The sequence below is a fragment of the Psychrobacter sp. 78a-MNA-CIBAN-0178 genome (genome assembly GCF_040309625.1).
GTDB lineage: Bacteria > Pseudomonadota > Gammaproteobacteria > Pseudomonadales > Moraxellaceae > Psychrobacter > Psychrobacter okhotskensis.
In genome coordinates this window covers 346,029-403,699 of record NZ_JBEOOZ010000001.1, presented here as the reverse complement: position 1 = coordinate 403,699, position 57,671 = coordinate 346,029, and the positions used below count along the sequence as shown (strand labels likewise).

The 57,671-nt window shown below is 43.7% G+C and carries 42 protein-coding genes and 3 tRNA genes; 29 read left to right on the top strand and 16 right to left on the bottom strand.

Annotated features, from left to right (window positions below; genetic code table 11):
• Window positions 1-107 precede the first annotated feature (107 nt).
• Genes potC through potA form a run of 3 tightly spaced genes read right to left on the bottom strand, consistent with a single transcriptional unit; the run spans window position 108 to window position 3,090 of the window.
• Window positions 108-935, bottom strand: coding sequence for a spermidine/putrescine ABC transporter permease PotC (potC, locus tag AAEY80_RS01700; protein WP_201566098.1), 828 nt, complete (start codon window positions 933-935; stop codon window positions 108-110).
• Window positions 935-1,822: a spermidine/putrescine ABC transporter permease PotB gene (gene potB, locus AAEY80_RS01695; RefSeq protein ID WP_101210744.1), complete on the bottom strand. Its 888-nt coding sequence runs from the start codon at window positions 1,820-1,822 to the stop codon at window positions 935-937. The genes potC and potB overlap by 1 nt, the downstream gene beginning before the upstream one ends.
• Window positions 1,822-3,090, bottom strand: a complete 1,269-nt coding sequence (gene potA / locus AAEY80_RS01690; protein WP_201606513.1) for a spermidine/putrescine ABC transporter ATP-binding protein PotA — start codon at window positions 3,088-3,090, stop codon at window positions 1,822-1,824. The genes potB and potA overlap by 1 nt, the downstream gene beginning before the upstream one ends.
• 736 nt (window positions 3,091-3,826) lie before the next feature.
• On the opposite strand from potA, the gene AAEY80_RS01685 reads away from it, so the two are divergent.
• The 3 genes from AAEY80_RS01685 (at window position 3,827) to AAEY80_RS01675 (ending at window position 6,341) form a co-directional block, all read left to right on the top strand.
• Window positions 3,827-4,465, top strand: a complete 639-nt coding sequence (locus tag AAEY80_RS01685; protein ID WP_025651940.1) for a carbonic anhydrase — start codon at window positions 3,827-3,829, stop codon at window positions 4,463-4,465.
• A gap of 395 nt (window positions 4,466-4,860) precedes the next feature.
• Window positions 4,861-5,307 (top strand): lactoylglutathione lyase, encoded by a 447-nt coding sequence (gene gloA, locus AAEY80_RS01680; protein ID WP_413771500.1) that lies wholly within the window; start codon window positions 4,861-4,863, stop codon window positions 5,305-5,307.
• Between the two features lie 77 nt (window positions 5,308-5,384).
• Window positions 5,385-6,341 (top strand): mechanosensitive ion channel family protein, encoded by a 957-nt coding sequence (locus AAEY80_RS01675; protein ID WP_350587801.1) that lies wholly within the window; start codon window positions 5,385-5,387, stop codon window positions 6,339-6,341.
• Window positions 6,342-6,437: 96 nt separating this feature from the next.
• Here the strand turns inward: AAEY80_RS01675 and AAEY80_RS01670 are convergent, their stop codons facing one another.
• The 3 genes from AAEY80_RS01670 to ribA all read right to left on the bottom strand — a co-directional run bounded on the left by AAEY80_RS01670 (window position 6,438) and on the right by ribA (window position 9,147).
• On the bottom strand, window positions 6,438-6,908 hold the full coding sequence (locus AAEY80_RS01670; RefSeq protein WP_350587800.1) for a c-type cytochrome: 471 nt from the start codon (window positions 6,906-6,908) through the stop codon (window positions 6,438-6,440).
• 563 nt (window positions 6,909-7,471) lie between these two features.
• On the bottom strand, window positions 7,472-8,467 hold the full coding sequence (gene hemF / locus AAEY80_RS01665; RefSeq protein ID WP_350587799.1) for an oxygen-dependent coproporphyrinogen oxidase: 996 nt from the start codon (window positions 8,465-8,467) through the stop codon (window positions 7,472-7,474).
• Between the two features lie 8 nt (window positions 8,468-8,475).
• On the bottom strand, window positions 8,476-9,147 hold the full coding sequence (gene ribA, locus AAEY80_RS01660) for a GTP cyclohydrolase II (RefSeq protein WP_025651754.1): 672 nt from the start codon (window positions 9,145-9,147) through the stop codon (window positions 8,476-8,478).
• A gap of 524 nt (window positions 9,148-9,671) precedes the next feature.
• Between ribA and AAEY80_RS01655 the strand changes: the two genes are divergently transcribed.
• Together AAEY80_RS01655 and AAEY80_RS01650 are read left to right on the top strand one after the other, a co-directional pair.
• Window positions 9,672-11,771: a 1-deoxy-D-xylulose-5-phosphate synthase gene (locus AAEY80_RS01655; RefSeq protein WP_350587798.1), complete on the top strand. Its 2,100-nt coding sequence runs from the start codon at window positions 9,672-9,674 to the stop codon at window positions 11,769-11,771.
• 391 nt (window positions 11,772-12,162) lie between these two features.
• Window positions 12,163-12,990 carry an inositol monophosphatase family protein gene (locus AAEY80_RS01650; protein WP_025651750.1) on the top strand — a complete coding sequence of 276 codons (828 nt, stop codon included), beginning with the start codon at window positions 12,163-12,165 and terminating at the stop codon, window positions 12,988-12,990.
• Window positions 12,991-13,179: 189 nt separating this feature from the next.
• Here the strand turns inward: AAEY80_RS01650 and AAEY80_RS01645 are convergent, their stop codons facing one another.
• Together AAEY80_RS01645 and AAEY80_RS01640 are read right to left on the bottom strand one after the other, a co-directional pair.
• Entirely contained in the window at window positions 13,180-14,571 is a 1,392-nt protein-coding gene (locus tag AAEY80_RS01645) for a WS/DGAT/MGAT family O-acyltransferase (RefSeq protein ID WP_350587797.1), read from the bottom strand.
• A 318-nt stretch (window positions 14,572-14,889) separates the two neighbouring features.
• On the bottom strand, window positions 14,890-15,711 hold the full coding sequence (locus tag AAEY80_RS01640) for a thiazole synthase (RefSeq protein ID WP_350587796.1): 822 nt from the start codon (window positions 15,709-15,711) through the stop codon (window positions 14,890-14,892).
• Between the two features lie 397 nt (window positions 15,712-16,108).
• Between AAEY80_RS01640 and gspE the strand changes: the two genes are divergently transcribed.
• Complete coding sequence (gene gspE, locus AAEY80_RS01635) at window positions 16,109-17,647, top strand: type II secretion system ATPase GspE (protein ID WP_201577292.1); 1,539 nt, start codon at window positions 16,109-16,111, stop codon at window positions 17,645-17,647.
• 105 nt (window positions 17,648-17,752) lie between these two features.
• Here the strand turns inward: gspE and AAEY80_RS01630 are convergent, their stop codons facing one another.
• Both AAEY80_RS01630 and AAEY80_RS01625 read right to left on the bottom strand, forming a co-directional pair.
• On the bottom strand, window positions 17,753-18,241 hold the full coding sequence (locus tag AAEY80_RS01630; protein WP_101210752.1) for a RidA family protein: 489 nt from the start codon (window positions 18,239-18,241) through the stop codon (window positions 17,753-17,755).
• A gap of 197 nt (window positions 18,242-18,438) precedes the next feature.
• Window positions 18,439-19,215 (bottom strand): DUF4442 domain-containing protein, encoded by a 777-nt coding sequence (locus AAEY80_RS01625; RefSeq protein ID WP_201566105.1) that lies wholly within the window; start codon window positions 19,213-19,215, stop codon window positions 18,439-18,441.
• 353 nt (window positions 19,216-19,568) lie between these two features.
• On the opposite strand from AAEY80_RS01625, the gene AAEY80_RS01620 reads away from it, so the two are divergent.
• The 21 genes from AAEY80_RS01620 to AAEY80_RS01520 all read left to right on the top strand — a co-directional run bounded on the left by AAEY80_RS01620 (window position 19,569) and on the right by AAEY80_RS01520 (window position 44,174).
• Complete coding sequence (locus AAEY80_RS01620) at window positions 19,569-21,053, top strand: McrB family protein (RefSeq protein WP_350587795.1); 1,485 nt, start codon at window positions 19,569-19,571, stop codon at window positions 21,051-21,053.
• An 18-nt stretch (window positions 21,054-21,071) separates the two neighbouring features.
• A complete protein-coding gene (locus AAEY80_RS01615) occupies window positions 21,072-22,628 on the top strand; it encodes an McrC family protein (protein WP_350587794.1) in 1,557 nt (518 codons plus the stop codon).
• Window positions 22,629-22,853: 225 nt separating this feature from the next.
• Window positions 22,854-22,930, top strand: a tRNA-Pro gene (locus AAEY80_RS01610).
• A 108-nt stretch (window positions 22,931-23,038) separates the two neighbouring features.
• Window positions 23,039-23,115, top strand: a tRNA-Arg gene (locus tag AAEY80_RS01605).
• A gap of 39 nt (window positions 23,116-23,154) precedes the next feature.
• Window positions 23,155-23,230, top strand: a tRNA-His gene (locus AAEY80_RS01600).
• 820 nt (window positions 23,231-24,050) lie between these two features.
• The gene (locus AAEY80_RS01595; RefSeq protein WP_101210755.1) at window positions 24,051-24,986 is read left to right on the top strand and encodes a helix-turn-helix domain-containing protein; all 936 of its coding nucleotides are present in this window, start codon (window positions 24,051-24,053) and stop codon (window positions 24,984-24,986) included.
• A gap of 300 nt (window positions 24,987-25,286) precedes the next feature.
• Window positions 25,287-26,366 (top strand): hypothetical protein, encoded by a 1,080-nt coding sequence (locus tag AAEY80_RS01590; RefSeq protein ID WP_201617053.1) that lies wholly within the window; start codon window positions 25,287-25,289, stop codon window positions 26,364-26,366.
• A 142-nt stretch (window positions 26,367-26,508) separates the two neighbouring features.
• Window positions 26,509-27,711 (top strand): type II secretion system inner membrane protein GspF, encoded by a 1,203-nt coding sequence (gspF, locus tag AAEY80_RS01585; protein WP_101210756.1) that lies wholly within the window; start codon window positions 26,509-26,511, stop codon window positions 27,709-27,711.
• Between the two features lie 499 nt (window positions 27,712-28,210).
• Window positions 28,211-28,750, top strand: a complete 540-nt coding sequence (gene gspG / locus AAEY80_RS01580) for a type II secretion system major pseudopilin GspG (RefSeq protein ID WP_350587793.1) — start codon at window positions 28,211-28,213, stop codon at window positions 28,748-28,750.
• Window positions 28,751-29,146: 396 nt separating this feature from the next.
• On the top strand, window positions 29,147-29,716 hold the full coding sequence (locus AAEY80_RS01575; RefSeq protein ID WP_025651738.1) for a protein-disulfide reductase DsbD N-terminal domain-containing protein: 570 nt from the start codon (window positions 29,147-29,149) through the stop codon (window positions 29,714-29,716).
• 128 nt (window positions 29,717-29,844) lie between these two features.
• On the top strand, window positions 29,845-32,049 hold the full coding sequence (locus AAEY80_RS01570; protein WP_350587792.1) for a cytochrome c biogenesis protein CcdA: 2,205 nt from the start codon (window positions 29,845-29,847) through the stop codon (window positions 32,047-32,049).
• Window positions 32,050-32,714: 665 nt separating this feature from the next.
• Entirely contained in the window at window positions 32,715-34,151 is a 1,437-nt protein-coding gene (locus AAEY80_RS01565; RefSeq protein WP_350587791.1) for a phospholipase A, read from the top strand.
• Window positions 34,152-34,193: 42 nt separating this feature from the next.
• Window positions 34,194-34,997: a ComF family protein gene (locus AAEY80_RS01560; protein WP_201566109.1), complete on the top strand. Its 804-nt coding sequence runs from the start codon at window positions 34,194-34,196 to the stop codon at window positions 34,995-34,997.
• 295 nt (window positions 34,998-35,292) lie between these two features.
• The gene (locus tag AAEY80_RS01555) at window positions 35,293-35,784 is read left to right on the top strand and encodes a pilus assembly FimT family protein (RefSeq protein WP_350587790.1); all 492 of its coding nucleotides are present in this window, start codon (window positions 35,293-35,295) and stop codon (window positions 35,782-35,784) included.
• Window positions 35,781-36,350, top strand: a complete 570-nt coding sequence (locus AAEY80_RS01550) for a type IV pilus modification protein PilV (RefSeq protein ID WP_350587789.1) — start codon at window positions 35,781-35,783, stop codon at window positions 36,348-36,350. The genes AAEY80_RS01555 and AAEY80_RS01550 overlap by 4 nt, the downstream gene beginning before the upstream one ends.
• Complete coding sequence (locus tag AAEY80_RS01545) at window positions 36,350-37,450, top strand: prepilin-type N-terminal cleavage/methylation domain-containing protein (protein WP_350587788.1); 1,101 nt, start codon at window positions 36,350-36,352, stop codon at window positions 37,448-37,450. Before AAEY80_RS01550 ends, AAEY80_RS01545 begins: the two co-directional genes overlap by 1 nt.
• 49 nt (window positions 37,451-37,499) lie before the next feature.
• Complete coding sequence (locus AAEY80_RS01540) at window positions 37,500-38,360, top strand: pilus assembly PilX family protein (RefSeq protein WP_350587787.1); 861 nt, start codon at window positions 37,500-37,502, stop codon at window positions 38,358-38,360.
• A 64-nt stretch (window positions 38,361-38,424) separates the two neighbouring features.
• Window positions 38,425-42,336: a PilC/PilY family type IV pilus protein gene (locus AAEY80_RS01535; RefSeq protein ID WP_350587785.1), complete on the top strand. Its 3,912-nt coding sequence runs from the start codon at window positions 38,425-38,427 to the stop codon at window positions 42,334-42,336.
• 1 nt (window position 42,337) lies between these two features.
• On the top strand, window positions 42,338-42,910 hold the full coding sequence (locus AAEY80_RS01530; RefSeq protein ID WP_350587784.1) for a prepilin-type N-terminal cleavage/methylation domain-containing protein: 573 nt from the start codon (window positions 42,338-42,340) through the stop codon (window positions 42,908-42,910).
• The gene (locus AAEY80_RS01525) at window positions 42,910-43,350 is read left to right on the top strand and encodes a type IV pilin protein (RefSeq protein ID WP_350587783.1); all 441 of its coding nucleotides are present in this window, start codon (window positions 42,910-42,912) and stop codon (window positions 43,348-43,350) included. Before AAEY80_RS01530 ends, AAEY80_RS01525 begins: the two co-directional genes overlap by 1 nt.
• Before the next feature lie 311 nt (window positions 43,351-43,661).
• On the top strand, window positions 43,662-44,174 hold the full coding sequence (locus tag AAEY80_RS01520; RefSeq protein WP_350587782.1) for a pilin: 513 nt from the start codon (window positions 43,662-43,664) through the stop codon (window positions 44,172-44,174).
• Between the two features lie 418 nt (window positions 44,175-44,592).
• Here AAEY80_RS01520 and fdxA read toward each other — a convergent pair whose 3' ends face one another.
• Window positions 44,593-44,916 carry a ferredoxin FdxA gene (fdxA, locus tag AAEY80_RS01515; RefSeq protein WP_160021089.1) on the bottom strand — a complete coding sequence of 108 codons (324 nt, stop codon included), beginning with the start codon at window positions 44,914-44,916 and terminating at the stop codon, window positions 44,593-44,595.
• A gap of 92 nt (window positions 44,917-45,008) precedes the next feature.
• A complete protein-coding gene (mutS, locus tag AAEY80_RS01510) occupies window positions 45,009-48,098 on the bottom strand; it encodes a DNA mismatch repair protein MutS (RefSeq protein WP_350587781.1) in 3,090 nt (1,029 codons plus the stop codon).
• A 402-nt stretch (window positions 48,099-48,500) separates the two neighbouring features.
• On the opposite strand from mutS, the gene secA reads away from it, so the two are divergent.
• Both secA and AAEY80_RS01500 read left to right on the top strand, forming a co-directional pair.
• Window positions 48,501-51,317 carry a preprotein translocase subunit SecA gene (gene secA, locus AAEY80_RS01505; protein ID WP_201608170.1) on the top strand — a complete coding sequence of 939 codons (2,817 nt, stop codon included), beginning with the start codon at window positions 48,501-48,503 and terminating at the stop codon, window positions 51,315-51,317.
• A gap of 318 nt (window positions 51,318-51,635) precedes the next feature.
• On the top strand, window positions 51,636-52,169 hold the full coding sequence (locus AAEY80_RS01500; RefSeq protein ID WP_101210794.1) for a hypothetical protein: 534 nt from the start codon (window positions 51,636-51,638) through the stop codon (window positions 52,167-52,169).
• Between the two features lie 126 nt (window positions 52,170-52,295).
• Here AAEY80_RS01500 and AAEY80_RS01495 read toward each other — a convergent pair whose 3' ends face one another.
• The 4 genes from AAEY80_RS01495 to AAEY80_RS01480 all read right to left on the bottom strand — a co-directional run bounded on the left by AAEY80_RS01495 (window position 52,296) and on the right by AAEY80_RS01480 (window position 57,622).
• The gene (locus AAEY80_RS01495; RefSeq protein ID WP_101210793.1) at window positions 52,296-52,907 is read right to left on the bottom strand and encodes a YsnF/AvaK domain-containing protein; all 612 of its coding nucleotides are present in this window, start codon (window positions 52,905-52,907) and stop codon (window positions 52,296-52,298) included.
• A 499-nt stretch (window positions 52,908-53,406) separates the two neighbouring features.
• Window positions 53,407-54,255, bottom strand: a complete 849-nt coding sequence (locus AAEY80_RS01490) for a DUF2382 domain-containing protein (protein WP_201582423.1) — start codon at window positions 54,253-54,255, stop codon at window positions 53,407-53,409.
• A gap of 438 nt (window positions 54,256-54,693) precedes the next feature.
• Window positions 54,694-55,875 (bottom strand): thiolase family protein, encoded by a 1,182-nt coding sequence (locus AAEY80_RS01485; protein WP_350587780.1) that lies wholly within the window; start codon window positions 55,873-55,875, stop codon window positions 54,694-54,696.
• A 385-nt stretch (window positions 55,876-56,260) separates the two neighbouring features.
• Window positions 56,261-57,622: a homoserine dehydrogenase gene (locus AAEY80_RS01480; RefSeq protein ID WP_025651716.1), complete on the bottom strand. Its 1,362-nt coding sequence runs from the start codon at window positions 57,620-57,622 to the stop codon at window positions 56,261-56,263.
• Window positions 57,623-57,671: the final 49 nt, after the last annotated feature.

Genomic DNA, 57,671 nt, shown 5'->3' with positions numbered 1-57,671 from the left:
GAATAAAATTCATTATAACCGTTTTATAGTGATTTTTATTCAAAAATTAGTATAAATCATGCAAAGCTTAATAGCAGCCACTCTTAACATCAGTCGTTAATGACTCATTAGCGCCGACGTAGTAGCAACTGCGAAATGATGACCAATATCAAAGAGGCGGCCAGTAGTAGCGTACCAATGGCATTGACTTCTGGCTTCAATCCTACGCGTACCATTGAATAAATACGTAGCGGTAAAATCTCATAGCTTGGGCCAGTGACAAAGGTTGAGACCACCACGTCATCTAAAGATAGGGTAAATGCGAGCAACCAACCTGCCATTACCGCTGGCAGAATGACGGGAATCAGTACCGTACGCACCATCGTTGATTCGTTAGCACCCAAGTCGCGGGCGGCTTCCATCAAGCGCTCATCCAAGCTGCTTAAACGTGCAAACACAGTAATAACCACAAACGGCAGGCAAAAGGTAATATGAGCTAATAGCAGCGATACAAAGCCCAACTGTAGACCAATCAATAAAAATAATGCGAGTAATGAGATAGCCAATACAATCTCAGGCGACATCATCAGTACAAACAACAGCCCATTTAGTAAGCCTTTGCCACGAAAGTTGTAGCGATGTAAGGCAAGAGCAGTCAATGTACCGATCAAGGTTGAGACGGTGGCAGCGACCAAACCCAAAACGATAGAATGCCAAAAAGCATCGAGCATCGCTTGGTTATTAAATAGCGATTCATACCACTTTAAGCTAAACCCGCCCCAGTTATAGCCAATTTTTGACTTGTTAAATGACATCACCACTAGGACAATAATGGGCAGATATAGCAAAGCATAAATCAGTCCGAGATAGCCTTTAGCCGCTATGCTGCCGATGCTAGGTTTCTTGATGTGACGCTTGTTCTTCACGGGTGAGTTCTTTAATGAGTTATTAGACATTAAGCCACCTCATTAAAGTCGGTCTTGCCGATGCGGCGACTACTGGCACGATAAGCGAGTAATAGTACGGCCATCGCTAGGGTCAATAATACGCTGGCAGCTGCGCCAAACGGCCAATCACGCGCATCCAAAAATTGATTTTTGATAATATTACCAACCAACAAGTTACGGGAGCCGCCCAAAATATCGGCCACATAGAACATACCCATCGCGGGTAATAAGACTAAAAGCACCCCTGAGATAATCCCAGGTGTGGTCAATGGTAGTACCACATGCCAAAATGTCTGCGTTTTCGAAGCACCCAGATCCTGCGAGGCCAGTAGCATGTCATTGCGCAAATCGGTAAATACCGCATATAACGGTAATACCATAAAAGGAAATAATAAATAGGTCAGTCCTGCTATGACCGCGCCCTGCGTGTATAAAATATCGATAGGGCTATCAATCACGCCTATCGTTAGCAGCAATTTATTAATCAAGCCATTATTGGCAAACAGCAGTTTGAGGGCATAAGTACGTACTAGAGAGTTCGTCCAAAACGGCAGGATGAGCATCATCATCAATAGCGGCTGCCAACGTACATTGGCTTTAGAGACCAGCCAAGCAAAAGGATAACCGAGCAGCAAGCAGATGACCGTGGTGATACCTGCCATCCATAACGAATGGACAAATACCTCAAAATACAGCGGATCAATCATGCGTACATAGCTGTCGATACTGACAGGCAAGCTAATAAAAGCGCTGCTATCGCGAGTCAGAAAGCTGACAGCGATGACCAATATATTTGGCAATAACGCAAAAATAAGCAACCAGCCCCAGATCAGCCATAGCGTTGCGGTCCGAAAAGGACTTTTGTTGCCCAAATTGAAACGGCTATTAGCTGCCATTAGCTGACATCCTTTTGCACAGACATGCCTTGATGTTCGCTCGAATTGGCGGTTGACTGGTCGATTGAATCGTCATCTGGTAGCACCCATTCCCAGCCATCCACCCATGAGACCTTGACCGCTTCATTTAACTTGTAATCAAAACTGGGGTCATCTTCATCAAAGAATTCAGAGGCTTTAATAATATGACCGTTTGCGAGTTCAATAATCGAGTCTAAGGTGCTACCTTTATAATTACTCTCGATGACGCGGCCCAGTAATCCAGCGTGGGCGTTATCATTGGGATCATAAATCCGTAAATCTTCAGGGCGCAGCAGTAAGTTTACGATATCGCCCACTTGCACATCATTAGCAAAGTCCGGACGACGCAAATTACGTAATGTCGTCGGTCCGTCTTGCGCTTGCGATTCACATACTTCGACTTCGATACGCCCATTGCTGACTTGTCCATCACGATCTGGCTGGTCAGCGTAGACGCCTTTGACTTCTGCTCTGAATAAATTGGTCTCACCGATGAATTTGGCGGTAAATAAATTGGCGGGGGTTTCATAAATCTCGATAGGCGTGCCAATCTGCTGAAATCTGCCATCTTTCATCACCGCGATACGGTCTGACATTGACAGCGCTTCTTCTTGGTCATGAGTGACGAAGACAAAGGTGATGCCCAGTTCGCGCTGCAAGCGTTTGAGCTCAGACTGCATTTGCAAACGCAGCTTGTGGTCGAGCGCCGACAGCGGTTCATCAAGTAATAATAGTTTAGGACGATTAATCACCGCCCGTGCGATCGCCACACGCTGCTGCTGACCACCGGATAAATCTTGCGGTTTGCGATTGGCCAAATGCTCTAACTGCACCATGGCCAGCATCTCACGCACCCGCGTTTGAATCTCGTCTTTAGGAATTTTTTTAAGTTTAAGACCATAAGCAACATTTTGCGCAACGGTCATATGCGGAAATAAGGCGTACTGTTGAAACACGGTATTGACCGGACGCTTATCGGCTGACAAGCCTGCCATCTGTACACCATCTAGATAAATCGCCCCAGCGTTTGGTTGCTCAAAACCAGCAATCAAGCGCAGCAGCGTCGTTTTGCCACAGCCTGATGGCCCAAGCAGTGTCAAAAACTCACCATGCTTGATATCGAGATTGATGTCCTTTAGCACTTCGGTTTGATCGTAGGTTTTTTTTAGACCAGTCAGTTGTAGCAGCACCTTATCGGCGTTCGGCGGCATAGAAGTTCTATGTGTGTTCATAGGTGAGTCATTCATAATATAGTTTCCTAAGCGCTCGATAGACTGGGGCCGCGACCAAATAAAATCGCTGCAATTTCGATGACTGGCCTGAGCGTAAGCGTGGTCTGGTTGCTGCGTATTATAACAAACCCTTGATATAAATCAGTGCAAGTTCGTTATAAGTTCGCCATACCATTTTATTATGGGCCAAAAATTCGTTCTGATAACCTTTGCTTTCTTCTTAGCATTCTTAGGGTCTGTTGAACATTCAAATATTAGGACTGCTGATTGCTAAAATCGTCCCAAACCTTTTATCAAATCAGGCGTAAGCCGACGATAATGTCGAGACCTTAGCTAGGTTTACAACAACGTTTGGGGTGATTTTAGTATTAGCCTTTCAGGGCAGGACTATTTTTTGCCAATACATGGCGAAATTATCTAACCTAGAATGACTAGGCGTCAAAAATTTCACTGCGCATTGTCTAAAAAATAGCTACTGCCAGCTCCACATTTGAATGTTCAACAGACCCTAGTGTCACAGGCTTATTATTGGTTATTTTAATGTGACTGACTGCCGCTTTACCAGCCATGACCATCTTTAAATAACGAGATTAAAAGCAATTTTTTTATGATTTTTCTCCCTTTATTCCTATACAATAATTTTGTGGTTAAGAAATACAGGAAGCCTGATATGTCGGGCAAAACGCTTAGCCAAGCCATGGTCAAAAAAAGAGATTTATTATTCTAATCATTTTATAATCAAGGAACCCTTATGCCTACTGATATCCGCCCAAAAACAGGTCAAGAAGCGCTCGAACTGCTAAAAGAAGGCAATACGCGCTACATGGATAGCCTCACCAACACTGATCCAATGATGCAAAGACGACCAGAACTGGTGAGTAATCAAGACCCGTTAGCCATCATTTTGGGTTGCTCCGATGCCCGAGTACCGGTCGAAATTGTATTTGATCAAGGCTTGGGTGATTTGTTTGTGATTCGGGTAGCAGGTAACGTGGTTGCGCCTTCGCAAATCGGTTCAGTAGAATTTGCCGCCGAAAAGTTCGGTACAAAGTTGGTCGTGGTCTTGGGACATTCGCATTGCGGCGCCGTCACTGCTTGTGTCGATGCACTGATCAACCCTGAGCAAAATTACTCGCCCAATTTACAGTCAATCGTCGATCGTATCCGCCCAAGCGTTTATAACTTACATGAGCTTGCTACTGCCAATGGGCAAGATGTCGATGCTGATGAATTGGTCAATCGCTCAATAAGTGCCAACGTGCGCATGTCGGTCAGCCAGCTTAAGCATGGTTCGCGGGCGCTAGAAGACTTGACCAACAGTGGTCAGTTATTGGTCGTTGGCGCAGAGTATGATTTAGAAACAGGGAAGGTACGGTTTTTAGATAGTTAGTCGTTATAAAGTTAATGGCTATTCTATTGTCAATATTATCAATAAAATAGCGCTAGCCTTACCTTTATTTTGGGTGAGGCTAGCGCGCTTGTGTTTAATAATTGAATATAACTATCCATATAGATTGACTGTATAGATTATAAGTTCTTACAAAATCCTATCATTAGTCCTGCCATTTTTTATTATGATGAGAGAGTTAAGCAAATCACAAATAGCGTGATTTGCTGATTTTTAACTTCCATAACTTGTCAACTATTAGGATAACTATGTCTACGTCAGCGTCCAATTCAACCAATAATAATGAAGCAACGATAGCGCAGCCTGCAAGCAGTGTAAATACCGCTGGCATTCAGCCCATTTCTGCACAGACTTCAGGCTTTACCTTTAACCACACCATGCTACGGGTAAAAGACCCTGTTAAATCATTGGAGTTTTATACTGGCGTGCTTGGCATGACTTTGCTGGCGGTAAAAAAGTTCCCTGATATGGAATTTGATTTATATTTCTTAGCCAAACTGACCGATAGCGAGCGTGAGAATTTACCCGCTGGTGAGGATTTAGAAATCTTTGCCTTCCGTCAGCGCGGTATTTTAGAGTTGACCCATAATTATGGTACCGAGACTAAATCTGACTTTAGCTATCACGATGGTAATAGTGAGCCACAAGGTTTTGGACATATCTGCTTTAGTGTGCCGAATCTTGATGAAGCGGTGGCTTGGTTTGATAAAAATAATGTCGAATTCAAAAAACGTCCCGAAGATGGCAGTATGAAAAATATCGCTTTTATTAAAGACGTTGACGGCTATTGGATCGAGATCGTACAAGCCGATTTGATGGGCTAGTTTTTAGGACCTGACAAACAACAGCGATGGCGTATCATTGACTTAAAAAGTTCACATATCAAAGGAGTGACCCCTGAATGCCTACCTCTGAGGCAGAAACCGCGGTAAGTAGTGAGACAGTTGCTGGATCGACAACGACAGATGCGTTGACGTATCAAAGCATCATCGATTCGGCGAATGGCATCCTGATTGGCTTTGTTGAGCGTATACCGCATTTTGTGGCTTCGCTCATCGTTATCCTGATTTTTTGGTTTTTATCGATTGTCTTCAAAAAAGTCGTACATAAACTATTGGGTAGCCGCAGTCGTCATCAAAACTTAGTTAAAGTGTTTCAGCGGGTAGGCGGTGCACTGATTATTTTCATTGGTTTTATGATTGCCATGGTCATTGCCGTACCAGGATTTACACCTGCCAAGCTTATTGGTGCGCTCGGTATTGGTTCGGTCGCCATTGGTTTTGCTTTTAAGGATATTTTTCAAAACTTGCTATCTGGTATTTTACTACTTATCTCAGAGCCATTTCGTATTGGCGATCAGATTGTCTCAGGGGAGTATGAAGGGACGGTTGAAGATATCAAAATCCGTGCGACGACCATCAAGACCTATGATGGTCGACAAGTGGTCATTCCAAACTCGGATTTGTATACTTCAGCATTGACTGTTAATACCGCCTATAAGCAGCGCCGTCTACAAGTCGCCGTTGGTATTGGTTACGAAGATGATATCGAAGCAGCAAAGGCTGAAATTTTACGGGCGCTGGATAAAGTGGATAGTGTCTCTACTAAAGCCAATCCAAGCGTGATTGCGACAGGTTTTGGTGGCTCCTCAATCGATTTAATGGTGCGTTGGTTCATCGAAGATGGCACCCAAGCTAATAAAGTTGCCTCAATCCATCAAGTTATCGTAGAGATTAAGACAGCTCTTGATGCGGCAGGGGTGAATATTCCTTTCCCCATACGTACGATCGATTTGAGTGATCCTTCTGTAAAAGCGATTGTAAATAAACTCAATGAGCAGGAACGTGTCAATCAATAAGAGGTACGGTCTGTAATACTGAGCCAACTTAATAAAAAGCCGCCCTATCATAGGGCGGCTTTTTAGCAGTCTGCTTATAACGTCATAACCAGTGGTTTAGTCTTTTTTGGCTCTAAAATCAGTGTGGCATGACTTACAGCTGGCGCCAACTTCTTTAAAGGCTGGTTGTATATCTTCCACTGTCGTGGCTGTCTGCGCGACTGTATTTAGATCAGCAGTGACTTTTTGGAAGTTATCTGCTTCAGCGCGGAACTCCTCAACATTGCTCCAGACGGCGTCAGTGGCATTACCAACGGCTTCTTGGTTTTCAAAATGACTCCAAGGCTTACTCGCATCTTCTGCTAAGAAAGCAGCTTGTTCTTTGAAGACCTCAGCATCGAAAGTATCTGGGGCTTTAACCATATCACCCATGATACCTGTCGCATCGCCCCAGCTTTTCATGCTGTCTTGACGCGCTTTAACATCAGGGTCAGCTGGCGTGCTACAAGCGGTTATACCTAAAGCTGCTGCCATTAATGTGATGCCAAAAATTGATTTTAATGATTTGTTATTATGAACCTGTGCCATGAAAGTTACTCCTTTAATCTGGCTAATAGTAGGCGCGCTTGCAAATGCTAGCCCTAAATAAAAATATTATTATAAAACTGACTCTCGCCCTTTAGAAACGCAGTCGCTTCTAAAGGGTTTTTGCGAAAAATACATTCTATTGTAACGGTTATCTAAGTAATGACCGTTACAATAGTTGTTATCACATCGTAAAATTTGACTGCACAACATAGATTGTATAGTCAGCGAAAAGTAATATCGATACATCACGTGCTGATATTAATTTTTTGTAGCCTCTGTCTGCGCAGGCACAGCAAGCAAGAAAAATTGATATCAGCAATACCGTAGCGTTTTTAGAATATTTTGACTATATATTGTACAACGAGCTACCACAGTGGTTTTATAACTGAGGTTTATTATGACTGAGAGTTGTTATCATTGAGCTTCAGTGCAAACGACGCTCGTAGCACAACTATAGTCGGAGCACTTTTAAACCGCTACGGTGTTACCCGCCCTAGATGTACTTAGTGTACTATCTGCGGTCGGTCGCCTTGTAGCGATTTTAAAATTCCTTGACTATATAGTTATAGCGACAGCCAATCACGTGGCTTGAGATAAAAGTCAGTCAGCTCAAACTCAGGCGTTCCTGCGGCAGGTTCAAAGCGGTAATGCCAGCTGGCAAGCGGCGGCATACTGACTAAGATAGATTCAATGCGTCCGTTGCTTTGTAGTCCAAATAGCGTGCCTCGATCATATACAAGGTTATATTCGACATAGCGGCCACGACGATAGAGCTGGAATTCACGCTGCGCTTCGGTATAGGGCGTCTCTTTACGTGCCTCAAAAATGGGCAATATACCGTCAAGATAACCGTTACCGACCGCCTGCATGAAGTTGAAGCAGGTGTCAAAGTCCCAGCCGCGACTCTCCGTATTGACATCATCATAAAACAGCCCGCCGATACCGCGTTGCTCATCACGATGACGCAAATGAAAATACTCATCGCACCATTGCTTAAAGTCAGGATAGACAGTATCGCCAAAGGGCGCACAGAGGTCATGACAGACTTGATGCCAATGGACACAGTCCGCTAGTACTGGATAAAAAGGTGTCAAATCAAAGCCACCGCCAAACCACCAAATGGGGTCTTCGCCCTCGGCTTCGGCGACGAACAAGCGTACATTGGCGTGGCTAGTAGGGACATTGGGGTTTTTGGGATGCACTACCAGCGACACGCCCATCGCTTGTGCTTTGCGACCTGCAATATCGGGGTGACGCGCGGTGGCGGAGGCAGGCAAGTTATGGACATGAATATGGCTAAACATGACCCCTGCTTTTTCAATCACCTCGCCATCTGCCAGCACGCATGAACGTCCACCGCCGCCCTCGGGGCGCTCCCAGTTATCAGGGACAAACGTCGCATTGCCGCCGCCATCGCGCTCTTGCGCTTCTAAGGCTTGGCAAATACGCGCTTGTAAGTCGACCAAAAATTCACGCACACGCATGATGTCATTTTTGGTTGGCGTCGTTGAATCTGCTGCTGACAGATTTGGAGAATTATCACTATTTGAAGTACTCATAAAAATATCTATTTATTCAGGTGTAGGGCGGTATTGAAATCTTTGTCGAGTAGATGACCCATGCGATCACGCTTGGTAGCCAGATAGTCTGCATTCATGTCGTTGACGCCGACGACCAATGGTACGCGCTCCACGACGTTGATACCATGGCCAGTCAAGTAAGCGACCTTGTCTGGGTTGTTGGTAATGAGTCTCACCGCATCAACGCCCACATGGGCGAGCATCGGGCTGCACATATCATAAACGCGCGCGTCAGCAGGCAAGCCTAACATCAGATTGGCATCTAGGGTATCATGCCCTTGATCTTGCAGGGCATAGGCACGAATCTTGTTGGTCAGCCCAATGCCGCGACCCTCTTGGCGCAGGTATAAAATAGCGCCGCACCCAGTCTCTTGTATCGCTTGCATCGCGGTATTGAGCTGAGGGCCACAGTCGCATTTTAGTGAGCTAAAAGCATCGCCTGTCAAGCATTCAGAGTGGATGCGCACTAAGGGAATAGGTCGTTCTGCTAGCGCGTCATCCTTTTGCTGCAAGCCCGCGGCCTCTGTCTGTTGATCGACCACAGAAAGACCGACGGTCAGCATCACATGCTCTTGTCCATCATCATTTTCAAAGATATGAATATCAAACTCGCCGTGACGAGTCGGTAATGTGGCACTGGTGATAAATTGATATGACATTAATGTCCTACATGAGCCGATCATCGAGGCGGTAGCGGATTCTGACATAGCCATATTATTATGGTTAAGGTGTTATCAGTATAACCGGTTCGTGAACGTAGTGTGTTTATTGTGCTTATTATAAAAACACACAAAGTTCACAGACGACGCACGATGATTAAAGCGACAATTAAAAAAAAATGCTATTATGCCATACTATTTTAACGGATACAGTGACAAGTCTTTGCCCTTACATTACTATGTCGTCACTAACGGCTGATATTGATGCCAGGCAATAAGGCATAATAGCAACGGTTGATGTCACAGCGTTAAGACTATCGTCGTCTATTATGGCGGCGTATTTATTGCTATGCGTGATTATATAGTTGCTAGCAGTAATTTTATAGTTAACGATATCAATATAGTCAATGACATCCATAATGGTGTCGTGATTATTGCTATTATTAACGTCACTCAGTTATTTATAGTCATAGTAATATTTTAAATAGACCCTTGTCAGCAGATTGGTAGGTATCGTACGGTTTATGCAGCAGTCACCTCATTCCCCACAGTCTCAGTCAGTATCCGCGTCAGCCATTGAGTCTGCTGCTAAGCTATCCAGTCTGCAACAGACGTATGCAGTGATTCCGCGTGCGCGTCCCCAAACGCCGCTACTTGATGCGATCAATACGCCTACTGATCTAAAAGCACTCACTACCGCGCAGCTGATAACCTTGGCTGATGAACTGCGGCTTTTTTTGCTGTATTCAGCCGGTCAGAGTGGTGGACATTTTGGTGCCAATTTAGGGGTGGTTGAGCTGACGATTGCGCTGCATTACCTCTTAGATGCGCCGCAAGATCAGATCGTTTGGGATGTGGGTCATCAAGCCTATGCGCACAAAGTTCTGACAGGTCGCCGCGATAAGCTCGGAACGATTCGCTCCAAAGACGGTTTGACCGCTTTTCCTGAGCGGGCTGAGTCGACTTACGATACCTTTGGTGTTGGGCATTCATCGACCTCTATCTCAGCTGGTCTTGGCATGAGTCTAGCGCTGCGTTACCAAGGTCGCGCGCAAACCGTGGCTTGTATTATTGGTGATGGTGCTATGACCGGCGGCATGGCGTTTGAAGCCATGAATGACGCCGTACAACAAGATGCCGATCTGCTCGTTATTTTAAATGACAACGACATGTCGATATCCTGCTCTATCGGTGGCTTTTCCCGGCATTTAGCGATGCTATGGGAGTCAGGCTATCAAGTTGATATCTCTGATACTGGCGAGCCTGTGCTGTGTCACCGTCCTGATATGCAGGCCTTTGACCGCCGCAAACGCCATAAAGAGATGCGCGATGTACCGCAGTTAGAAGACAACTTATTCAAAGCGATTGGCTTTACCTATTTTGGCCCCTTTGATGGTCATAATATCCCCGAGCTGTTACGAGTATTGTCGCTTGCCAAGCAAGTAAAGGGTCCGGTCTTAGTCCATATTTATACCACTAAAGGTAAGGGCTTTGCGCCAGCAGAATTAGATCCAGTCGGCTACCATGCTATCAGTAAATTGCCTGATGAAGTGAAACCTACAGAACATAAAACTGCAGCAATCCATACTCAAAAAACTAATGTTCCAGAAGCTGATATTTCAGAAGCTGATATTCCAAAAACTAAGCCTGCCTTAAAGTACTCACAAGTATTTGGTCAGTTTCTATGTGACAAAGCAGCGGCGGACGATAAGTTACTGGCGATTACCCCAGCAATGGAAGAAGGCTCGGGGATGATCGACTTTGCTCGTCATTTCCCCGAGCGCTTTTTCGATGTCGCTATCGCTGAGCAACACGCGGTGACGCTTGCTGCTGGTATGGCGACTCAGGGCGTTAAACCTATTGTCGCGATTTATTCGACGTTCTTGCAGCGTGGTTACGATCAGCTCATTCATGATGTCGCTTTGCAAGACCTCGATGTGACGTTTGCTATCGATCGCGCTGGTCTGGTCGGTGAAGATGGGGCTACTCATGCTGGCGTGTTTGATTTTGCCTTTTTACGCTGCGTGCCCAATATGTTGATTGCGGCGCCAAAAGATGAGAATGAATGCTACCATTTGCTCAATACCTGTTATGAGTACCAAGGCTGTACAGCCGTACGCTATCCACGCGGCGTCGGTACTGGAGCTGTTATTACTCAGCCAGCGCAAACTTATAACATCGGCAAGGCAGTGGTAGAGTCAGTATTAGGTAACAACAGTGCCCCTAAAAAACTGGCGTTATTGGCATTTGGCACGATGGTTGCGACGGCTCAGCAAGTGGCAGAACGTCTGATTAATGATAATATAGAATCAGACTGTCAGATACAGCTCGTCAATATGCGCTGGGTAAAACCGTTAGATACTAAATTGCTCGAAACCTTAATTGAGCAAGGTATTACCCATATTGCCACCCTAGAAGAGCATATGATAATGGGCGGCGCGGGTAGTGCGGTCAATGAGTATTTGCTGAACGAATCTGCTGCTTTTAAAGCCAATCGTCCAGCTGTCTCTAATATTGGCATCTCTGATCGCTTTATCGCCCACGGCTCCCAAGTCGAGCAATGGGCTGACTGCGGTTTAGACGTTGGTGGTGTGGTCGGTCAACTACAAACGTTATTGTCGTAACTTTATACCGCGGAAATGCATTTATAAAAAGCTTTAATAGTTATGGTTTTAATTATAAAGATCGAAAAAAGATAATCATATAACCAACAGATATAACGCCTGCTTAGCCGTGGGTGCTGACTTTTTTACAACTTGCGCAGTTTGTGATGACCATTAAAATAATGGTTTGCTTAGTGAGCGTGAAGGTTTTTTCGTCTCTATCGAACAATTTTAGTATAATGCGGTTATTGTTTTTAAAGGCTGGATTTTTAAAAACGACGTCTTTTTGATCGCATAGCAGTCGTGTGATGCGGCGGCTGATTGGCATGTTGTGAGCACAGATTTAGTATTATTTTTGACAGTTATTCATCAAGTAAATGTTTTATTCATTCATCAAGCAAATAGGTTATTTATGGAACCCATGGTCGTCATCGCAGCGCGTACTGCTGAAAAAGTTGGTAAAGAGATTTTATATGCGCATCAAAACCGCCACAAAATTGAATTAGATATCGAGTCGAAAGGGCTTGATGGATTGGTCACGCGTATTGATCGCTTTAGCGAAGAGCTGACCATTGAAACCCTAAAAGCCAGCTATCCAAATCACTCGTACTTGGGTGAAGAGTTTGGTATGCAAGAAGGTCGCGGTGAAGATGCTGACTGGTGCTGGATTATCGATCCGCTAGATGGCACCAAAAACTTCGTTCATGGCGTGCCGCAGTTTTGTGTGTCTATCGCGGTACAGCATAAAGGCGTGACTCAACATGGCGTTGTCTATGATCCTGTCCGTGATGAGATGTTCTCTGCTAGCCGTGGTAAAGGCGCGCGCTTGAACAATCGCCGTATGCAAGTGAGCGAGCGCAAAACGATTGATGGTGGTTTATTTACTACTGGTCATCCGCTTGAGCGCAAACGCAATGGTGAAGTTGTCTCTTATGCCAAAGAGCATTTTGAAAGCCTGCTAAAAATCTCTGAGTCTGGTGGCCAGATTCGCCGTTTAGGCTCTGCTGCGCTTGATTTGTGTTATGTAGCGGCTGGTCGTTTTGATGGCTACTTTGAGATGTCTATCAAGCCTTGGGATATTGCGGCCGGTGAGCTTATCGTGACCGAAGCACGTGGTGTGGTCGTCGATCATACAGGCGCGCACAACTCAATGACCTCAGGCTCTATCTTTGCTTGTAACATCAAATTATTAAAGCCGTTGATGCAGGTGGTTGTCCCAACATGGGGCGACGCAGTCTAGTCAGTTAACGACGAGCTAGTGATGGTATGAGATTGCTCAAATGATGAGTAATTAATACTGTTTTGCTAGTGCATGTTCTAGGGCTAGTCTTCGAGTTTTTAACATAAAAAAAGCTGGCATTATAATGGTGCCAGCTTTTTTATTGCGTCATGTTTTACTGCTTAAACGTTTTACTACTTAAACGCTTTATTAACTGGCCACTACAGTCTTGGCGTCAATAATACCTTCTAATAAACTCAGCTCATCTTCGAGCAACCCTAGCATATCTTGCAGATGCGGTAGCAGTTTGCTACAAGCAGTGATACAAAATTCAATTTTATCTTGATAGCTAGAAAGCGTGATATTCAGCGCTTGACCATCGACGATGATTGAGGCTGGATATAGCGCTTTTAGCGGTGCACCATTCCAATATAGCGGCTTTTTGGAGCCCGGCACATTAGAGATAATAAGGTTAAATGCCTGCTTCCTTGGGAATAAACCTGTCAACACATTGATGCCTTCCCATGCATAAGCAATGGCGCTGTAGTTGATAACTTGCGCTTTATTCATCCGTCTAAAACGACGCTTACCACTATTCACACTCTTATAAATCAATTGTAAACGCTTGGCTGGGTCGTCTAAGTGCGTGCCCAAATTGGCCATCAAAAATGAGGTTTGATTGCCTGAGGCGCTCTCATCACAGCGTAATGACATGGGCACAAAGGCAATTAACGGCTTGGTCGGCAGGGCATTCATAGAGAGCAAGTAGCGACGTAATGCCCCCGAACAAACAGCGAGCACCACATCATTGACGTTAACCTCAAACGCATCAGCGATAGTACGAAAGCGCTGAATGTCATAAGATTGAGCGGCAATGCGCCGCGAGGCTGAGATACGCTGATTAAGAATACTCATTGGCGCATCAAAGGTGCCGACGTAATCTTCATCATCACCATGCTTAAAGTTGTCGAGCAGTTCGGTAAAGACGGGCTTGATGGTAGACAGTTGCTCTTTTAAGATACTGCGCACTGAGCGGTCAGCGGGTAATAACTTATCCACTGACTTACGATGACGCGCTATCAGCGACCATATGGGCAAACTGACAGGTTCAGTCGGCGATTGCGACAAGGACTTTTCGACCAGACGCATGGCAGCAACACCATCGACCAACGAATGATGGATTTTGAAATACAACGCAAAACGTTCAGGGCTACCCTCGGACTCAGGCAAGATACCTTCTATCACGTGACATTCCCACAATGGCATGGCGCGGTCTAGCAATCGGCTATGCTCTTTGGAGATATACATCAACAGCTCACGGACACGTCCGGGGTTGGGCAGCGCCACATGGCGAAAGTGATGTTCGACATCGAATTGATCATCTTCCTTCCAAAACAGCAGTCTTTCGAGCACTTGGTTGAAGGGAAAGCTCGGTGGTACTGTGGCATTTTGCATTTGCTGCACCAGCTTGTAGACGAAGTCACCGTTCGCATTTTGTCCATCTTGTGGTAATTCAAATAAGAACAAGCCCCCCACGTGCATGGGCTGTTTACGCGACTCAAGAAGTAAGAACAACTGGTCAACAGCGGTGAGAAGTCGCATAATAAATCCTTTTATGGCGATAAGTTATCAGTAAAAATTATAGAGTCTACCCACTATAAAGCTGCTACAGCGTTAATCAAGTGCAAACCATACGAGGGTATCGCTTGCACTTGGTTTTTTTGTATCGACCTTTACTGTGGGCTGACCGTCATTAATAAGTGGCTATTTGGCTGACGACTAAAACAATGCTTTTAAAGTATCATAGCTCCAGTGTCATCGCACCGAGTAGCATTACATTACATTGCCTCTATCTTATTATTTTATAACTGGCTTTTCATCAAAAATATATATTAAAAAGTGATGACAGCCAGTCAATAGCTACTGGAAAAAATAGCCCGTTTGCGGCGAGCTAGCAGTCGCCATCTTGCGCATCGGCATACGACCAGCTAAGAAAGCCTGACGTCCTGCCCAGACAGCATGTTTCATCGCATGAGCCATCATCACTGGATCTTTGGCATTGGCAATCGCTGAGTTCATTAGCACGCCATCACAACCAAGCTCCATGGCAATCGCGGCATCAGAAGCCGTGCCGACGCCAGCATCAACCAAAACGGGCACTTTAGCATTTTCAATCATAAGGCTAAGGGTGTGGCGATTAAGCAAACCAAGACCCGAGCCAATTAAGCTACCAAGCGGCATAATCGCCACGCAGCCCATGCTTTCAAGCTCTTGCGCGACAATAGGGTCGTCTGAGGTATACACCATGACTTCAAAACCATCATCGATTAACGCTTTGGCGGCTTTTAAGGTTTCCATCACATTTGGATAAAGGGTTTTTTCATCGCCTAACACTTCTAGCTTCACCAGATTATGCCCGCCTAATAGCTCGCGAGCAAGCTTGCAAGTCCGTACCGCAGTTTCGGCGTCAAAACAGCCGGCAGTATTGGGCAAAATAGTGTATTTATCAGGGGAGATTACATCAAGCAAATTGGGCTCATCGCTATTCTGACCGATATTGGTGCGACGAATGGCGACCGTGACAATTTCTGCTTCTGAGGCGCCAATGGCAGCCCCTGTCTCGGTCATGTCTTTATATTTGCCAGTACCGACCAACAGCCGCGACGAAAACGTACGGCTACCGACAGTGAAGGTGTCTTGGGAAAGTGGTATAGGGTTGGTAGTAGTGGGAGCCTGTGACATAACTGAAAATCCTAATAGCGAGCATGCAGGGTTGGACAGAAAAATTAACGTTAATGATATGAGCGTTAAAGAAGCGAGCGTTCATCACTAGTTATTGATTAACCGTTAACTCATTGCTGGTAATTACTGACTACTGGTAATTACTAACTAACTGACTAATAGTAACGCATTGTCAGCAAAATAAGAAATCACATGATAGTCTTATTGAGTATAAAGTGGTCAGCAAATACGCCAGCCACATAAAATGCTACTCGCCCAAAACAAAATGCTATTATAACAAACTCATGCGCGCTTACTTGCAGTCTTTTTGGGTTTAGTCAATGAAGTGCGCCATGCCTTTTTGAGGCATGAAAAGGCTTTTATTTCTGCCGTTATATCTATTTATCAGGTCGTCTATATGATGCAACTGCCGTACAGTTTTGCCAAACGCCATCAACTCTTGGCCATTCTTGCTATTGATCCTGAGCTGCCAGCGACTTTAGTGCTGACCGAAGCCACGCCGTTATCAGCGATTAATGAGGCGGTGCGTTTTTTACAGCAGCAAGGCATACGTGGTGTGCCGACTTACGAGAGCATCAGTGCCGATGACTTTGAAAGACGTATGAACGCCGCTTATGCAGGCAATACGGGCGAATCACAGCACATCGCCGCTGGGCTTGAAGATCATCCCGATCTCGATAGTTTAGCAGATAGCGTGCCTGAGACTGAAGACTTGATGGATCAGCAAGACGATGCGCCAATTATTCGACTGATTAATGCGCTGTTGTCCGAAGCGATTCGCCTTAGCGCTTCAGATATCCATATTGAAACCTTTGAAAAACGTCTGGTCGTGCGCTTTCGCGTCGATGGCGAGTTAAAAGAAATTATTACCCCAAAACGCCAGTTGGCACCATTATTGGTCTCACGTATTAAAGTCATGGCCAAGCTTGATATCGCGGAGAAGCGCGTACCGCAAGATGGGCGTATCAGCTTGCGCTTAGCAGGGCGAGAAGTAGATGTGCGGGTATCGACCTTACCATCGAGCTTTGGTGAGCGCGTGGTCATGCGTTTATTAGACAAGCAAGCGGGTCGCCTCAACATGACCTATTTGGGACTGTCTGATAACGACTACACCGAGCTAAAGCGTTTGATTCATCGTCCGCATGGCATTATTTTGGTGACAGGACCGACAGGTTCGGGTAAAACCACCACGCTATACTCAGCATTGACGGATCTCAATGACCAAACTCGTAATATCTTGACCGCCGAAGATCCGATTGAGTTTCAGCTCGATGGTATTGGGCAGACGCAAGTCAATAATAAGGTCGATATGACCTTTGCCAAGAGTTTGCGCGCGATGTTGCGTCAGGATCCAGACGTGGTGATGGTCGGTGAGATTCGCGATTTAGAGACCGCCGAGATTGCAGTACAAGCATCGTTAACAGGACATTTGGTATTATCAACCTTGCACACCAATACTGCCATCGGTGCGGTGACGCGCTTGCAAGATATGGGCGTAGAGCCATTTTTATTATCCTCATCGCTCATCGGTGTGGTCGCCCAGCGTTTGGTACGTACGCTATGCACGCATTGCCATACGTGGCAGCCTGCTGATAGCGAACAAGCCAAATTATTTACTGAAATTGGTATAGGGTTACATGCTGAAAGTTTAATAGCGCAGACGATTAACTTACCCAAACCCGTTGGCTGTGATAAATGTAATAATTCAGGCTTTAAAGGGCGTACCGCGATATATGAAGTCGTTCCCGTTGATGATACTTTGCGGCGGATGATTCATAGCAATACAGCGGAGTACGAGCTAGAAGAATATGCGCGCCAACAGACACCATCGATACGTGCTGATGGGTTGCGTAAAGTCATCGCAGGAAGGACAACATTGGAAGAAGTATTGCGAGTGACCAAAGAGAGCGCACTCACTGATGATATGATTGTATAAAGCGTGATTGTATAAAGCAGAACGGTTATTGAGTCAACGTCAGGTCAATTGACTCAATAACCGTGTAACGAAAAAAGCCAGTTTGGCTTACTTTTAATAGCGCTACTATTTTGCAGCAGTGCATTCAACTTCAACGCTAGCACCCGCCGCTAACTCTGCAACACCAAAGGCGGAGCGTACAGGGTAGGGCTTAGCCAATTCAGCTTTATAGACTTTATTAAAATCATCAAAATCGTCCATGTCGGTCAGCATCGCCATACATTTGACGATGTCTGACTTTTGATAGCCGTATTTTAACAAGGTTTCATTGATATTATCTAAGGCTTGTTTGGTTTCGGCTTTGATACCGCCTTTGACCAATTTGCCATCTTTAAAACCGATTTGCCCAGACATGTATAAAGTGTCGTCGACGCGTACCGCTTCTGAAAATGGATAGTTGCCGCCATCACCCAAAAAGACAGGGCTAGATTTAGTCATGGTTGAGTTATTGGTTGCGGGTGCTGCATTGGCGCTAACGGCAAAGCCTAACGAGCAGGCAGCCACTAAGAGCGCCTTGGATAAATTGGCAGTAAGTTTATGAGTATATGTGGACATCGCTGTCTCCTTATTATAATACCAAACCTAAAAATTATGATTAGCCTTGTCAAACGCGTTTAGTCTACGGTAAGTAGTACTTTCAGCCGTTTTATTCGCTACCTCATTTTTGTGAATGGTATAAGTTTATGGATTAAAAGTGCGCTATAAAAAGAGTCGTTAATAGCGCAGTCGTTGTTATGTCTGTTATTACGTTATCATTTGCTTTCGATTTTATCATCGCTTGCAACTTTGTCATCGCTTTCGATTTTAGCGCTGTCTATTGTAGTATTAGCAGCAGAGTCAATAGCTTGTTCAGACTCAGACTTATGATTGGGCTGATTTTCTGATGTGGACTTATTATTTTGTCCTTGACGGCGTGCTTCTAACTCTGATTTTGGCACCCAAGCCCAGAGCATTTCAACGACGATAGGGTCACGCTCACTATCAGACTCGCGGTCATGAATCACGCAAGGAATAACCATTTCACCTTTTGGCGTGTTCAAAATGTCCAAGCGTTGCTCATCAGACAAGGTCGCCACTGCAGCCACTTGACCTTTTTTGATTGGGCGATAGAAATTCACCGAATACGATTTAATCAATAATACGCGGTCAGAAGGTAGGTTTAGACCTAAAATAAAGCCAGTCGCGGTTTCAGCCAGTAGGGTAATGGCAACGGCGTGGATAGAGCCGATATGGTTTTGCACCGCTTTGCTATTATTTAAGCTGACCACGACTTGGTTGGGGTCGACCGTTTCATAATAGACGCCCGTTGTGCCGACATAAGGTACAACCTTGCCAAACGCTTTGGATAAAATAGTAGAGCGTGCACCAGCGGGTAAATATTTTGTCACTGATAAGAGTTTGGTAAATTGATTGTTCACAGGCTTTAGGGTGCTCTTGGGCTTTTCGACTGGCGATTTTGTGCTGTCAGATACGGTGGCTGGCAATTTATTGCTCAGCTTGCTAGGGAGTTTTTTTAATAATCCTGACATACAAAAATCCTTCTTTAGATGGGTTAAGTAAAATTTCTAGCATAATACATTGTTCATTATAGTGGCAAATGTAGTGCATGTTATCGTAGCCGCTATGGCGACTATGGTACCTCAACCTAGATGTGGCTACTATTATTAGCATGAACTGCTGCGCTTATTAAATGGCAGTAACGTAACCATAGCATTAGCATTGATTGGGCGTTATGAGAGATCATAAGATATTTTTAGACGAAGTTATTTGCTAGATTAAGTGGCTAGCGATGTTGAGTGCAAAATAACCATGACTTGATAGTGGTATTTTAGCACGCGTTATTTATCATTTTTTATTTCCATTGTGATTGCCGGAAGAAGTTATGCCTGAGATGTCTATTCATGAGCCAACCAATATCATTTATACCGGCGTCGCTGGTACTGGTAAAACCTACCAATTGCTCCAAATTGCTCAGCAATATACCGACTATTTACCGAGAGCGAACGATGCTGATTTGCTGGCACAGCTATTACAAACGTTAAGCTGGCGTGATGTGGTATGTTTGATATTTTTAGATTTTCACTCTGAAAAACAAGATCTTATAAAAGTACCTGAGATTGTCAATCATGAATTCTTTGTTGCCAAAGCTGCCCAAAATGCGCGTGAGAAGAACTTAAGTAATACAGCTTGGTCGGTGCTGCAAATGCACAGTCCTAGCAGCTCAAAAACCGTGACGTATAAAAACCGTGCTAGCCAAGCTTACTTTGATAAAGACCATAGCGGCGCTTGGTACTTGCTACCCGAAAGTATGGATTTATTAAGCAACTTAGCGCAGCAATTGGCAGAGTTTCAGCAAGCGCAGCGTGACAATACCGCAAGCCAATACCAAGCTTTTAGCGAGCAGCGTTTTAGTATGGTCAGTTTTCACCAAGCCTATGGTTATGAAGAGTTTGTTGAAGGTATTCGACCCGTTATGGCAGCTTCTGGTCATGTCAGTCACCGTTCTGAGACGGGTAATAGTCAAGCACAGATGAGCTATGCCATTCAAGATGGGGCGTTCCTTAAACTTTGTCAGCGTGCTGCGCGTGACCCAAAACGGCGCTATGCCATGCTGATTGATGAGATCAACCGAGCCAACGTCTCACGGGTATTTGGTGAGCTACTGAGCCTGATTGAAGCTGATAAGCGCGCTGGTATGGCAAACGCTATGAGCGTAAATTTGGCCTATTCTGGTCGTGCGTTTAGTGTGCCAGCCAATGTCGATATCTACGCCACGATGAATACACAAGACCATTCTTTAGCGCCACTAGACATGGCTTTGCGTCGGCGCTTTCGTTTCATTGATTGTCCGCCTAAGCCCGAACTGTTACCCATTATCACCGCTGTTGGCAACGCTAAGCAAAGCCTAGAAGATAGGCAAACATCAGAAACCATAGATTTGGCTAAGTTGCTAACGGGCTTAAACAAGCGCATAACCCAAGCATTGGGGGCGGAGGCGCAATTGGGTCATGCGTTTTTGTTCAACGTACAGCATTTGGCGCAGCTACAAACTGTATTGGCGGAGCAAATTATTCCGCAATTGGCACAAGCGGCTGGCGGGCAAGTGGCTATCTTGCAGTATGTGTTTAGAGATGAGCCGCAGCCGATGAAGGCGCAGTTTATTCAAGATAGCCAAGCGCAGATTAGTGATCATGTGTATGACGAGATAAATCATCAAACGAATGACATGACAACCAGTCAGCTATTTAGCGGTCATAATGCCTTTTTAGGACAATCGATTAACACTGGTAGCTATCGGATTAATGCCGATCTTATCGAAAGAACAGGCGAGTTCGCCACTCTATCCGTCTACCAGCGTTTATATTGATAAGGTTGCTAGCTAGTGATGAGTAGAGTAATACAGCCTGAGGTCAAAGCGATAAAAGCGATAGATAGCAACGCTAACAGTATCGATATTGCTAATAGCGCCAGAATAAAAGCACTCGATGCTAATATTATGACGGTATTTGAGCATCAACGCTTAATGGCGCACGATTTCTGGCAAGCGTCTGACTTTCATTGGTTGATGGCGCAAGAGTTTGCTGTATTTACTATTAAACGCAAACAGGGGCAATGGCAACTCAAGGTCGGGCATTATATCGGTATCGTATTGTTACCGAGCGGTATGACGCTTGAGATATTACCCAAATTAATTGCCTCAGCATCTACCAGTCGCCCGCAGCAGCAGTCCTTTGAGCCCCATCAAAACAGCGATAGCGATATTGGACAAATCCGTCAATGGGTACAAAACATGCTGTCTGATTTGATCAATAGCAGTAATCAACGTAACGGTAAATCAGCCAATACAAAAAGCTTGGGTCAATTTAACTCGCAGGTAACACCGCTGCCATTATCTGACTGGCTTATCGAGCAGTTTTTGAAGGGCTTGGCGCAGTATCAGCCAACCAAGCATTATCAGACACAGATTGACAATCAAGCAACGCTACAAGGTCGGCTACTTATCAAAGAGCAACTGCGCCGCAATAGTGTACAACCGCATAAGTTTGTCTGTGAGCGCAGCGTGCTCAGTCAAGACATGCTGAGCAATCGTTTGATTAAAAGCGCGCTGGTATGGCTGGCACCGCTCCTGCAAACAGCCATGCCACCCAAGTCCATACAGCTCTGGCAACAAGTGCGGGCGCTTAATTACCATGAGCGGCAGCGCCTAGAGTCGGTATATCAGCAAGCAAAGCGCCAGCTAGCACTACAACCGTTGAGTCAGCTACAAGCACAGGCCGCGCAGCAATTGTTAGAGTTGGCTTACTGGCTATTGCAGCGCTCAGATATACAAACCGGCAACGGTATCGCTGCCAGCCTATCCTCTCAACCTCTATCGCGACCACGCTTGTGTCTCTTGATTGATATGAATCAAGCTTTTGAGCAATGGGCAAGCCTACGTATCGCCTCGATGTTTGAGCAACTAAATAAAAATTATCAGGCACTGCATCAAGCACAAAGCGTGTGGCTAAATGATGCAGAAGGACAGGCGTGCCTGTCTATCCGTCCGGATTTACTTATTTATCAGACCCCAAATGATGATATTCGTGAGGAGAAAAATGCTAGAAAACATCCCTATGACGATAACCAGAGCACGGCTAGCGCAAAAGAGACACGTAACTACAGCCATGTAATCGATATAAAGTGGAAGTATCTGAGCCATTCAGGTGCGCTCAGTGCCAGTGATGCCTATCAGTTGACCAGTTATGCGCAAGCGTACCAAGCAGGGCAGGTGTGGTTGGTCTATCCTGTGCAAGGCAACGTCAGACAACCTGTCGCGCTCAGACAACAGATTCATGGAAGTGGTGACGCTAATAGCCACAACTCAAATTCTGCAAAGCTGTGGCTTATGCCTTTTGATGTGCTGAGTGGCACGCTGAATGGTGAACTACCACAAGAGTTATAGACGCTGTAATTACTTCGGTTCATAAGCAAACATTCCCACCGAAAAATGGCTCTCCAAGATAATTTTAATATAATTTGGCTAATTTATAAAATATTCGAAAATAGGTGTTGACACACTCGTCTTTTCCCCTTAATATGTGCACCTCGATAGCGAGGAACATTAAGCAGTTAGCGGCATTGCCAATAACCAATTAATCAACTTAACTATCGTGATAATAGAAAATTTCGGAGTGTGGCGCAGTTTGGTAGCGCATCTGGTTTGGGACCAGAGGGTCGTAGGTTCGAATCCTATCACTCCGACCATCTATTTTAAGAGCCTTACAGGCTTTTTTTTATGTATAATGATATTGTTTTGATGCTATAAGTTTTTGCTATTATAAACAGATCAAGATGTATAAAAGTCCTCTAAGAGCGCCTGTAGCTCAGCTGGATAGAGCATCTCCCTTCTAAGGAGGTGGCCGCAGGTTCGAATCCTGCCAGGCGCACCATTTAGCCTGCAAATCTTGCCTTCCTTGGCAATAGTTATGGCGGTTGTAGCTCAGTTGGTAGAGCCCCGGGTTGTGATCTCGGTTGTCGTGGGTTCGAGTCCCATCAGTCGCCCCATTTTATTTAGTATAATTTTCTACATAACTTTTATACCCACTAATTGCCCTCGTTGGCATTTTTTTTCGTCTGCGTTTTTTATATTTGTGCTTTTTATATCTGAACTTCCTATCTCTGTACTTTCTACCTTTGCATTTTATTCCTTCTATCTCTTCAATTTTTTCCACTGCTCTGACTGTTTTTTGCCGGTTAGACAATCTTATTTTGTTCCTTGTTTTTTACGCACGCACTGTTGGCTTCTTTAGTTGCCAACGGACTTGTTAGGCGCTAAATTTCTTACCAGTGTTTTATGAGCGCTACAGTGAGTGAAAAATAATATCAAACCATTACGCACTGCTGATATCTATTTTCCTTGCTTGCTTGCTTACTTGCTGTGCCTGCGCAGACAAAGATTACAAAAAGTTGATATCAGCAATAGCGTCGCGTTTTTAGGATATTTTATGAGTACAGTTAGTTTTGATTAGGGCTTAACTTTTATTTAGTTATAACTCCCTACTGCTTTTAGGGTAAAGTACCAATTATTAAGTAAATATAAATCGTTAATTAAGAGTTTCGCATGATAATGTGGGGGTCATTACGAGGATTTAGCTCATTTAGAGTTATTTACAGTCATTAAGCGCTGTCAATGTTGCCAATATTAGCGTTCTTTACAGAGGCTATAAAAAATCGTATTGTTAAAAATTAGCGTTCGATATGTGTTTAGCGTACGTATAACTTTAATCGCAGTCCACAATAAGTGATTTTTCTTGTGTAATATCTCTTAGGTGGTTTATTTTGCAGGGTTAGGTTCAACTGCCATAGATTATTGAGGAAGTTATTGATGGACGCACTGAGTGTATTGCTACAAAATGTGCATTTGTTTGAGACAAAATACTATCGTTTAAATGGTGCTGGTAACTGGTCGTATTCGCTTACCAGAAAAGACACTATTCTGTTTTATTTGGTGATGTCAGGCAGCTTTTGTATCGATGTGGGCAACGGCTTACGAGAGGCACATGCTGGCGACATCATCATGGTTCCCAATGCCTATCAACACGTCAGTTATGCGCTGAATCATCATGGTGATGATGCCAAGCCATTGGATGAGCTGCTCACTAACTGCAAAGATAATACGCTTGATCTCACCAGCAATGGCGATGCGAAGTCGTCTTTGATACTGATTGAGTGCAAATACGACAAAGAGATGGTTCGTCCTTTATTATCGGTATTGCCACCGATATTGCCTGAGATTAATAATGACACCGATGGGCGATTTGAGGTTATTGATGTAGAGATTAAGCTGTTAACCTTAGAGTCTAAGCATGAGCGTATGGGCAAAACGGCGGTGATCAACCATTGGGCGAGTATTATGATGATTGAGTGTTTGCGCGTTTATATCGAAAGCATCCCCGAGGTCACAGACAATTGGCTAAAGGCAATGAAAGATCCGTTTTTGACCAAAGCGCTAGCAGCGATGCACGATGAACCGAGCAAAAACTGGACGATTTTGACGCTTGCGGAAGTCGCTGGAATGTCGCGTTCCAGCTTTGCGCAGCGTTTTAAAGACACCATTGGTATGCCACCATTGACCTATCTAATCGATTATCGCTTGCGCCTAGCAGCCCGTTATTTGCGCTTGCAGCAAAACAGTATCAGCCGTATTAGTGAGCTGGTCGGTTATGCGTCGGACTCGACCTTTAGCCAAGCTTTTAAGCGCGTCTATGGGGTATCGCCAAAAGCCTATCGTCAGCAGTACCAAAGACAGCTATTGGCTTAGTATCTTGCAATGTGTTGATTGTTAAGACAAAGCGTTAAGGTTAACGATTAGACCTTAACGTTTTTTTGTCTTATGCCTACTTGGTTATTCAGTATTGTTGTTCAACAAGCAAACTTAAATGGCGTTATTTGATTGAGGCTATTTTGCTGCGGTACAGCTGACAATGTGTTTAGGTTCAGGTACTATGGAGTCATGAGTTGCCTAAGTGCGACCACTTGTTTTTAGCGCGTTATATTTTACTGTTTGGCATTGATATGTGGCGCGCCAAGCGATGTTTATTTTTGAAGCTGATGGTGTGTTATGACTGAACCGACCGCAAAACCAACGACAAAATCCAATAGCCAACAAGGCATCTCTACGTCTATCGAAAATAATAGCAGTATTAATAAAGACGATGTCGAAAACAATCAGCCTCTGTCAGAAGATAAGCCAAAAAACAGTGAAGAGACTTTGCCTGATAAAGCGGCGCTGCTCGCGTTATTTACCTTACCCGCTTCAGAAGAGGTTAGGAACGACAATGTAGCAATTGAAAATCCAGAGACTGAAAGCACAAGGACAGAAAGCGCAGAGACCGAAAAAAAGGCTGCTAGCGAAACCAATACTGCTGCGCAGCGTGTGGCACTCTATCGCGCCCAGCACGAGCGCACACGACTACTCTATATGGCTTCTACCGCCACGCGTCCCACTTATCTGGTACAAACGCTAAAAGCACAATTCGCCGAATATCAACAATATCTGCTTGCCCAGCAGCTTGATAAGCGCGGTCTAATGGATACTGATGCCATTGAGCGCCTTTGGCAGCAGCTGCATGTGGTCGACGATATTATCGCGGATATCGTGCGTCATATGCCGGCTCAGCAGCCAGCGGGTTGGCAACTGACCACTCAAGATGGTCATAATCCGCTACGTCTCGCGACGGTTGGTAAGCTTAAACATGACAAGCCTATCTTAGATCAAGCCAGTCTCAATAGTTACGTTCTTGGTCACTTTGGGGTCAGTAGTTTTACCTATGATCGCAGTTACTATATTGGCCATGTGGTCGGCTATTTATTCAGTTGTTATTTTTGCGCGCATCTGTCTATTAGCTATAGCGTGACAGCGCTCGGGCAAGAGGTCGTTGCCTATTATGATTATGCCAGTCTTGAGACCCCGCATATGGTGCGTCTGCTACAAGGCTTAGACGGTTATTGTAAAAAGCGCATTTATCAATTGGCAGTTATTTGCGCGCGGCTCAGTGTTTTTGCCAGTGACAAACGTATCGAGAGAATGTTGATCGCTGAAGTGAATGATTTTGATAAAAAATTGCAGCAACAGCATCTCGATGTTTTATTATTGCAAGGGCTAATGCCTGATAGTAATGACTCGACGCCACTCTTTTAAGTTACTTTTCATCTAAGTAGTCCGTTATCTAAGTAATCCGTTATCTAAGTAATCCGTTATCTAAGTAATCCATTATCTAAGAAATTTATTGTTTAAGCACTGATTCAACCCTTTTTTTGACTACCTTAGGATATCCGCTGCTATGCCCGCTTATCATTATAAAGCGCTCGACGACCACGGCGGTGTCCAAAAAGGCTTACTCGAAGGCGATTCTGCACGGCAAGTACGTCAGCAGCTGCGTGATAAGCAGTGGACACCCGTTGAGGTCAGTGCGGTCAATGACCGACAAAGCCAACATAAAAGCCGTTATAAAAAACCGTCGGCTTATGAGTTGGCACTGCTCACGCGTCAATTATCAGTATTACTGGCGGCTGGTATTCCTTTAGAGGAAACGCTGGCTGCCGTTGCCAAACAATCACCGAAAACCCATATTAAATCTCTCATGCTCGCCGTGCGCTCACACGTGTTAGAGGGCCTAAGCCTCGCGCGTGCCTTGCAACAAGCGGCCAGTTTTCCACCGCTATATATTGCTACCATTGCAGCGGGGGAGAAGTCAGGCCATTTGGATTTGATCCTGAATCAGTTGGCTGATTACACCGAAAACCGCTTTGCACTACAAAAGAAAATCCAAGGGGCGATGGTCTATCCGATTGTACTGATGGTCATGGCGGTCGGGGTCATCATGGGCTTGATGAGCTTCGTCGTGCCTAAAATTGTCAAAGTATTTGAGCAGTCAGAGCAGGCGCTACCGCTGATTACCCAAATTGTACTTAGCCTATCGAACCTCATTACCCAGTGGTGGTGGCTCATGCTGCTAGTATTATCAGGAACGGCTTTCTTATTTTATCGCTTTGCCCAGACGCAAGCAGGTAAGCTGACGATAGATAGTATCGTGCTAAGACTGCCGATATTGGCGCGGCTATCGAAGGGGCTTAATGCCGCGCGTTTTGCCAGTACCCTTGCGATATTGGTGCGCTCAGGCGTACCACTGATTGAGGCGCTGCATATTGGCGCAGCCGTTGCGACCAACTTACATATTCAAAAAACTATTATCACTGCTGCCGATAGGGTGACAGAAGGCTCAAGCTTATCCAGTCAATTAGAAAAATCCTCATACTTTCCGCCGATGATGGTACAGATGATCAAAAGTGGCGAGAACTCAGGCGAGCTTGAAAATATGCTCAGCCGTGCGGCCAACATGCAAGAAGCGGAAGCCACCAACTTTATCAGTACCTTGCTATCATTACTTGAGCCTTTGATGTTGGTTTTCATGGGCGTTATAGTGATGATTATTGTTATGGCAGTCATGCTACCGATTGTGAACATGAATGATTTAGCAGGTTAGCAATTATTGGCTACTTTTATAATATTTCTTTCCATCTCTTCACTTTAAGAATCTATACGCTTTCTTATTTTTATTGCTCCTTTCATTGTCTTGTTCATTGCCTTTTCTATTGTTCAAAGCCACTTGATTTTAACCATGCTTTTGCCATCGTGGCAATATTTCTATTTCACCTATCTTGCTAAACTCTGCGTTAGCTTTCTTAAGATTTACTTACTGTTGTATATTGTTGACTCGGCCTTATTTTTACTGTGGTAAAGCCAAGCAGTACGCTATAGTAAATTTTGAAAGATTATTGTATTTCTCAATCCCTCATGCCATTTAAGCTTTGCCTTCGTTTTTTACTTTAAATTAGTAGTCCCAATACCGACAATCTGATTGCAGCGCTGGATAAAAATAAAATCATAGTCTATAGTGAGAATCGTCTCAAGACTAAGCAATACGACTTGACGGCTATTTTACGGTTTATACTATCTTGATACTAAAAGCGATGATAAAAGCGATGACTATGATTGACAATATTCAAATAAAGACAATGCCACAACCTGCGAAAAGCCAAGCCAATAATTATTCAGATACAATTAATGATAAGACGCCATTGTCGGAGCAGCGCCGTCCGTCAAAGGCGTATCAGCAGTCAGGGTTCACCCTTATTGAAATCATGGTCGTCATTGTAATCTTGGCGATTTTGGCTGGTTTGGTGGTGCCAAAAGTGGTCGGGCAAAGTGATAAAGCCCGCGTTAAAACCACTGAGACCGCATTAGCGACCGTCTCAAATGCTTTGGATATGTATAAGGTGGATAACTCGCGCTATCCGACCACCGCGCAAGGTCTAGATGCTCTTACTACTCCGCCTGCCGATGCCAAAAACTATCCTGACGGTGGCTATATTAAAGGTGGCTATCCGACCGATGGTTGGGAAAACGAGATGCAATATGCCGCACCCGGTAACGAAGGTCGCCCTTATGACTTGTTTTCGTTAGGGGCAGACGGTCAGCAGGGCGGCGAAGGTCAAGATGCGGATATTTATGCCAAGCTATAGAATCATTTGACGCTATTAATGAGTGCTGCATATCAATCAATAAGGTGTTATTGGTTGATATTTTTTATTCATAGAGCAGATGCTTTGTTCTACAGTCAAAATATCCTAAAAACGCGACGGTATTGCTGATATCAATTTTTTGTAGGCTTTGTCTGCGCAGGCACAGCAAGCAATATTGATGTCAGCAGTGAGTGATGTATTGATATTACTTTTCACTCGATATAGGTGCGTCTCTACATTTAGCTTTAAGAGCATTAATCGTAGCGTTAGGTGTTTGGCATATAATGAGCACACTATTAGGGTTTGTTGAACATTCAAATGTGGCACTGGCAGTCCTAATATTTGAATGTTCAACAGACCCCAAACATCGACAGTTGTAATCAAAGGTAGCCACTCATGATCATTTTTAAGCCAGCCACTACAGTAGTAGCAAGCAAAGCCAGTGCAAAAAAGTCTTACTTATTGTCTTTTGTTTTAGCGGCTAGTACGCTATTCACGGGCCTAATGGCGACTTCAGTGACGGCGCAAGCGGCTAGTTTGAGTGATTTATTTGGCAATCAAAACAGTGCTGCGAAGTCGAAGTTTCTGCCAGTCGATCAGGCCTTTCAAGTCGTCAGTAGCGGCAAAGCAACCAGCAACGGTACGCGCCTATCGATCGCTTTTGAGATTACGCCCGGTCATTATGTCTATAAAGACAAGCTTACCTTGAATTTTCCTAAGGGCGTGAGCGCGACACCATTTACCTTTAGTCAATCGCCCGTCTCAATTGATGATCCTACTTTTGGTAAGGTACCTGTATTTACCCAAAAAAACGTAGTGGCGACTACTACGTTGACCACTAATAACGGTAAAGGTGCCAAGAATGTACCAGTGATTATTGGTTGGCAAGGCTGCGCTAAAGCTGGCTTGTGCTATCCACCAGAAAAAATTAAAACCACGGTTAATATCGCTACGCCACGTAAATAGCATTTAACGCTAGGGCGTGTCGTCAATTAGTCTATGTGTTCATTGATGATGCGCCTTAGTTGAGTAGTTAAGCCGCTTACTCAAAAAGCCAGTCTGCCCCAACATTCGCTATAAAAAGGTAGTTCTTAATGTCTAAAAAGACGTCAACAACAGAATCATCATCAACGTCTGCCGCCAAAACGTCTGCCGCCAAAAACCATCTATTGGCATTTGCTATCGCTAGTGGCTCGCTGCTTGCTGGTATGACAGCGACCTCGATGACGGTACAAGCGGCTGGGCTTAGCGACCTTTTTAGTAGCGATAAAAGTGCTGCCCAGTCGAAGTTTTTGCCGGTTGATCAAGCCTTTCAAGTCACTAGCAGCAGTAAAGGCACAACATCAGGCACGCGCTTAGCGATTAACTTTGATATTACGCCTGAGCATTATGTTTATAAAGATCAAATCAAGCTAACTTTACCGGCTGGCGTGAGTGCCGCACCATTCAAATTTAGCCAATCGCCGGTTGCAATTGACGATCCTACCTACGGCAAAGTAGCTGTCTTTGACCAAGCCAATATGGTCGCGACGACGATATTAACCAGCAGTAATGGTCAGAGTGTCAGTGACGCCGCTGTGACGATTGGCTGGCAGGGCTGTGCTAAAGCCGGTCTATGTTATCCGCCTGAAAAGATTAAAACGACCGTTAATATTGTGGCCTTACAACAGTCCGCTGCCGGTACTGCTAAGAACGCTAATAATCCAGCCAGCCAAAATAATAGCAAGGCTGCCATTGCAAGCACATTGCCCGTAACAACTCAGGCAAATAAGGCGAATGCTCTACCCTTTGAAGCCGAGCGGTCGCTGGTAGATGACGAGGTTATTGACTATGCCTTGATGGATGAAGGTGCTTTAGACAGCGAAATCACAGCTAGTAACACCCTCTCTGGCGCGGATACCAGCATCGTAGGCGGGATAGCCAGTAACAATGGAGCGCTCGATAATAACAATAACAATGTCACTAATATTGACAGCAAAAACGTGGTTGCCAATAGCTTGGAAGAAAGCGATCCCTTTGGTTTGTCGACCCATCCTTGGTTGGCATTAGGCTTGTTATTTTTAGCAGGGTTGGGCTTGGCATTGACGCCTTGCGTATTACCGATGCTGCCCATTGTTGCTAACATCGTCGCTCGTCAGAAAAACCCAACGGTCAAAAAAGGCGTAATCTTAACCACCAGTTATGCGATAGGCGTGTCTATTGCTTACGGTATTTTGGGCGCAGTGATTGCCGTCTTTGGCGAGTCACTAGGTATCATCGGCTGGCTACAAAACCCTATTATCTTAATCAGCTTCGCGATTGTATTTGTCCTGCTGGCGCTATATATGCTCGGCGTTTTTACGATTCGTTTACCGCGCACCATTACCAGTAAGATGCAAGGCTTGAGCCAAGCCGGTGATAGTAAGTTGGGCAGTACGGGCGGCAGCTTGGTGGCTGGTTTCTTATCAGCCTTGGTGGTATCGCCTTGTGTGTCTGCACCATTATTTGGGGCGTTACTAGCGGTCTCGACCATCGGTAGCCCACTGTTAGGGTTCGCTGCGTTATTTATGCTGGGCTTTGGTCTGTCGGCACCGCTTATCTTAATTGGCGCGACGCAGGGCAAAATCATGCCAAAAGCTGGTGAGTGGATGAATTGGGTTAAGCTAGGTTTTGCCTTATTATTATTCGCTGTGGCGCTATTATTGATTGAGCGCGTCTTCATCTCACCAGTGATGCTACTGGTTTGGGCGTTATGGTTTATGGTCGTGGCGACATGGGCGTGGAGCTGGATGGGTAAGGGTCTTATGCTGACCCAAGCATTGGCTTTGATTGCGGGTATTTGGGCGACGACGCTGGTTATCGGGGCAGCATTGGGAAATGATGACAGCCTACACCCTTTGGCTTCATTAAGCTCACCTATGATGGGGCAAACGACAAGTCAGACGACAGGAGTGAATAACGCCAGTCGTAATGCTAATGATGTACGCATTACTACTCTTGCAGAGCTAGATGTAATTACTGCGGCTAACCCCAAAGTCATTGTCGATGTCACCGCTGAATGGTGTATTGAGTGCCGCATTATGGATAAAAACCTATTCCACAATCGTCCTATGCAAATGCAAGATTGGCAATTGGTGCGCTTAGATATCACGGAAACTACGGATGATTCAAAAGCTATCTTGGCGCGTTATCAATTGTTTGGTCCGCCGACGCTGTTGTATTATCAAAACGGTCAATTGGTAAATAAGCAGGTCGGTGAAATCGGTCGCCAAGAGTTTGAGCAAACATTAACGGAGTTGAATAATACCAACTCACTCTAACGCCCTAGTCAAAATATCCTAAAAACGCGACGCGGCTGCTGATATCCATTTTTTGTCGCCTCTGTCTGCGCAGGCACAGCAAGCAAAAAAATGGATATCAGTTGTGCGTGATGGTTCGATATTATTTTTCACTGACTATATAACTAAAAACAAGCGAAAAGCCAGCATCTCCCTCGGCCTAACCGGTTGAGAAGGAGGCTGGCTTTTTTATCGCTTATAATCCGGTTTCTTATGACTAATAATTGGTGTTTCTCTTGAATAAATAACGGATAGCAAAGCACACTTGCACGAACAAAGAGCGCGTTGCTATATGTCTGAATCGGTAGGGGAGTGACAGACAATACGCTGAGCAATGACAGCGTGAATGATTTAGTAGCAGCAAGAATATAATTATAGCTGTTAAGGTGTTATTAATTGAGCATGGACTAGATTAAGTTCTGATAACGCTAGTATAATGATGATAATTTTATTACAATAACGCAACAATGTTGAAGTAACAACGCTATGACCAATTGCTACCAACATTTGGTTATGAGCCACACGCCCTAATAATTTTCAATCAAATGATTGATATCATTGACTACCAATTTTAGCTTACCTGTTATTGATGCCATCTGCATTAGATAATCTACCGGCATCAATGCCAATTACGACAAAGGACACTTATGTTTGCTCCTCTTACACCCCAGCATCAGACTCGACGCACCATGGCTTTAGGGTTTGGTTCAAAGACACCGCTGAGCATCGCTATGGGTATCGCTTTAAGTTGTACGGCTCTGCAAGTACAAGCGGCGAATGACGGTCAGGTTTATAATGAGATACCTGTAGCGGACGCTGCAGTTGAGTATGAAAACGACAATGCTCAGCAAGTGGTTTCTGAGCGTTTAAAAACCCCTAATAAACTGCTTGATCGCAGTAAGCTGTCGGATAAGGACTTCGTCGCCAAGCAGGCGGGATTGTTTTTTGAATGTACGCAAGTACAGACCAGTGCTGCCCGTCTTGCTTGCTTCGATAAGGTTGCTGAGCAAGGCGAAACGCCGAGCTACATAAATACCAAACAACCGCTAGATTTGGCAAAAACATTTAAAACGACTATTTCCGGTAATCCGCAAGTTGTCTTTGCTGAAGAGAATACCACCAGCATTGTACAGACCAACAAGACAGATACTGGTCTACTGACCAATCAATCCGATTCTACTGAGAGTTTAGATACGGTTGGCTTGACGCAAAGAGAAGCAAAAGTCTTAGAAAACATTGGTGTCACGCAAAGCGATATTGAAAAATATACGCCGCTAAGCTTAGCCTATGACCTTGATAAAAACAGCGAACGTGGTACTTGGACGGTCAGACCGTACCGACCAACCTACGTGTTGCCGCTATTTTATACCTTTGATCCCAACTTAAACCCAGGGACGCCGTCTCAAGAAACAGAGTCTTACTCTTCGAATGACATACGCGAGACCGAGCTGAAGTTTCAGTTGTCTTTGAAGACGAAAGTGGCTCAAGATTTATTTGATACCAGTGCAGATTTATGGTTTGGTTATACCCAAGAGTCGCACTGGCAGGTCTATAATGAGGATAACTCACGAGAATTCCGCGCCACTGATTATCAGCCTGAAATATTTTTGACCCAACCTGTGACAGCAGACTTGCCCTTTGGTGGTCGTTTACGCATGTTGGGTGTAGGCGCTATTCACCATTCTAATGGGCAAGGAGATCCGTTATCACGCTCATGGAACCGTGCTTATCTGATGGCAGGTGCAGAATGGGGCAAGCTATCCGTCATCCCGCGTTTATGGGCGCGTGTGAATAATGAAGATGACAGTAGTGAAGACAATCCAGATATCGAAGATTATATGGGCTATGGCGATGTCAAATTTTTATATGATTTGGCCAATCAGCAGAGCCTAAGCGGTACCTTACGTTATAACCCAAGCACCAATAAAGGGGCCGCACAAATCGACTATACCTATCCATTATCAGAAAACGTCAATGGCTTTGTGCAGCTATTCCAAGGTTATGGCGAGTCTATCATCGATTATAATCATGAAAATACCTCGATTGGTTTTGGTATCGTGCTTAACGATTGGAAGGGTTTTTAGTATTAATATTCATCCTAACCATAAAGCATGCAGCGCCAAAGCATGCAGCACCTAGCCCCTTATCAAACCGGACTATGGCTGGCAGAGTATCTAAGTATACGCTGCCAGTTATGCCGCGTTAATCGTAGCACCTCACAGCACTCATCAAACATACTCAATCCTGTATCTGACTCCTTACCGAACAATCCTTCGAACCTTACCAATCTGCGTCGTTTTTTTGATAAACGACTAAATCATGGTCTGCTCTGTTCGCATTGTCATCATAGTATAGGCTGGTTGCCCAAGCCCTTTCAGGTCGACATCGCGGCTGCTAGTACGCTCTCTATCCAAGCAGCGACTTATTATGATTACCCGATGCGCCAAGCGATTCGTGCGTTTAAGCATTCTGAGGACATGACCAAGCTGCCCTTATTGCTACACGCTCTGCGTCAATTGCCACGCCCGCACGGTTGTCATCATGATAACAGTGTGATTGTCGCCATGCCGACCACCGCTCAACGACTGATCAAACGTGGCTTTGATCCCGTTAGTATTTTATCAGCGCACTTATCTAAGCATTGGCAGATACCATTGTGGCATGGGGTGCAACGTATTGATAACACCATCAGTCAGCAAGGACTGAGCCGTGCTGAACGCTTGAATAATTTGGACAATGCCTTTGCCTTAATCGAAAAGCCACCGGTCAAGCGCTTAATTTTATTCGATGATGTCGCCACCACTGGTGCCAGTCTGCAAGCGTTAGGCCGTGCATTTCACGACTCAACTGCTGTTGCAGGTGTAAACCCATCACAAACGCCTAACCCTTACCAGGTTTTTGCGTATGCATTAGCGCACGGTAACCAGTGATAGATTATCACTAATCTATTGGTGTCTACTATTATGTTGCTAATGTGTTACCTTACCGCTATATTATGAATATACCTTAGCTAAATTTGTTATTTCTCTATAATTTTCGATATAACCGTTACTACAACACCATTTATCAATTTAAATGGAATAAAAATTGCAGTGCAATATTGTATAGAAGTCTTATAGATAATTAAAAAATGAGGCGAGCTATACCGGCTTCATTACTATAAAAATTAGGTATTTATTGCCTTTAAGAAATTAGAGCTGCACACAGCCATAAATAGGATTTGATGTGAACGCATCTGCGAAAAATATACCTTACCAATTGCGAATGAACAGCTCAGGATTCACCCTGATTGAGCTGATGGTAACGATTGCTGTGCTTGCCATTATTGTTAGTATCGCTGCACCTAATATTAGTACTCAGCTGGCCAACCAGCGTGTCAAATCAACTACAGCTACTCTTGCTAATGCGTTAAAAGAAGCAAAGGTTGAAAGTATACTCCGTCGTCAACCATTAACGTTGAGCTTCGATAATACTAAAAAAACTATCAAGATTGATCATATGGTTTTAGGCGTGGTAAAAACTAATATAGCAAGTTATAAATATGATGCTAAAAGCACAATTAAACCAAATGCCACTAGTACTAAGTTCAGCCCAAATAAAACTGCGAATGCTACTGTATATAGTATATGCGATAGCAATAACGCTGCTACTCCTTTAAAAGTAACGGTTAGTGCTATAGCAGCTATTAGCGTTAAGTCGGAAGGAACTTGCACATGAATATTATTAGTAAGCAAATTGGCATTGGATTGGTGGAGGTGATGGTAGCTTTACTTCTACTAGCCGTAGCAGTGTTGGGCTTCAGTGCATTGAATATGGTATCAGTGAAAGCTACAGATGATAGTGTATTAATTGCCAATGCTAATACGGTGATGCGTGGACTATCTGAAGACTTGAGACTAAATCCTAAGAATATACCAGGTTATCAGAAGGAGATACAGAGTGTTTTAGGGAATGTCTCTGACACAAAAGATTATTGTGCTGCGGTCACAGACTATAAAACTAGTAGTGTGACGAAGAACTGTGATAGCGATTCATGTACTGCAGAAGAATTAGTAAAATATAATAGTTGGAGCGCTATGCAACAAGCTTGTAATAATGGCATATTGGTTAATATGGTTACCTGTCCAGGCACTGCGGATAAACAACTACGCCAATGTATTATTGCTTCATGGAATGGCACAAAACCAATTTTTGCTGCTAATTCGCAAAGTAATAAAGCTTGTGCCGACACTTCTGGTATATACCATGCCGGTTCTGACTGTGTGATTATGGAGTCCTACTAATGCTGCTTAATCGTACTCAAAAAGGTTTTTCTTTAATTGAACTGATGATATCCCTTACATTAGGTCTTCTGATCTCGGCAGCGGTTATGCAGGTTTATCTCACAAGTATCAAAACCAGTAGCGTGCAGTCCGGTGGTACAGATATATTAGAAGCGAGTATTTTTGGTATTCAAAATATTGAGAAAAGTATCAGGCTTAGTAATTTAGGTATGGCGGATTCTAATAACCCTTTCACTCCTTTAGCTGGTGTGGTTATGACCAGTGATACCAGTCTAGTTAGTGCCTCCCAAACAGATAAATCTAAAAACAATATGAATGGCATTAAAATGGGTGGAACCGTAACAAGCGCTGGTACAGATGCCATCGATGCTAAATATCTAACAAAAAGCGGAATAGCGGCAAGTAATATTACTGGTCTGACAAGCTCACAATTGACTATTCAATATGAAGCACCGCAGGATATGTATGATTGCGAAGGTACTTTAGTTCGAGGGCCTATAGAAATAGAACGCGATGGTCGTTTAGAGCTTATACCGGGACAGGTTATCGTTCAAAGGTATTTTTTAAGAGAAGTAGCTCAGAATGACAAATCTAATTATGAATCTAATATAAAAAGCTATGAGCTACGTTGTGATGCTGGACGATATGTAAAAGAGATTTTAAATTCAGCAGAGCTTGATTTACAAAAAATTAATGATAGTACTATATTAAAAGAGAGTCGAAATATTAGAGATTTTGGTGACATAGGAGAAGTGGTTATTCCGAGAGTGGATTATTTTGGGGTGTTATTAGGGGTAGAAGTTGTAGAACCACTAACTTCTTCCGTGACTCTGAGGTATTTTACTCCTGAGCAGTACATGAGCTATTTAAAGGGTTTAGCGACTGATTCTACTATCACAACTGATATTATATCCGTAAAACTCTCTGCTCTAGTACGTGCTGACCGTCCATTAACGGGAGAGACAGGAGCGTCTAGATTTATCATATTTGGAGAGCCAAAGACTTTGTCAGCAGATACCTCTAAAGCTTTTATTCGTAGGGTATACGAGTCAAATATAATGTTAAGAAACTCAAGAGCAATCAAAGAGAGCTCTATATAAGCTATCTAATAAGTTAAGCGTATATGCTGACTGCAAGAGGATAAATGAGATGCGTAAAAAATCACAGGAAGGCGTTACTCTTATAGTCGTGCTACTTTTCTTAATGCTGATTACTTTGGTAGGTGTTATCGCAGTTAAAAGAAGTACAACGGACCTAAAAGTCGCCACTGCCGATCAAATAGATACGTTTCTATTAAACTCATCAGATAGTGGTAATAAGCGTATAGAGAAAATTTTTGATAATGACGAAGATCAAGATTATAAAGATGCGGTTATTAAAGGCAGTGGGATGTTTGGCTACTATCTTTCTGAAGCAGGGAGCGCAAATCGTAACGATCAGTATATTTTCTGCTATAACCCACGACAGGGTAGTTTTGCCAAATTAAATCAAGCCAGTATTGTAAAGCCAAATGGGAGTACGGTATTGACAACAGGCAACGGTTACTGCGACATATCTAAGGCAGATAGCTATGCTAGCGCCCGCAGTAATGTTGTTACGCAGATTAATATTACTCGTCCATCAAAAGCGGTAGTAGGACAAGGGAATTTTAAATCAGTAACACAAGGCTCGGGCATACAGGCAAATGAGCCTAGCAACGAGTCTGCTGTTTTTAATATTCATTCTACCTCGATCCTGCCCAGTCTATCGAACGCTAATAAACAAGCAATAAATGATTGTTTAAAAAAGCCTATTGCTCCTAATGATGGAACCACTAAGTCTTTGGATGAGTGCATGAAAGATGCGGGTATCCCTAGCAAGACGTTGGTACAGCAAGCCTATGTCAAAAATGTCGTTAAAAATACTGTCTGTTATGGCTTTGGTGTAGGAGACGGTAAAATAGATGAAGATTGTCAGAAACTGGTTGGCATTGATGTCAATGGTAACCGTAAGACAGCCGCTAACAATTAATTGATAGATAAACAAGGCCTCCATTAGTCCTTTTAACAGTTGTAGTTAAATAAGAGTACTCATCATGATTTTAAAAAAGCTCATACCTAATCAGTTACGATATTCTAAGCTTAGCCAGACTGTTAAGCCTTTATGCTATGCCGTTGCACTCTCTATGGTGGCTTTACCCGTTAATGCGGGTAGGAACGATCTGGGTGATTTGGAAATATATAAAGCAGCAGAATCAGGTGGTGCTGTACTAACGCTAATGCTCGATACTTCGGGATCTATGAGTACGAAAGATTTTAGGGGTGGTGATTCTCGACTGACCATATTACAAAAGGCTTTGACGGATTTATTATCAAAAAAAGATGCGTCCGGTAATTATACCTTATCAAGTAATAATATCATCGGTCTGGGTCAATACTCTGTGGACAAAGACGGTGATGGATGGGTTGATGGCAAAGCAGGTAGTATCTTAGTACCAGCACGTAAGCTTGACGAAGTACAACGTACTAAACTTATTGCTACTCTAACAGCTTTTAGCGCAAGTGGTAATACACCAGCCGCCAATGCTTATGCTGAAGCAGGTGCGTATATGATGGGTACAACAACAGTATCGGCAACGAACCAAACGGCATTTAAAGTTCTTGGAAGAATAACCAAAAATAGTAGTGGAAACTTTGTTTTAGAAAAGTGTGTCAATAATGCTGCGACTGCTAGTACTTTGACCTCTCAAAGCACCACGAAAACTATTCAAATATTAGACTGTAAACCCGGTAGGTATAATCAGCTAGCTATTGGACTAACTAATAGTCTAACTGGTAATGATGAGATAGCTAAAAACGTACTAGTAGGAGTAGATGACTTTTGGACAGAAAACTCAAACACACGTTACTATCTTAAAAAAAATCAGAAAGTGTTAAATGATACTGATCAAAGTGGTTACACGACTTCAGTTGAAGACGCTAAAGATCAGAACAATGATTACCTGACTTATAACGCACCAGTTTCTGATTCACAGTGTAGCGGCTACGGTATTTACTTTTTGACAGATGGTGTACCTAACGGATCGTCTAATTCCACTGCTTCTGGTTTGATGAACTTAAGTCTCGAAGGAAATGGAAGCGCTTTGAGTCTGGACGGTACTTGTTCTGGTGGTCTAAGCAAGATTAATAATAGCACTGGCTGGGCATGTATGGGTGAGTACTCTAAAAAACTGCGAGACGTCACCAATCCTTCCAAACGCTCAATACTAACCGCCACTGTTGGGTTTGGTAAAGAATTTGCTGGTATTAAGACTTCGGTAGATGGCGCTGGTAAGACGGTATATCATTGTGATGAGTCAGCATCATCATCATATAAACCTTCTCAAGATGCTAAAAACCTGTGTGAGTTAGGTAGTGAGGCCTATGGTGGCGGTGGTTTTTACTACACGACAGATGCAGATAGCCTTGCAGCCAGCGTGACAAGCTTCACTGCTAAACTAACTCAGGTTATTGAAACTGCCCCTTCAGGCACCATTACGATTCCCAATGATCCATTAAGTTCTACCAATTTGCAGCCATTTGCTTATTTACCTATGCTCGAGCCAAAAGTAGCTGGTTCTCAGTATGTATGGCCTGGAAATTTAAAGAAATACAATGTCTATCAAGGTACGCTATATGGTAAATCTACTTTCCCATTTAGTGAGTCTAGTAGATTATATGTAGATGATGATGGTGATGATTTTCCAGATGATTTAAGTAAGAGCACTCAAGATCTGTGGAGCACCATAGACTATAAAAATGATAAAGGTGAAAGTGCGAATAATTCGATCTATGCAGGTGGCGCTTATGCACGTTTAAAGGCGCCGACTGCCGGAGCTAATGCTAATACTACCCGTAATGTGTATGTTGAGAGTGGAACTGGTAGCAATACCAAGCTAGTAAATATTAAAGTGACAAATGGTACTGTGATTGGGTTTGATCAGTTAGATACAGATTATGGAGTAGCAGAAAAGTTGTATCTACTATCCTTTTTGGGATACAGCGTGTCCACAGATGCTGCAGCAACTATTGCTGCTTTAAATACAGCCGCCAAACAAACAACAGCATTTAATGACATAGTAAAAAATCCACCAACTCAAGAGGTGAAGGTATTAGGAGGCGTAGTACACTCTAAACCAAAGCAAGTATCCTACGGTGCAGACTTTACAACTGATGGTGAGATATCTAACGATGAAAAAGATCGTGATGACTATATTATGTTTGGCTCTATGGACGGAGCACTACATTTAGTATCATCAGAAAAAGGCGAAGAAACATTTGCCTTTATTCCTAAAACTATTATCAAACAGCAATTAAAAGCGCTAAAAGCAGACAGTGAAGGCGCTGTAGGTAGAACTGTATTCGGCGTTGACGCACCATGGACGAGTAGTTCAGTACTAGAATATGACTTTTCAGGAACGCCCAAAAAAGTAAAGGCGACGTCAGTAAAAGCATATGGTGGCCTAAGAATGGGCGGTAAAGGCGTATACGGCTTGGATCTAACTACAAAAGATAAACCAACCTTCTTATTCTCTAAAAATACGACTGATGCTGGATTTTCTCGTTTAGGACAAGTTTGGAGTGAACCTACAGTCGCAAAAATTAGAATGAAGAAAGGAACAAAATACGAGTCTAAAGATGTGATTATCGTTGCTGGTGGTTATGATACTTGCTATGAGAATCCAAGTTTCAAATTACAAACTAGTGGTGACAATACAAGTTGCGATAAAAAAACGCAGGCAGAAGGTAATGCGGTTTATATATTAGATGCTAGTGATGGTAGTATTATCTCGTCTATATCTGGTAGCGATAGTGGTACAAACCACACTAAAGTGACGAGCATGAATCATAGTGTGGTAGGTGGAATTACTGCTTTGGATCGGGATGATGATGGCAATATTGACCACCTCTATTATGCTGATTTGGGTGGTAGTGTTTATCGCGTGGATCTGAATGCAGGTGCGGCAAATGCTAATCTAGTTAAACGAGTTGTTAGAGTGCTTAAGGCCAGCTCGGATGACCAGACAGTACCGTATCGATTCTATGAAAGACCTATAGTCAGTTTCTATACTAGCCCTTACCAGGAAATATTTGCGTCGGTAACTGTTGCATCAGGAGATCGCAGTACGCCGCTTTCTATGCTGAGAGATACTGATAACCCTAACTATTTATTTAATCTTTTTGATTATGATATCGCTCAACCTAGTATTTTTAGCTATACAGCTGATAGTTTGACGACTACAGATAAAACAATTGATGATTTAGTTAACCTACCATTTAATGAAAATGATGCTTTGAAAGATATAACTAATCGTAAAACGCTGTTACAGACGATAGCGAAAGGAGCCTATGACGATGATGAGAAACGTTATATCTACGATTATGCAGGCTGGCGTTATCCACTAACCTATTTTGATGGGTATAGCGGTGTAGAGGGAGTAAAGTCTGTAGGAGAACCTTTAGCATATGGCAATAGATTATATACAACTGTCTATAGTCCAGAGATGGTTTATGATGAATCTGATAACTGTTCTGCTAGAGTAGTAGGTGGCTCAGAAAGACAAACATACTGTATGCCTTATGGAATATGTGAGGATACTGAGTCACTTGACGGAACGGCAGGGTATACTCGCGCTGGTAAAGGAATACAAGAACTGACATTAGGTGCTTATAGTAAAGACCAGCGTAATGTCAAAATGCTCATTGGCCCTCAATCATTGGCCGATCAAGTTAAAATTGCTAATCGAAATAACAATAATGTTGGTTCAGGGGGATTAAACCAAACCGATGAGGCTGGCTTGCAAGTAACGAATAATACAATAGTAAATGATGGTACAACTGGTAGTGGTGGTAAGTCTGATAGCGTAGTCGCGACCAATGGCAAAGCGACAAGTGATAGTCCTCTAGGGTATGAGAAGTACAAGTTTATACCGAAGAGATGGTATGAGATGTACGAAAAGGATAAGTAACATGAAACCTTACTCAAAAAAGACTATCACTCGATTACCATTGCGCTCAGCAGGTTTTACACTGATTGAGCTAATGGTAGTAGTGGCTATTGTAGCCATACTTGCCGCTATTGCCATTCCTAGCTATCGTCGCTATGCGGTTATCAATGCGGAGCGTGATGTACAAGCTAAAATGCTGCAGTTAGAGATACAGTTAGAGCGATGGCGAGCAACAGCGTTAACTTATAAAGGTTTTAGACCAAAAGTAGTTAGCAGTAGTAGCACAGCGACGTACGCCTATGATGCTAACAACACAACTATCTATGTCCCTCAAGGTAGTGATTCAACCAATTATCGTTATCAGATCACATTAGTGGATGGTGTCAATACTGCTAGCTCATTAGTACCAGCTACTACGACAGGTATTGACAATACAACTGGTAGAAACTGGAAGATGCTAGCTGAACCAAGAGGTTCGGGGGTTACAGAATATGCTAGCTATTTTATGCTATCTAGCACAGGTTTAAGCTGTCAAAATAAAAATAAAGTGAAAATAGGAGATAGTGATTGTGGTACGGGTCAAGGAGAGTGGTGATGTGGATTGATTCGAACACGACAGTCACCGTTTTTAAGAAGCATTCTGGTTTTACATTGATCGAACTAATGATCGTCGTCGCCATCATTGGAATTCTAGCAGCGATTGCTTATCCTAGTTATCAACAGTACGTTATCAAATCCAAACGTACCGATATGATGAGCGAAATGCAAAACATCGCGTCAGAGATTGAAAGCCGTAAATTGGTTCAGGGACGCTATAGTAATGATCTGATTACAGGTTTGGGTGGCAGTTATCCTCAAGAGGGAACCGCACTATATACCATATCATTTAGTCCAAATCCGCTAACCTCTCAATGGACAATAACGGCAAAGCCTATTAATGGAAATAGAATGAAAAGTGATGGAACGTTAACTTTGAATTATCAGGGTCTTAAATGCCGTGATAGTGCTTGTGGCACTGGCAGTGAATGGCGATAAATGTTAAACATTTATAGTAACTGACAAAAAACGTCAGCCAAAATTACTATTTGCTCTCAAAAGTATATCAGTTGACAATTTTCAGTAGGTTAGCAGTAACATTGGTAGCTCTATGTAAGGATTATAAGACAATAAATGTCTAAGTGATGCCAGAACTAGGAGTTATAGCCTTGTTTTAGCTATAAAAACAACAATAGTGATATTTTGGCACGCTACCTGCAACAGTTATAGTAAGAAAGAAATTTATCATATCTCTAAAGATAAAATGCGCTAATAGCCAGCTATCTTTATATACCCCTAAAGGAGTTCTTATGAACACTGCACAAAAAGGTTTTACCCTAATCGAACTAATGATCGTCGTTGCTATTATCGGTATCTTGGCTGCGATTGCTATTCCACAGTATCAGAACTATGTGGGTCGTGCTAATATCGCCGCGGCAGTCTCTACGATAACAGCCAACAAAACTGGTTTAGAAGAGTATGTCATGGAATATGGTGAGTTTCCAGACGGTACTACTAAACCAGTTGCAGCTAAGGCGGAGTCAGCACCTAACGCAGGAGATGCAGTAGCTGCTGTACGTGGTGAGCGAGCTGAAGACTTAGGTATCGTTAATCCATCATTTGGTACTATTAAAGTAAAAGAAGATGCAGCTATTAAGGGCGCAGGCACTATACAGCTTACATTTAATAGTGGTAATCCAGGAATCAATGGTAATCAAATACAGCTTGTCCGTGATGCTAATGGAACATGGAAATGTGTTAGTAACGTAGATAAGAAATTTGAAAACAAGTCATGTGCTATCGATAGCTTAACCAAAATTTAATAAGTAATGATTATTTTCATAAATTAATTAGAATACTGTATTTCATAAAAAAAGCCAAACTTTGTGTCTGGCTTTTTTTATATCTAAAATATATGTTGGCACAATTAGTACATTAATAGCAAGTGTAGGCTGGGCTTTTAGCCCAGCTCAAATCACGTAAGGTTGTGATGCTGGGGAAAATGCCAAGCCTACAAAGAGTCTCGTTTCATATCAAAAAGCCAAACATTACGTTTGGCTTTTTTGTATTTAAAATAAGTGAAACCCTGAATGCGTCAATTTTTGAAGATTTATAAAATGTAAAACGCTGGATTAAAGCCACAGCCTACGAGATATGCATTAACGTTAGTATTCAAACAAACAAAAAGGCTGAGCAAATGCCACAGCCTCTAAATTTTTAAGAGCAGTTTTAATTAACAACCTACTTCTCTAAATACTGAATTTTACCTTCCACACCATCCCACTTTTCAGCTTCTGGCAACTGACCTTTCATCTCAGTGATATTCGGCCATTTTTGAGCCAGATCAGCGTTCAGCTCAGTGAACATCTCTTGCCCTTTTGGCACTTCATCTTCTGAGAAGATCGCATTGGCAGGACATTCAGGCTCGCATAGCGCGCAGTCGATGCACTCATCAGGATCGATGACGAGGAAGTTTGGGCCTTCATAAAAGCAGTCCACAGGACAGACTTCCACACAGTCGGTGTATTTGCAAAGAATGCAGTTATCTGTAACGACAAAGGTCATAGTGATGTCTACCTGTTATTGGATTGAGCAAAATAGAATATTTGAAAAATAAAGCATATTTTAGCGCCTTTACCGCTATTTGACAATTCCCTTTAATGACTAATGAATTTCTTAAGATGATAGAGCAGGTCATGCGCTTGCTTGGGTGTTAGGTTGTCAGGGTTAATAGCGTTAAGCTCATCTTGCAAGCTAAATAGCTGATTTTGCTGTGGATTATTATTCGTAGTTCTAGTTTGGCTATTACTGCTGCCATTTTCTTTTTCTGCCTCGTCATTATAAGCCTGCTGGCGTTTATCCTTTACTGACTTAGCTAAGTCATTTTTGTCATCAACTTTATCTATCACAACTTTTTCGTTTTCTGTTTTTAGGGTATTTATTTTCAAGTTATCTGTTTTTAAGTTGTCTACTAGGTAGCGCTTGGCATCATTCAATACTTGAGTGGGAATCCCCGCCATTTTTGCCACATGCAGTCCAAAGCTAGAGCTGGCAGCGCCTTCACGTATTTGATGTAGTAGCAGTAGCTGTCCATCGACTTCACTGGCAGCGACATGGACGTTGCGAATATTAGCATGGCTGCTTTCAGCGTGATTTGTACTCTGCGCCAATTTTGTCAGTTCAAAATAATGGGTGGCAAATAAGGTCAGGCAGCCAATCTCTACCAGTCGATTGACACAAGCGTGGGCGATTGCCAGACCATCAGTCGTCGCCGTACCGCGTCCGACTTCATCCATAAGCACGAGCGATTTATTGGTCGCTTGATTGAGAATATTGGCGGTTTCAATCATCTCCACCATAAAGGTCGATTTCCCGCCCGCCAAATCATCAGCCGAGCCAATACGGGTAAAGATACGGTCGATATCACCGATATGCGCACTAGATGCTGGGACAAAGCTACCACAATGGGCGAGTAGGACAATCAATGCGGTTTGGCGCATATAAGTCGACTTGCCGCCCATATTAGGCCCGGTAATCATTAATAATCGTTCAGGGTGCTCGTCTTTACTGTCATGACTGCCTAAAGCGCAATCATTGGCGACAAAATGGCTCGTAGGTTGAGAATTGTTGCTTTTATTAACAGTATTTCCAGTATTGGCTGGATTTAACGCCGCTTCGACGACGACATGACGACCTGCTTTGATATCGATACTGGTTTGGCTATTATTCAAGCTATTTTCTAAGTTATTATTTTCTAAGCCGCTAGCCTCTTTTAAGTCTTTACTCATGACTGGACGCCGCCAGTTATAAGTAATCGCAAGTTGCGCCCAATTACTAAGCACATCTATTTGTGCAATAGCCGCGCTTAGCTGTTGTAGTTCCGCTAAATGGCTGCTTAACAGTGTCAACAGTTGGTGATACAGCTGTTTTTCACGAGTTAACGCTAATGTCTGTGCGCTTAGATACTCGGTCTCGACTCTCTTTAGCTCATCGGTGATAAAGCGCTCGCTGCTCTTTAGCGTTTGCCGACGGATAAAGTGCGCCGGTGCATTTTTTGCCTGCATTTTAGGCAATTCAAAATAAAAACCGCTGACTTTATTAAAGCCCACTTTTAGGCTGGGCAATTGGCTTTCTTGACGCGCTCGCTCTACCATGTCGTCCAATGTCACTTGAATATTGTCATGCAAATGGGTTAAACGATCAAACTCGTCATCATAGCCCGCTGCCAACATACCACCATCACGGATATGTGCAGGTGGTTCAATGACAATAGCACGCTCGATTAACTCAGCCACCGCTTGAACGGCTGGCAGCCTGGCAGGCAATTGCTGCATCAACATCGGCAATAGACCAGCGTCTTCATGGCTGATACCTGACGCTGTCAGTAGAGTGGTAATCTGGGCGCTGCTAGCGATACCATCGGCAAGCTTGCGTAAATCACGAGGTTTGGCACTCATCAGCCCGATGCGACTACTGATTCGCTCAATATCGCCAATGGTATTCAGTGTTTCTCGTAAACGTGTAACCAGTGAGCTATTTTCTGAATGCTGATGTGAATTACCATCCGCATTCAATAGAGACGCTATCGCATCTAGACGCATATTGATGCGTGCATGCTGACGCAGTGGACGCTTCATTTGCTGTAGCAGTAGCCGTTTGCCCATAGGCGTCTGACACTCATTAAGTACGGATATGAGTGACGTACCTTGAGGACTGACGGGCGCAAATAGCTCAAGGTTCTGTTGGCTATTGGCATCGATAATCAAATAATCATCGTCATGCTCAACGATGATCCGATTGACTTGGGGAATATGTCGCTGTTGGGTTTGTTTGGCATAATGAATAAGCGCTGCGCAACTGGACTGGCTGAGTAAGGCATCACTGATACCTAATCCATCTAGACGTTGAACGTCAAACTGTCGACAGAGTGTGGCGCTAGCATGCTCACGGTGGAAGTCGGCGGCAGCGACTTCAATAATAGGACAATCGAGGTGCGTGCGTAGCCACAGTAGCCACGTCTCATCAAGGGTCTCGCTAACGATACATTCGCTAGGTGCAAAGCGCGCCAAAACGGTGAGTATCTGCGCTTGTAAAGCTTCGATATCAGGGTTGTTTGAATTGAGCGCTTGCGTGGTCAGCGTCCCTGCCGCCAAATCAAGTTGGCTGATACCTGCTTGCAAAGGTTGGCCAGTCTTACGCGTAGAGGTCACGTTCGGCAGACAAACATCGATAGCAACGACAGTGGGGGTATGATTGGGAGCAATCAACGCATCATCAGTAATGGTTCCGGCAGTCAAGGTCTTAACCACCTCACGGCGCATGATACTATTGGCGGCTGTTTTGCTCGTATCTTTTTTCTGCTTGTCTCCTATTATAGGGACCGCCGTCGATGTCGACTCATCGATCTGCTCGCAGACAACGACAGTCTCTCCTGCCGCAATGAGCCGAGCCATATAACTGTCTGCCGCATGGAAGGGGACACCTGCCATGGCTATCGTGTTGCCTGCTTTATCCGTACCACGGCGAGTGAGCGTGATATCGAGTATCTGCGCCGCGCGCTTGGCATCATCAAAAAATAACTCATAAAAATCACCCATCCGGTACAGCAGTAGCGCTTGTGGATAGTTGGCTTTCATGGTTAGATATTGCACCATCATCGGCGTATGGTCTGCCAAGTGATAAACGGCATCGCCTATGATTAACGGTTCAGCTGAATGAGGATTTTGAGCGGATGGTTTAACGGTCATGCAGGATCTCTTATGATGCTTAAATGGGTCTACGTGGGGCGAAATGCTGGTTTTTATAAGAATAAATAACGGCTGAAGGTTAGTAAATCATTACGTTAAATGTTGCAGGGAAAAGCTTGAGATATTAAGACTATAAGCGCTATTTTAACACGTCCTACAACGTTTTTACGTCGGCAAATATCTACTCATTGCTCTTGTATCCATCGCCGTCATAACCATATATAATGACGGCACACTTAATTGGGCGATACTTCATTAGGCAAGATTTTATTATAAAGTTATTAGGCAATCGTTTATTGGACTGCCTTAAATAAAACCGTAATCAGCCAAATAATGAATAAGCAGCGAGTAAAGCGCTGTCATGCGTACTAATTATCGAATATTTCCATAGGTCAAAAAATTATGTTATCAAAGATTATAGGCAGTGTGGTTGGCACCAAAAATGACCGCGAATTAAAACGCATGCGCAAAGTGGTCAGCAAGATCAACGCACATGAGGCGACGATACAAGCCCTGTCTGATGAGCAATTACAACAAAAAACCGAAGAGTTTAAAGCAAGACACCAAAATGGTGAAAGCTTAGATGCATTATTACCAGAAGCGTTTGCGGTTTGCCGCGAGGCATCGCTACGTGTCAATGGCATGCGCCACTACGATGTGCAGCTGATCGGTGGTCTCACCTTGCACGAAGGCAAAATTGCTGAGATGAAAACCGGTGAAGGTAAAACCTTGATGGGTACCTTGGCGATGTATCTCAACGCTATTAGCGGCAAAGGCGTCCATCTGGTGACGGTCAACGATTATTTGGCCGCCCGTGATGCGGAATTAAACCGTCCGTTGTTTGGCTTTTTGGGAATGACGGTTGGGGTGATTTATTCACAACAACCACCTCAAGAAAAAATCGACGCCTATCAAGCAGATATCACCTACGGTACCAATAACGAATATGGCTTTGATTATCTACGCGATAACATGGTGTTTAGTTTAGGCGAAAAAAAGCAGCGCTCATTAAACTTTTGTATTATCGATGAAATTGACTCTATCTTAATCGATGAGGCGCGTACGCCGCTGATTATTTCGGGTCAAGCCGAAGATTCTTCACGTATGTATGCATTGATTAATACTATTATTCCGGTGCTAATTCGTTCAAAAGATGAAGAAGCCAATAAGAATAACGAAGAAGAAGATTTTTGGATTGATGAAAAGAACCGTCAGATCGAGATTAGCGAAAAGGGCTATGAAAAAATTGAGCGTTTCCTAATCGAAGTGGGCGAGCTGGGCGAAAACGAAAGTTTATATAGCCCAAGCCGTTTGCCGCTATTGGCACACGTCCAAGCCGCCATTCGTGCCCATCATGTCTTTGTCAAAAACGTCCATTATATTGTCGATGATGGCGAAGTGGTCATCGTTGATGAAAACACTGGTCGTACTATGCCAGGTCGTCGTTGGTCAGAAGGGCTGCATCAAGCGGTCGAAGCCAAAGAAAACGTCGAGATTCAAGCAGAGAACCAAACGCTGGCAACCACCACGTTCCAGAACTATTTCCGTCTCTATGACAAATTGTCTGGTATGACCGGTACGGCTGATACCGAAGCGGCAGAGTTCAAATCAACGTATGACCTAGACGTCATCGTGATTCCAACGCACGAGCCCATTGCGCGTATCGATATGGATGACCAGATTTTCTTGACCAAGTTAGGAAAATATAAAGGCATCATTCGCGAGATTAAAGAGATTCAAGCCAAAGGTGCGCCAGTATTGGTTGGTACGGCGACGATTGAAGCCAGCGAAGAATTGTCGTACTTACTGGATCAAGAAGGCGTCAAGCATAACGTGCTAAATGCCAAGCAGCATGAGCGTGAAGCCGAGATTATCGCGCAGGCTGGTAGCCCAAAATCGGTCACCATCGCCACCAACATGGCCGGTCGTGGTACTGATATTATCCTTGGTGGTAACTGGCAGTCGTTTATCGAAGACATTGATTCGGTCAGCCCAGAAGAGATGAAGCGCCTGAAGGCAGAATGGCAAGTCAAACATGACCAAGTCGTTGCGGCTGGTGGTTTGCATATCATTGGTTCTGAGCGCCATGAATCACGCCGTATTGATAACCAGCTACGTGGTCGTGCCGGTCGTCAAGGTGACCCTGGTATGTCGCGCTTCTTCTTATCGCTCGAAGATGACTTGATGCGTATCTTCGCCGGTGACCGCGTTGTCAATATGATGCGCGCCATGGGACTCAAAGAAGACGAAGCCATTGAGCACAAAATGGTCTCCAAATCGATCGAAAACGCGCAAGGTAAAGTTGAGAGCCGCGATTTTGATGCGCGTAAAAATCTCCTCAAGTATGACGATGTTGCCAATGAGCAGCGTAAAGTGATCTATGGTCAGCGCGATGATTTGCTCGCAGATATGGATCTGCTAGAGGCCATTGAAGTCATGCATCATGAAGTCTATAACGCCATGATTAGCCAATTTATCCCACCAGGTTCTATCGATGACCAATGGAATGTTGATGGATTGGAAGATGAGCTTGAGGATGAGTTTAAGATATCAATGCCGATTAATGATTGGCTAGATGAAGATCGCCGCCTAGATGAAGAAGGGCTACGCGCCAAAATCATTCAGACAGCACTGGATCATTATCATGGTCGCCGTGAGCAAATGGGTGAAAAAGATGCCGCCCAGCTTGAGCGTCATTTTATGCTGCAAAGCCTAGACAAGCACTGGAAAGAACATTTGACGCAAATGGATCAGCTGCGCAAAGGTATCCATCTGCGTGGTTATGCGCAAAAAAACCCTGAGCAAGAATATAAGCGGGAATCGTTTGAGTTGTTCCAAATGATGCTAGGGGCGATTAAGTCAGAGACGGTACAAGATTTATCACGTGTCCATATCCCGACCAAAGAAGAGCTGGCGGCATTAGAAACGCAGCAACGTGAGAATGCTGCTCATATGCGCATGCAATTCGAGCATGATGATATCGACAACTTAGATAGCAATGCGGACAATAATGCAGCAGAGCAGGGGCAACCACAAAACCGTAACCCTAATAGCGGCGCGGCAGGGATAGGCGCTGCGATTGGTGCTGGTAATAATGCGGATCGCAACTTTAGAATCGGTGATGAGCCAAATCCATACGCTGGTATGAATATCAGCCGTAACGCACCTTGCCCTTGTGGTTCGGGACTTAAATATAAGCAATGCCACGGCAAAATCTAAAGCGCTACCGTTAGGGATAAGTAAGCCGTCCTAAAAGCGTTTTCAATGGTCGTAACAAGCCCTCATCTAACATAGATGGGGGCTTTTTTTAACGCTTATGAAAAGTATAGTCACAATCTCCTAAGAACGCGACAATAGCAGCAGTGCATGATGGTTCGATATTACTTTTCATTGACTATACTTGCTAAGTGGATAAGAATATTCAGTTAATTATTCAAACAATAAGCAATGGCTTTGTAGCGATTGTTTACAAATTCAGCATAGGCGTGAATTTATGGACACGCTATAGTGTTTAACATATTTATTTGGGAGCGTATTATGAATGTAGAATTATTAAAACAGTTGCGTACCTCTGTTGTGATGACAGGTTTATTGGCCGGTGCTCTAACGGTTGGAGCCTGTCAACAAAAGCAAGAGCCTGAGCAGAGCCTAGAAGACAACATAAGCGAAGAGCAATCTGTTCCTATGTCTGCCGAACCTGCCGAGCCCAATAATGTGATAGTCGCTCCACAAGATGCGTCAGCCAGTGAGGTAGAGGATGATACTGTTGCTTCGGTGAACGGTGGTGTGACGCAGATAAACTATCTGTGTGCTCCTGAGTTGCAAGTTGCAGCAACTTATAAAGATACCGATAACCAAGTGGTCATTGCTACTGCTCAAGGAACAACAACCTTGATGAAAACCAATGACGCTAGCAATCCTGAAGTTTTTGAAGCAAAGACTGCTATGGACGGTGGAGAAGGTTTTGTGCAGTGGCGTGTGGCACACGAAGCGCGTGAAACGGGCGTGATGCGCACAGCAGGTGCAGATGCCGCTAATGTGAACACTTATGAATGTAAGAAAACATCATAATCAATAAGCAAGCAATCAAGAAAAAAGCAACGTTGTCGTTGCTTTTTTTATATCTGATTTTTGAGTTATAGTCAAAATATCCTAAAAACGCGACGGTATTGCTGATATCAATTTTTTATTAACGGTCTATTTCTTTTGAATAGGGCTGCGCTCATGTTCCAAAAACCCTTCCTCTGTCACGTCTAGCTCTTCATGCTTAAGCGTGACTTCGATATTGTCAGTATGGGTGTGGGTACTCTTGTTGACATCGACTTCTTGAATGACATAGGTGTCTTTAGTGATGGTCGCTACTTGACGCGATAAGATAATCTCAATGGGCGCATCACCGATTTCAACTTGCTTGCCATTGATAGTCACGACCGCCTTGCTGTCGAGCGATGGTTCAACATGGCGCAGTATGTCCTTATCATCGTAATTGCCTGACAGTAAATCCTGACTTTCGGCATCATTATATTCGGTGCGGACGGTAATATATTCTTCTACCAACTCAATTGGCACTTGTATCGTCTTGGTTCGAGAGTGCTTAGTGACCGTGACCTTACCCACATCCAAGCGTTCTTTGTTAACGACAGGACGTTCTTCCAGTAACTCTAAACGCCCGCCATTGGCTTTTTGATTCAAGGTAGCCAATGGCTCTCTATCATGTTCAGGAGCAGGAAGTTTGTTTTCAGCACTATGATCAGCAATAGGCGGATTGGTATCGGTTGTTAGGGTTTCGTTATTATTATTGGCTGTCATCTTAATCTTCCTTATTATTAAATAGATTTCAAAAATATTTTATTAAAGATTTCTTTTTCATTAAAGGTTTCTTAATGATTATAAAACATCAGGGTTATCAATTACTGTTAACTTGATTATACAACTTGTCATCATTATAAAACTCGCCACAAAGTACGCTGAATTATAAAAATATGAGTTAGGATGTGTCATCAATTAGCACATTGATACATTTAATGGTCTTAAAATGGCTAAATTTAGCCAAACATCGTCAGAAATCTTGTCGATATGTTCATATTTACGGCAACTCATTCCTTGTTTGGCTGCAATTTTCCTCATTTTAAGCCTCACGATCTAAATGATGACACGCATTGACATAAAAAAAGACCAGAGAAAGACTCTGATCTTTATGAACTGAATGACATATTTAGCTGCTATTAGCAGCCATTTAATGCTTATCTACTTAATGAATCTAGTTTTCAGCATCAAATGACCGTTGTTGTATATTGTGTGCCACAAGTTACATGCCACGGGCGCGGCGTACATCTTCAGCAGTGATACCGTCGCGGTCGACAATATTGCCTTCACGATCAACCACATTACCATCACGGTCAATATCTAGCTCTTCACGCTGAATGGTCTCAACGATAGTCTCAGTATGACGCTCAGTTGTTTTACCAACGTTCACTTCTTCAGAAACGTAGGTTTCTTTACCAACGCGGGCACGTTCTGCTGAGAGCTCTACTTCGATGCTTTCATTGCCATTCACATCACCGATACGACGGTCAGTAGGGCGGTCAACATTGGTACGTTCGATATTAGCATGCTCTTCTTCTAGTTCAACATCTACATTACGTTCTTCAGTCACGACATGCTTACCAACTTTTACTAAACCGGCGACGATACGATCTTTATTAACGGTCAGACGCTCTTCTAGCAGCTCAAGCGTGTTTGGGGCTTCGTAGTTATGCTCAGCAATTTCCATACGCTCTTCTGCTGGCACGCTGTCAGCAACGAATGATTGGCGATCTTTTTCGTACTGCTCTTTATAGCTGTATTGATAGTCATGGTCATAGACGTCCATCGCTTCTACTTGCGCTTGCGTTAGACTATCAAAGAACACATCATCACCAACGATACGAGCTAAACCTGCTGGTACCAGTACTTCTTTTGAGCTAAACCAACCGCCTGCATCTACGATTAAGTAACGAATGCGACCAGTCGTATCTTCTACTAAGGCGCCTTCAATTTTACCGATTTTCTCTTCATTGACGCCATAGGCTGTTTTGCCCGTTGGGTCATAATAGTCATCACCAATAAGATCACGGTGGGTAGCTTGGATATCTTTTAAACGAATTAGTTGGCTCATTATTATCTTCCTTTTGTATGAGTAAATTATTAATAGTTTTTTTAGGTAGTTAAATTTTTGGTCTGGTAAAAAACTTTCAAAATTAATAAGTCATATAGATCTAAGTAGCTTCTACCTCAACTTGTAATTATCGTAACATCAGGATTTTGAATGAGATATATGAGCAAGGTAGCAAAGTGTGCACTTGAAGTAATTGCCTGTAAGATGCTGTAAAAGGAATGATAGATATATATATTTGAGTTAAGGCTTTCTTACGGTAAAGAACAAAACTTGTTTATTGAGAAATTTTTGCGCACAAAAAAACCGCAAAGCGTTTGGCAATGCGGTCTTTTAAAGAACAAAATACTATATTTTTAAGTCATACTTTAGCGCTTCAATGACACAGTGATTTTTAGTAATTACACTTTAAATCACAATGTTAACTTTAATACTCGTTACCTATGGTAGTTCAATGGCTACTGCTACTGCTTCACCGCCACCGATACATAAAGTAGCTACGCCTTTCTTACCACCAGTACGCTGTAAAGAGTTGATCAGGGTAATTAGGATACGTGCGCCAGAGCAGCCAACTGGATGGCCAAGGGCACAAGCACCGCCTTCAATGTTTACTTTGGCATGCTCAATGTTTAGCTCATCCATTGCAGCCATGGTCACCATCGCAAAGGCTTCATTGATTTCCCATAGATCAACATCGGCAACTGACCAGCCTGCACCGGCTAATACTTTTTCGATTGCGCCAATGGGTGCAATGGTAAATTCGCTTGGATGACGCGAGTTCGAAGCCGTTGCCACGATACGTGCTTGATAATCAAGGCCTTCAGATTTTGCTTGCGACTCTTTCATAACTACGACAGCAGCAGCGCCATCTGAGATTGAGCTAGCATTGGCGGCGGTAATCGTACCATCTTTAGCAAAGGCTGGGCGCAACGTAGGAATGCGCTCTGCATTGGCAAGACCGGGCTGTTCATCGGTGTCGACGGTTTGCTCGCCTTTACGCGTCTCAAAAGTAACGGGTTCAATCTCATTTTTGAAATGATCGTCTTTAATAGCAGTGAGGGCGCGATTCAGCGACTCAATGGCAAAGTTATCCATTTGCTCACGGGTATAGCCTTTTTCAATGGCCATTTCTTGGGCGAATTGACCCATTAGTTTACCCGTTTCGGCATCTTCTAAGCCGTCTAGGAACATATGATCCTTGACTTCTTTATGGCCCATACGATAGCCACCACGTGCGCCTGGCATAATATAAGGAGCATTGGTCATGGATTCCATGCCGCCCGCAACTGCGACATCGAAGCTGCCCGCTTTGATACCGTCATGTGCTTGCATCACAGCTTTTAGACCTGAACCACAAAGCTTATTAATAGTGACAGCACCGGTGGCATCAGATAGACCAGCTTTACGCATGGCTTGACGCGCAGGGCCTTGACCCAAACCCGCTGTTAAGATACAGCCCATAATTACTTCGTCAATCTTGTCCGCGCTAACACTAGAGCGAGCAACAGCGGCTTTAATGGCTGTTGCGCCTAGGTCGGTTGCACTGACGTCTTTTAAAGCGCCTTGGAAGCCGCCCATTGGGGTACGTGCGCCGTTTAAAATTACAATTGGATCATTTGACATTATTGTTGTTCCTTTTCATTTGTTTTAATAAAAGTCTGTGTGTTTAAACAAAAAAACGTGACTAAAATAATTTCTGTTAACGATAATATAAGTACGGCTGGATTTTATTCAAGGTTAAAACAATGGCTCATGAATGTGACTACAGTATTATCTATAGCAAAGTCTTAAAAGACTAGGGCGTGTCCTCAATTCAAGCGATTGTCTCTAAATGGGCTAAAAATGGCTAAATTTTGTCAAACATTGTCAAATAGCTGATTAATATCTCGATATTATTTGCGCTATTTTCCTCGTTTGACGGCAATTTATCTCATTTTTATGACCATTTTTAAAATGAGGATACGCCCTAAAATCAGCCATTATTAAAAACCAGTGATAAGCTTCTAACTTAAGCAAGCTCATCCAAACGAATACGTACTACTTTATCGGTAATGGTGTTTAGCTTTTCAATTTTTTCAATGGCCAGATTCATCTGACTCTCGACCACTGGTAGCGTCAAGATAATGACGGGTACTTGACCCAGCTTATGGGCAGGCTTTTGTAAAATAGCATCGATGTTGATACCGGCATCGCTAAGTATACGAGTGATATCAGCCAATACGCCAGGATTGTCAAAAGCATGAACGCGTAAATAATAGCCCGTGATCATCTGCTCAGCACGCAAGATAGGCGTATCTGATAGTTGTTCAGGAATAAAAGCTAAGTGCGGCACATGGTGGCCGTGGTTGTTTTGATTACTGTTGCTTTGATCGTCGTTGTCCTTGCTGCCCAATACCCGAACCAAGTCCATCACATCTGCCATTACTGCAGACGCCGTAGCACCAGCGCCAGCGCCATCACCACAATATAGCGTCTGCCCAAGCGGGTGCGAATTGACCAACACCGCATTTTTTACGCCATTCACATTTGCTAGTAGCGCATCTTGAGGAATCAGTGTGGGGTGAACGCGTAGCTCAATACCTGCATCGTCGCCATTGCTGCCTCCGCTATCACGGCGCACCGCAAAGCCTAAGTGTTTGATACGATAACCAAGCTCTTCGGCATAGTTGACGTCTTGTAGGGTGATACCAGTAATGCCTTCACAGTAGACTTTATCAAACTGTAGCGGAATACCAAAAGCAATCGAGGCGAGGAGGGCCAGTTTGTGCGCTGCATCAATGCCTTCGACATCAAAAGTAGGATCTGCTTCGGCATAACCCAGCTCTTGCGCCTCACTCAGCACGTCTGCAAACGGACGACCTTTATCGCGCATTTCGGTCATGATAAAGTTGCCAGTACCATTAATGATACCCGCCAACCAATTGATTTTATTAGCAGCCAATGCTTCACGCATCACTTTGATGATTGGAATACCACCTGCGACCGCCGCTTCATAAGCGACGTGGACATTATTGGCTTCAGCGAAAGCAAAAATCTCATTGCCGTGCTCAGCCAACAAGGCTTTATTTGCTGTCACCACATGTTTGCCGTTTTTGATGGCGTGCATGATGACGTCTTTTGCGAGGGTAGTACCGCCGATCACTTCGATGACGATATCGACATTGTCACTGGCAGCAATGGCCATCAAATCACTGTTTTGCATAATATCGGGATCGATATCATCACGCTGACGGCGCGTACCGACTTCGGTAATAATAATATCGCGTCCACTACGGCGTTTTAGCTCATCTAAATTATCATTGATTAAGTTGATCACGCCCGTTCCGACGGTGCCCAGACCAAGTATCGCTAGTTTGATGGAGTTGCTCACAGTATCCTCAAAAGGTTAAATATAGTGCAGCAATGACCAGCTGTTACGG

Bases quoted from the DNA above. Each gene is read 5' to 3' on its own strand.
- AAEY80_RS01685 (WP_025651940.1), top strand. From the start codon at position 3,827: ATGCCTACTGATATCCGCCCAAAAACAGGTCAAGAAGCGCTCGAACTG.
- AAEY80_RS01545 (WP_350587788.1), top strand. From the start codon at position 36,350: ATGCTGCTTAATCGTACTCAAAAAGGTTTTTCTTTAATTGAACTGATG.
- AAEY80_RS01575 (WP_025651738.1), top strand. From the start codon at position 29,147: ATGATCATTTTTAAGCCAGCCACTACAGTAGTAGCAAGCAAAGCCAGT.
- AAEY80_RS01630 (WP_101210752.1), bottom strand. From the start codon at position 18,241: ATGTCCACATATACTCATAAACTTACTGCCAATTTATCCAAGGCGCTC.
- gloA (WP_413771500.1), top strand. From the start codon at position 4,861: ATGCTACGGGTAAAAGACCCTGTTAAATCATTGGAGTTTTATACTGGC.
- gspE (WP_201577292.1), top strand. From the start codon at position 16,109: ATGATGCAACTGCCGTACAGTTTTGCCAAACGCCATCAACTCTTGGCC.
- AAEY80_RS01590 (WP_201617053.1), top strand. From the start codon at position 25,287: ATGACTGAACCGACCGCAAAACCAACGACAAAATCCAATAGCCAACAA.
- AAEY80_RS01645 (WP_350587797.1), bottom strand. From the start codon at position 14,571: ATGCGACTTCTCACCGCTGTTGACCAGTTGTTCTTACTTCTTGAGTCG.
- AAEY80_RS01650 (WP_025651750.1), top strand. From the start codon at position 12,163: ATGGAACCCATGGTCGTCATCGCAGCGCGTACTGCTGAAAAAGTTGGT.
- potA (WP_201606513.1), bottom strand. From the start codon at position 3,090: ATGAATGACTCACCTATGAACACACATAGAACTTCTATGCCGCCGAAC.
- AAEY80_RS01490 (WP_201582423.1), bottom strand. From the start codon at position 54,255: ATGAGCCAACTAATTCGTTTAAAAGATATCCAAGCTACCCACCGTGAT.
- secA (WP_201608170.1), top strand. From the start codon at position 48,501: ATGTTATCAAAGATTATAGGCAGTGTGGTTGGCACCAAAAATGACCGC.
- potB (WP_101210744.1), bottom strand. From the start codon at position 1,822: ATGGCAGCTAATAGCCGTTTCAATTTGGGCAACAAAAGTCCTTTTCGG.
- AAEY80_RS01535 (WP_350587785.1), top strand. From the start codon at position 38,425: ATGATTTTAAAAAAGCTCATACCTAATCAGTTACGATATTCTAAGCTT.
- AAEY80_RS01560 (WP_201566109.1), top strand. From the start codon at position 34,194: ATGCAGCACCTAGCCCCTTATCAAACCGGACTATGGCTGGCAGAGTAT.
- AAEY80_RS01595 (WP_101210755.1), top strand. From the start codon at position 24,051: ATGGACGCACTGAGTGTATTGCTACAAAATGTGCATTTGTTTGAGACA.
- AAEY80_RS01525 (WP_350587783.1), top strand. From the start codon at position 42,910: ATGTGGATTGATTCGAACACGACAGTCACCGTTTTTAAGAAGCATTCT.
- AAEY80_RS01620 (WP_350587795.1), top strand. From the start codon at position 19,569: ATGCCTGAGATGTCTATTCATGAGCCAACCAATATCATTTATACCGGC.
- AAEY80_RS01550 (WP_350587789.1), top strand. From the start codon at position 35,781: ATGAATATTATTAGTAAGCAAATTGGCATTGGATTGGTGGAGGTGATG.
- AAEY80_RS01530 (WP_350587784.1), top strand. From the start codon at position 42,338: ATGAAACCTTACTCAAAAAAGACTATCACTCGATTACCATTGCGCTCA.
- AAEY80_RS01565 (WP_350587791.1), top strand. From the start codon at position 32,715: ATGTTTGCTCCTCTTACACCCCAGCATCAGACTCGACGCACCATGGCT.
- fdxA (WP_160021089.1), bottom strand. From the start codon at position 44,916: ATGACCTTTGTCGTTACAGATAACTGCATTCTTTGCAAATACACCGAC.
- AAEY80_RS01570 (WP_350587792.1), top strand. From the start codon at position 29,845: ATGTCTAAAAAGACGTCAACAACAGAATCATCATCAACGTCTGCCGCC.
- gspF (WP_101210756.1), top strand. From the start codon at position 26,509: ATGCCCGCTTATCATTATAAAGCGCTCGACGACCACGGCGGTGTCCAA.
- AAEY80_RS01500 (WP_101210794.1), top strand. From the start codon at position 51,636: ATGAATGTAGAATTATTAAAACAGTTGCGTACCTCTGTTGTGATGACA.
- gspG (WP_350587793.1), top strand. From the start codon at position 28,211: ATGACTATGATTGACAATATTCAAATAAAGACAATGCCACAACCTGCG.
- AAEY80_RS01625 (WP_201566105.1), bottom strand. From the start codon at position 19,215: ATGTCAGGATTATTAAAAAAACTCCCTAGCAAGCTGAGCAATAAATTG.
- AAEY80_RS01540 (WP_350587787.1), top strand. From the start codon at position 37,500: ATGCGTAAAAAATCACAGGAAGGCGTTACTCTTATAGTCGTGCTACTT.
- AAEY80_RS01675 (WP_350587801.1), top strand. From the start codon at position 5,385: ATGCCTACCTCTGAGGCAGAAACCGCGGTAAGTAGTGAGACAGTTGCT.
- mutS (WP_350587781.1), bottom strand. From the start codon at position 48,098: ATGACCGTTAAACCATCCGCTCAAAATCCTCATTCAGCTGAACCGTTA.
- AAEY80_RS01615 (WP_350587794.1), top strand. From the start codon at position 21,072: ATGAGTAGAGTAATACAGCCTGAGGTCAAAGCGATAAAAGCGATAGAT.
- AAEY80_RS01640 (WP_350587796.1), bottom strand. From the start codon at position 15,711: ATGTCACAGGCTCCCACTACTACCAACCCTATACCACTTTCCCAAGAC.
- ribA (WP_025651754.1), bottom strand. From the start codon at position 9,147: ATGTCATATCAATTTATCACCAGTGCCACATTACCGACTCGTCACGGC.
- AAEY80_RS01655 (WP_350587798.1), top strand. From the start codon at position 9,672: ATGCAGCAGTCACCTCATTCCCCACAGTCTCAGTCAGTATCCGCGTCA.
- potC (WP_201566098.1), bottom strand. From the start codon at position 935: ATGTCTAATAACTCATTAAAGAACTCACCCGTGAAGAACAAGCGTCAC.
- AAEY80_RS01670 (WP_350587800.1), bottom strand. From the start codon at position 6,908: ATGGCACAGGTTCATAATAACAAATCATTAAAATCAATTTTTGGCATC.
- AAEY80_RS01485 (WP_350587780.1), bottom strand. From the start codon at position 55,875: ATGTCAAATGATCCAATTGTAATTTTAAACGGCGCACGTACCCCAATG.
- AAEY80_RS01520 (WP_350587782.1), top strand. From the start codon at position 43,662: ATGAACACTGCACAAAAAGGTTTTACCCTAATCGAACTAATGATCGTC.
- AAEY80_RS01495 (WP_101210793.1), bottom strand. From the start codon at position 52,907: ATGACAGCCAATAATAATAACGAAACCCTAACAACCGATACCAATCCG.
- hemF (WP_350587799.1), bottom strand. From the start codon at position 8,467: ATGAGTACTTCAAATAGTGATAATTCTCCAAATCTGTCAGCAGCAGAT.